The sequence below is a fragment of the Bacteroidota bacterium genome, from assembly GCA_016721765.1.
Lineage (GTDB): Bacteria > Bacteroidota > Bacteroidia > UBA4408 > UBA4408 > UBA4408.
This window is the reverse complement of the sequence record JADKHO010000001.1, coordinates 288358-346028: the sequence shown is the minus strand read 5'-3', so window position 1 is coordinate 346028 and position 57671 is coordinate 288358. Positions and strand designations below refer to the sequence as shown.

Annotated in this window: 52 protein-coding genes, 1 tRNA gene and 1 pseudogene (2 of these 54 only partly in view); 34 read left to right on the top strand and 20 right to left on the bottom strand. The window is 38.2% G+C overall.

Annotation, left to right across the window (positions count from 1 at the left end; translation table 11 throughout):
• Positions 1-198: the end of a T9SS type A sorting domain-containing protein gene (locus IPP32_01465; GenBank protein MBL0046755.1), read on the top strand. Its footprint begins 1965 nt before the window's first position; only the last 198 of its 2163 coding nucleotides appear in the window; the start codon falls outside the window, past its left edge; the stop codon is at positions 196-198.
• A gap of 410 nt (positions 199-608) precedes the next feature.
• Here the strand turns inward: IPP32_01465 and IPP32_01460 are convergent, their stop codons facing one another.
• Both IPP32_01460 and IPP32_01455 read right to left on the bottom strand, forming a co-directional pair.
• Positions 609-908: a HigA family addiction module antidote protein gene (locus IPP32_01460; protein ID MBL0046754.1), complete on the bottom strand. Its 300-nt coding sequence runs from the start codon at positions 906-908 to the stop codon at positions 609-611.
• Between the two features lie 12 nt (positions 909-920).
• A complete protein-coding gene (locus IPP32_01455; protein ID MBL0046753.1) occupies positions 921-1202 on the bottom strand; it encodes a type II toxin-antitoxin system RelE/ParE family toxin in 282 nt (93 codons plus the stop codon).
• A gap of 314 nt (positions 1203-1516) precedes the next feature.
• Here IPP32_01455 and xseA point away from each other — a divergent pair, with 314 nt between their 5' ends.
• The 3 genes from xseA to IPP32_01440 all read left to right on the top strand — a co-directional run bounded on the left by xseA (position 1517) and on the right by IPP32_01440 (position 3768).
• A complete protein-coding gene (xseA, locus tag IPP32_01450) occupies positions 1517-2851 on the top strand; it encodes an exodeoxyribonuclease VII large subunit (GenBank protein ID MBL0046752.1) in 1335 nt (444 codons plus the stop codon).
• Positions 2848-3051 carry an exodeoxyribonuclease VII small subunit gene (xseB, locus tag IPP32_01445; GenBank protein MBL0046751.1) on the top strand — a complete coding sequence of 68 codons (204 nt, stop codon included), beginning with the start codon at positions 2848-2850 and terminating at the stop codon, positions 3049-3051. The genes xseA and xseB overlap by 4 nt, the downstream gene beginning before the upstream one ends.
• A 561-nt stretch (positions 3052-3612) precedes the next feature.
• Positions 3613-3768 carry a hypothetical protein gene (locus IPP32_01440; protein ID MBL0046750.1) on the top strand — a complete coding sequence of 52 codons (156 nt, stop codon included), beginning with the start codon at positions 3613-3615 and terminating at the stop codon, positions 3766-3768.
• A gap of 33 nt (positions 3769-3801) precedes the next feature.
• Here IPP32_01440 and IPP32_01435 read toward each other — a convergent pair whose 3' ends face one another.
• Positions 3802-4365 carry a MarC family protein gene (locus tag IPP32_01435; protein MBL0046749.1) on the bottom strand — a complete coding sequence of 188 codons (564 nt, stop codon included), beginning with the start codon at positions 4363-4365 and terminating at the stop codon, positions 3802-3804.
• Positions 4366-4373: 8 nt separating this feature from the next.
• Complete coding sequence (gene era / locus IPP32_01430; protein MBL0046748.1) at positions 4374-5255, bottom strand: GTPase Era; 882 nt, start codon at positions 5253-5255, stop codon at positions 4374-4376.
• 116 nt (positions 5256-5371) lie between these two features.
• On the opposite strand from era, the gene IPP32_01425 reads away from it, so the two are divergent.
• The 8 genes from IPP32_01425 (at position 5372) to IPP32_01390 (ending at position 13387) form a co-directional block, all read left to right on the top strand.
• A tRNA-Met gene (locus IPP32_01425) sits at positions 5372-5444 on the top strand.
• Positions 5445-5505: 61 nt separating this feature from the next.
• The gene (der, locus tag IPP32_01420; protein MBL0046747.1) at positions 5506-6810 is read left to right on the top strand and encodes a ribosome biogenesis GTPase Der; all 1305 of its coding nucleotides are present in this window, start codon (positions 5506-5508) and stop codon (positions 6808-6810) included.
• An 87-nt stretch (positions 6811-6897) separates the two neighbouring features.
• Complete coding sequence (rbfA, locus tag IPP32_01415) at positions 6898-7236, top strand: 30S ribosome-binding factor RbfA (protein MBL0046746.1); 339 nt, start codon at positions 6898-6900, stop codon at positions 7234-7236.
• A 21-nt stretch (positions 7237-7257) separates the two neighbouring features.
• Complete coding sequence (locus IPP32_01410; protein MBL0046745.1) at positions 7258-8064, top strand: class I SAM-dependent methyltransferase; 807 nt, start codon at positions 7258-7260, stop codon at positions 8062-8064.
• Between the two features lie 36 nt (positions 8065-8100).
• A complete protein-coding gene (locus IPP32_01405) occupies positions 8101-9333 on the top strand; it encodes an ABC transporter permease (GenBank protein MBL0046744.1) in 1233 nt (410 codons plus the stop codon).
• A gap of 476 nt (positions 9334-9809) precedes the next feature.
• A complete protein-coding gene (gene tnpA, locus IPP32_01400) occupies positions 9810-10262 on the top strand; it encodes an IS200/IS605 family transposase (protein ID MBL0046743.1) in 453 nt (150 codons plus the stop codon).
• Positions 10263-10429: 167 nt separating this feature from the next.
• On the top strand, positions 10430-12391 hold the full coding sequence (locus tag IPP32_01395; protein ID MBL0046742.1) for an ABC-F family ATP-binding cassette domain-containing protein: 1962 nt from the start codon (positions 10430-10432) through the stop codon (positions 12389-12391).
• Between the two features lie 411 nt (positions 12392-12802).
• Positions 12803-13387, top strand: a complete 585-nt coding sequence (locus IPP32_01390) for a glutathione peroxidase (GenBank protein MBL0046741.1) — start codon at positions 12803-12805, stop codon at positions 13385-13387.
• Between the two features lie 19 nt (positions 13388-13406).
• Here the strand turns inward: IPP32_01390 and IPP32_01385 are convergent, their stop codons facing one another.
• Both IPP32_01385 and IPP32_01380 read right to left on the bottom strand, forming a co-directional pair.
• Positions 13407-14153, bottom strand: a complete 747-nt coding sequence (locus IPP32_01385; protein MBL0046740.1) for an NYN domain-containing protein — start codon at positions 14151-14153, stop codon at positions 13407-13409.
• A 214-nt stretch (positions 14154-14367) separates the two neighbouring features.
• A complete protein-coding gene (locus IPP32_01380) occupies positions 14368-15327 on the bottom strand; it encodes an NAD(P)-dependent alcohol dehydrogenase (protein MBL0046739.1) in 960 nt (319 codons plus the stop codon).
• A 693-nt stretch (positions 15328-16020) separates the two neighbouring features.
• Here IPP32_01380 and IPP32_01375 point away from each other — a divergent pair.
• The 4 genes from IPP32_01375 to IPP32_01360 all read left to right on the top strand — a co-directional run bounded on the left by IPP32_01375 (position 16021) and on the right by IPP32_01360 (position 21144).
• Entirely contained in the window at positions 16021-17523 is a 1503-nt protein-coding gene (locus tag IPP32_01375; protein ID MBL0046738.1) for an rRNA pseudouridine synthase, read from the top strand.
• Between the two features lie 47 nt (positions 17524-17570).
• Positions 17571-19115, top strand: coding sequence for a GH3 auxin-responsive promoter family protein (locus IPP32_01370; GenBank protein ID MBL0046737.1), 1545 nt, complete (start codon positions 17571-17573; stop codon positions 19113-19115).
• Positions 19116-19132: 17 nt separating this feature from the next.
• Positions 19133-19756 carry a LysE family transporter gene (locus tag IPP32_01365; protein ID MBL0046736.1) on the top strand — a complete coding sequence of 208 codons (624 nt, stop codon included), beginning with the start codon at positions 19133-19135 and terminating at the stop codon, positions 19754-19756.
• A gap of 116 nt (positions 19757-19872) precedes the next feature.
• Positions 19873-21144 carry a DEAD/DEAH box helicase gene (locus IPP32_01360; protein ID MBL0046735.1) on the top strand — a complete coding sequence of 424 codons (1272 nt, stop codon included), beginning with the start codon at positions 19873-19875 and terminating at the stop codon, positions 21142-21144.
• 39 nt (positions 21145-21183) lie between these two features.
• Here the strand turns inward: IPP32_01360 and IPP32_01355 are convergent, their stop codons facing one another.
• From IPP32_01355 to IPP32_01345, 3 genes are all read right to left on the bottom strand, one after another.
• Entirely contained in the window at positions 21184-22566 is a 1383-nt protein-coding gene (locus tag IPP32_01355) for an MBL fold metallo-hydrolase (GenBank protein MBL0046734.1), read from the bottom strand.
• 82 nt (positions 22567-22648) lie between these two features.
• Entirely contained in the window at positions 22649-23125 is a 477-nt protein-coding gene (locus IPP32_01350; protein ID MBL0046733.1) for a copper resistance protein NlpE N-terminal domain-containing protein, read from the bottom strand.
• Between the two features lie 7 nt (positions 23126-23132).
• Positions 23133-23357: a hypothetical protein gene (locus IPP32_01345; GenBank protein ID MBL0046732.1), complete on the bottom strand. Its 225-nt coding sequence runs from the start codon at positions 23355-23357 to the stop codon at positions 23133-23135.
• Positions 23358-23558: 201 nt separating this feature from the next.
• Between IPP32_01345 and tig the strand changes: the two genes are divergently transcribed.
• From tig to clpX, 3 genes are all read left to right on the top strand, one after another.
• The gene (tig, locus tag IPP32_01340) at positions 23559-24899 is read left to right on the top strand and encodes a trigger factor (GenBank protein MBL0046731.1); all 1341 of its coding nucleotides are present in this window, start codon (positions 23559-23561) and stop codon (positions 24897-24899) included.
• 27 nt (positions 24900-24926) lie between these two features.
• Entirely contained in the window at positions 24927-25601 is a 675-nt protein-coding gene (gene clpP, locus IPP32_01335) for an ATP-dependent Clp endopeptidase proteolytic subunit ClpP (protein ID MBL0046730.1), read from the top strand.
• A gap of 91 nt (positions 25602-25692) precedes the next feature.
• The gene (clpX, locus tag IPP32_01330; protein ID MBL0046729.1) at positions 25693-26937 is read left to right on the top strand and encodes an ATP-dependent Clp protease ATP-binding subunit ClpX; all 1245 of its coding nucleotides are present in this window, start codon (positions 25693-25695) and stop codon (positions 26935-26937) included.
• 46 nt (positions 26938-26983) lie between these two features.
• On the opposite strand, the gene IPP32_01325 is transcribed toward clpX, so the two are convergent.
• From IPP32_01325 to IPP32_01300, 6 genes are all read right to left on the bottom strand, one after another.
• A complete protein-coding gene (locus IPP32_01325; GenBank protein ID MBL0046728.1) occupies positions 26984-27949 on the bottom strand; it encodes a hypothetical protein in 966 nt (321 codons plus the stop codon).
• 76 nt (positions 27950-28025) lie between these two features.
• Positions 28026-29321: a UDP-N-acetylmuramoyl-tripeptide--D-alanyl-D-alanine ligase gene (locus tag IPP32_01320; GenBank protein MBL0046727.1), complete on the bottom strand. Its 1296-nt coding sequence runs from the start codon at positions 29319-29321 to the stop codon at positions 28026-28028.
• Between the two features lie 29 nt (positions 29322-29350).
• On the bottom strand, positions 29351-30607 hold the full coding sequence (locus IPP32_01315; protein ID MBL0046726.1) for a urate hydroxylase PuuD: 1257 nt from the start codon (positions 30605-30607) through the stop codon (positions 29351-29353).
• Positions 30608-30840: 233 nt separating this feature from the next.
• Positions 30841-31497 (bottom strand): CoA transferase subunit B, encoded by a 657-nt coding sequence (locus IPP32_01310; GenBank protein ID MBL0046725.1) that lies wholly within the window; start codon positions 31495-31497, stop codon positions 30841-30843.
• A 143-nt stretch (positions 31498-31640) separates the two neighbouring features.
• Positions 31641-33224: a T9SS type A sorting domain-containing protein gene (locus tag IPP32_01305; protein MBL0046724.1), complete on the bottom strand. Its 1584-nt coding sequence runs from the start codon at positions 33222-33224 to the stop codon at positions 31641-31643.
• Between the two features lie 183 nt (positions 33225-33407).
• Positions 33408-34109 carry a CoA transferase subunit A gene (locus tag IPP32_01300; protein ID MBL0046723.1) on the bottom strand — a complete coding sequence of 234 codons (702 nt, stop codon included), beginning with the start codon at positions 34107-34109 and terminating at the stop codon, positions 33408-33410.
• 82 nt (positions 34110-34191) lie between these two features.
• Between IPP32_01300 and IPP32_01295 the strand changes: the two genes are divergently transcribed.
• The 3 genes from IPP32_01295 (at position 34192) to IPP32_01285 (ending at position 37577) form a co-directional block, all read left to right on the top strand.
• Positions 34192-35094 carry an EamA family transporter gene (locus IPP32_01295; GenBank protein ID MBL0046722.1) on the top strand — a complete coding sequence of 301 codons (903 nt, stop codon included), beginning with the start codon at positions 34192-34194 and terminating at the stop codon, positions 35092-35094.
• 4 nt (positions 35095-35098) lie between these two features.
• Complete coding sequence (locus IPP32_01290) at positions 35099-36070, top strand: hypothetical protein (protein ID MBL0046721.1); 972 nt, start codon at positions 35099-35101, stop codon at positions 36068-36070.
• A 202-nt stretch (positions 36071-36272) separates the two neighbouring features.
• The gene (locus IPP32_01285; protein MBL0046720.1) at positions 36273-37577 is read left to right on the top strand and encodes an O-antigen ligase family protein; all 1305 of its coding nucleotides are present in this window, start codon (positions 36273-36275) and stop codon (positions 37575-37577) included.
• A 4-nt stretch (positions 37578-37581) separates the two neighbouring features.
• On the opposite strand, the gene IPP32_01280 is transcribed toward IPP32_01285, so the two are convergent.
• The gene (locus IPP32_01280; GenBank protein MBL0046719.1) at positions 37582-38760 is read right to left on the bottom strand and encodes an acyl-CoA dehydrogenase family protein; all 1179 of its coding nucleotides are present in this window, start codon (positions 38758-38760) and stop codon (positions 37582-37584) included.
• 608 nt (positions 38761-39368) lie between these two features.
• Here IPP32_01280 and IPP32_01275 point away from each other — a divergent pair.
• The 5 genes from IPP32_01275 to IPP32_01255 all read left to right on the top strand — a co-directional run bounded on the left by IPP32_01275 (position 39369) and on the right by IPP32_01255 (position 45110).
• Positions 39369-40331, top strand: coding sequence for a ribonucleotide-diphosphate reductase subunit beta (locus IPP32_01275; GenBank protein MBL0046718.1), 963 nt, complete (start codon positions 39369-39371; stop codon positions 40329-40331).
• A 136-nt stretch (positions 40332-40467) separates the two neighbouring features.
• Positions 40468-42849 carry a ribonucleoside-diphosphate reductase subunit alpha gene (locus tag IPP32_01270; GenBank protein ID MBL0046717.1) on the top strand — a complete coding sequence of 794 codons (2382 nt, stop codon included), beginning with the start codon at positions 40468-40470 and terminating at the stop codon, positions 42847-42849.
• A gap of 357 nt (positions 42850-43206) precedes the next feature.
• Positions 43207-43449 carry a hypothetical protein gene (locus IPP32_01265; GenBank protein MBL0046716.1) on the top strand — a complete coding sequence of 81 codons (243 nt, stop codon included), beginning with the start codon at positions 43207-43209 and terminating at the stop codon, positions 43447-43449.
• Between the two features lie 72 nt (positions 43450-43521).
• On the top strand, positions 43522-44382 hold the full coding sequence (locus IPP32_01260; protein ID MBL0046715.1) for a hypothetical protein: 861 nt from the start codon (positions 43522-43524) through the stop codon (positions 44380-44382).
• Positions 44383-44561: 179 nt separating this feature from the next.
• Complete coding sequence (locus IPP32_01255) at positions 44562-45110, top strand: transposase (GenBank protein ID MBL0046714.1); 549 nt, start codon at positions 44562-44564, stop codon at positions 45108-45110.
• Between the two features lie 193 nt (positions 45111-45303).
• Here IPP32_01255 and IPP32_01250 read toward each other — a convergent pair whose 3' ends face one another.
• The 3 genes from IPP32_01250 to IPP32_01240 all read right to left on the bottom strand — a co-directional run bounded on the left by IPP32_01250 (position 45304) and on the right by IPP32_01240 (position 48008).
• Positions 45304-46362: a hypothetical protein gene (locus tag IPP32_01250; GenBank protein MBL0046713.1), complete on the bottom strand. Its 1059-nt coding sequence runs from the start codon at positions 46360-46362 to the stop codon at positions 45304-45306.
• An 869-nt stretch (positions 46363-47231) separates the two neighbouring features.
• A complete protein-coding gene (locus IPP32_01245) occupies positions 47232-47585 on the bottom strand; it encodes a TfoX/Sxy family protein (GenBank protein ID MBL0046712.1) in 354 nt (117 codons plus the stop codon).
• 18 nt (positions 47586-47603) lie between these two features.
• A complete protein-coding gene (locus IPP32_01240) occupies positions 47604-48008 on the bottom strand; it encodes an OsmC family protein (protein MBL0046711.1) in 405 nt (134 codons plus the stop codon).
• A 64-nt stretch (positions 48009-48072) separates the two neighbouring features.
• Here IPP32_01240 and IPP32_01235 point away from each other — a divergent pair, with 64 nt between their 5' ends.
• The 6 genes from IPP32_01235 to IPP32_01210 all read left to right on the top strand — a co-directional run bounded on the left by IPP32_01235 (position 48073) and on the right by IPP32_01210 (position 54959).
• The gene (locus IPP32_01235) at positions 48073-48816 is read left to right on the top strand and encodes a hypothetical protein (GenBank protein MBL0046710.1); all 744 of its coding nucleotides are present in this window, start codon (positions 48073-48075) and stop codon (positions 48814-48816) included.
• An 8-nt stretch (positions 48817-48824) separates the two neighbouring features.
• Positions 48825-49706, top strand: a complete 882-nt coding sequence (gene lipA, locus IPP32_01230; protein ID MBL0046709.1) for a lipoyl synthase — start codon at positions 48825-48827, stop codon at positions 49704-49706.
• Between the two features lie 18 nt (positions 49707-49724).
• Complete coding sequence (locus tag IPP32_01225) at positions 49725-52457, top strand: hypothetical protein (protein MBL0046708.1); 2733 nt, start codon at positions 49725-49727, stop codon at positions 52455-52457.
• On the top strand, positions 52399-52596 hold the full coding sequence (locus IPP32_01220; protein MBL0046707.1) for a T9SS type A sorting domain-containing protein: 198 nt from the start codon (positions 52399-52401) through the stop codon (positions 52594-52596). Before IPP32_01225 ends, IPP32_01220 begins: the two co-directional genes overlap by 59 nt.
• Positions 52597-52679: 83 nt before the next feature.
• Positions 52680-53678 carry a type I glyceraldehyde-3-phosphate dehydrogenase gene (gene gap / locus IPP32_01215; GenBank protein ID MBL0046706.1) on the top strand — a complete coding sequence of 333 codons (999 nt, stop codon included), beginning with the start codon at positions 52680-52682 and terminating at the stop codon, positions 53676-53678.
• A gap of 78 nt (positions 53679-53756) precedes the next feature.
• A complete protein-coding gene (locus IPP32_01210; GenBank protein ID MBL0046705.1) occupies positions 53757-54959 on the top strand; it encodes an MFS transporter in 1203 nt (400 codons plus the stop codon).
• An 8-nt stretch (positions 54960-54967) separates the two neighbouring features.
• On the opposite strand, the pseudogene lepA reads toward IPP32_01210, so the two are convergent.
• Positions 54968-56754, bottom strand: a pseudogene (gene lepA / locus IPP32_01205) (elongation factor 4).
• A 170-nt stretch (positions 56755-56924) separates the two neighbouring features.
• Between lepA and IPP32_01200 the strand changes: the two are divergent.
• Positions 56925-57671 carry the 5' portion of a hypothetical protein gene (locus IPP32_01200; GenBank protein ID MBL0046704.1) on the top strand. The gene runs 204 nt beyond the window's last position, so the window shows 747 of its 951 coding nt (coding positions 1-747); its start codon is at positions 56925-56927; the stop codon falls past the right edge of the window.

Genomic DNA, 57671 nt, shown 5'->3' with positions numbered 1-57671 from the left:
TTCAATGAAGCGTTAATTATTCAGTTAAAACCCGGAACAAAGGCTTTAAAAATGAACATCCTAAATACATTAGGAGAAAGTGTTTATTCCGAAGTTTTAAATCGGGAACAAAATGTTGTGAATTTGCAAGCGCTGCCTAAAGGCATTTATTTTATTGCTGTGGAAGGGCAAGCAGGAAGAAAGCTGTATAAAAACTGAAGCTAAAACTTGAAGTTTTAACAATGCTATTGTTACGATTGATGCGTTCATTATAATTCTTAAAATCCGCTTTTGGGTTAAGAAGAATAGCTTGAGCAAAAGAACGATTCTTTCAAGTGATTTGTTTTTGAGAAATGCGTTTGAATTTTTTAGCCACTAAGATCACAATGAAATACGCTAAGATCACGAAGGCAAAAATTTAATTTAAAAGAGCGTGTAAATTGTTTTCGGCTTAACGCTGTATTTTATTTTGAGCTTTCGCAATGTGGTCGGTCAGCCGAAAATAGTACAATAAAGAAAAAAATCCTTACCGAAATTTATATTGCAATATTTTATTCCAGAAACTTTCTTCGAACTTCAAAGCTTATTTACCTTCATTCCTCCTCAAATAAGAATGCGCAAAGCCGCTGTTATGCGGCGTTGCGAGTGCACAGCTTTATCGCGTTTAGTTCTGCCTTCTTCTGATCTTTTTCTTCTTCAATGTCAAAATCGTCTTGAAGTCCAAGCCAGAATTTTGCAGAATTTCCAAAATATTTAGAAAGTCTAAGCGCTGTGTCCGCAGTAATTCTTCTGTTTCCTTTTATGATTGCAGAAACGCGAGTCTGTGGAATTCCGATGTCTAAGGAGAGTCTATAAGCGCTAATTTCAAGAGGCATTAAAAACTCTTCTTTAAGAATTTCTCCAGGGTGAATGTTTTTTAGCTTTTTCATTTCATTTGTCATTTAGTGATAATCAATAATTTCTACTTCGTCAGCGTTACCATTATTCCATTTAAAAATTATTCGCCATTGATTATTAATACGGATAGAGTAGAAGTCTTTATAATTTCCTTTTAGCTTTTCAAGTCTGTTGGAAGGAGGTATTAGCAAATCGTTAAGGTCTTGAGAATTGTTAAGCATTCTTAGTTTACGTCTAGCAATTTCTTGAATCTCTGTCGACAATCTTTTCACTCGTTCACCTTCCCAAATTTTCTTTGAGTCTTTGTCTCCAAAAGTAATAATCATGCGCTCTTTTATATACTTACGTCAAAAGTAAGTAAAGTTCAAATGAAAGCCAAATTTCAGGAAAGGAATTCAATCGGTATACGAAATTAGAACAAAGCTGTATAATGTCAGGATTGCAGCTAAGATGGTATTCCATTAAGCAAATAGGCTAACTTTTTTTTGTGTTTAATTAAAATTAATTCCTTCATCGACTGCAATATAGTCGCGCTATTGATTGCAATACAATCATTGGATTGTAAGAATCACTGCAAATTTGTACTATTGTTATCGGCTTATCTTTGAGTCTTAAGTACACTTGTTTTTCTAAAAGTAGCTTGCCTGAAAAAATAAACGATAAAAAGATTTACTCCCTTTTGGAGGTGAGCCAAAGCATACAAAAAACGCTTAAGGAGCGCTATACCTCTGCCTTTTGGGTAAAGGCCGAAATGAATAAACTGAATTTTTACAAACAATCGGGTCACTGTTACCCGGAGTTGGTGGAGAAGCAGGATGGAAAAGTGATTGCACAAGTTAAAGCCATTTTGTGGCGAGACGATTTTCAGCATGCCAACAACAATTTTTTAGCTGTTTTGAAGGAACCTTTAAAAGATGGAATAAAAATTTTGTTCCTCGCAAAAATCACCTTCGATCCGGCACATGGATTGTCTCTATTGATTAGTGACATTGATCCCAGTTTCACATTGGGCGACCTGGAGCGGGAAAAACAAGAAACCATTCTTAAATTAAAAGAAGAAGGAATTTACAATTTAAATAAATCGCTTCCGCTTCCATTGCTCCCACAGCGTATTGCAATTATTTCGGTGGAGAGTAGTAAGGGTTATGCAGATTTTATGCGGGTAATCGAAAACAATGAATGGAATTACAAATTCTTTCATTTACTCTTTCCTTCCCTTTTGCAGGGAGATAAAGCAGTAGCCGGCATTATTGCTCAATTAAAAAGAATTAAAAAGGTGAAAGCACATTTTGATGTGGTAGCTATAATACGTGGTGGAGGCGGAGATGTTGGGCTTTCCTGTTACAACAGCTATGCACTCGCCAAAGAAATTGCCTTATTTCCATTGCCTGTCCTTACCGGGATTGGTCATGCTACAAATGAAACGGTAAGTGAACTCATATCGCATGCAAATGCAATCACTCCAACCAAGTTGGCCGACTACCTGCTCCAAAAATTTCATAATTTTTCGGTGCCGGTGAAGGATGCGGAACGCAAGATTAGCGATAAATCAATGCGTTTGCTGCGCGAATCGAAAACAAAATTTCAATCCGAAATAAAGCTCTTTCGCTCACGCTGCGAGAATGTGCTGAGCACCAACCGCAGCGAAATAAAGAGCGTTTCCCGAACCGTATTAAAATCAGTGCAAACTATTTTTCAAAATGAAAAGGAGAGTATCCTCGTGCAGCAAGTTGAGTTAACCCGAAATAAAAATACCTTCTATATCAATAAAAATAAGGAGCTCAGTCACCTCGAAAAAAATGTGTCGATTTTACATCCAAGTAATGTGTTAAAAAGAGGGTATAGCATAACTTTGTTAAACGGAAAAGCCATCACAAAGAGCACACAAGTAAAGGCGGGTGATGAAATCAGCACACAACTTTTAAAAGGAATTATAAAAAGTACCGTGAACCCAGACAACAAGAAAAAATCATGAGCGAAAAAATAAATTACAGCGAAGCCTTTCAGGAGCTTCAGAGAATTGTTAGCGAAATGGAAGAAGGAGAAATTTCGGTTGATGAACTTTCCGAAAAAGTGAAACGTGCTGCATTGCTTATAAAAATATGTAAAAGCAAACTCAGCAGCACCGAAGAGGATGTAAATAAGATTCTTAAGGAATTGGAAAGTGGCGATTGAATAAGGATTAAGGATTTGGGATTTTGGAAGCTTTTAGGGCGGCTTAAATGGAACGCAGATTTGTTAAGACGATTATGATAAAATATGATTTTGGAAGTGTCCTATTTAAAAGCAAGTAAGAACCTTCGTTAAAGGTATATCATCACGCTATTAGCGCATCGCTTAGCTAACAAGGATAAGAACAGGAAATAACGCTTATGGTGGCGCGTAACTCATGCTTATTTGAAAGAAGCAAAACGGCTTATTCATAAATAAGGCCTTGACCCCTCAATCAAATAGATTCAAAATTCCTTTAATAACTTGCACACTGGCCATTACCATTGATTTTACAAAATACGATCCCGCCAGCAAGGTTACGGTGAGTCCGGTAAGAAATAAGTAGTCGTTCATAGGTTTAATATTTTTTACAAAAATGAAAACCCACTACGCCAAGTTGTGTCGCTGTATTAAAATTGTTTGCTTTTCATGAAAAAATCTTTTCTACTGGAACAATCCTTAATTGTTTCTTACCAGTTTGGTAATACTGCACATGTATGTTTGCGGCAAATAAATTAGTGTGAAATGAAAAATCAAGCATCGCTCCATTATTTTTCGGAGCATCAACAAAAAATTTACACCTTAAAAAAGGTACAAAAGGAGAAAAAAAGCATTAGCTGGAGAAATTACGTGAAAGTAATTGGTAAAATTTTACTTGGTAAGTTTAAGCCTTTACGCTGATTCAGTTGCCTTAATTGGTGTAGGTTAGATACCTTACATCCCAGCATTGGTGCGAAATAACTTTACTGCAATAGCCAACAAAATTACGCCAAACACTTTTCGCACAATATTAATACCACCCGGGCCCAGCATACGCTCCAGGTATTTGGTGTTTTTTAATACCAAGTACACAAAAATCATATTAAGGCAAATGGCAACAATTATGTTGCTATCGTGATATTGCGCTTTTAGCGATAACAAGGTAGTCATAGTTCCAGCGCCCGCAATTAACGGAAAGGCAATAGGCACAATAGATGCAGTGGCCGGCACGCTATCCTTATAGAGTGTAATGCCTAAAATCATTTCGATGGCAATAAAAAAGAGTACAAATGAACCTGCAATGGCAAAAGAGCTTACATCTAAGCCAATTAACCCTAGAATTTGCTCGCCCACAAAAAGAAAAACAAGCATTATTGCTAAAGATGCCAACGAGGCTTTTTCTGCTTGAATAAATCCAATTTTGCTCCGTAAATCAATCAATACAGGAATAGAGCCAATGACATCTATCACGGCAAACAATATCATACTTACGGTAAGAATCTCTTTGTAATCAAACATGGTGTGTATTATAAATTATAACCGAATCGCTTAAGCTGTGAATCGCTGTCGCGCCAGTCTTTGTTCACTTTTACGTGCAATTCTAAAAAGACTTTTTTCTGAAAAAAATCTTCCAAGTCGTGGCGGGCTTCTGTTCCAACTTTTTTAAGTGCTTTTCCCTGATGACCTATAATAATCCCTTTTTGCGATTCGCGGGCAACCATAATTTCTGAACGAATTTTTAAAATGGTAGGCTCATCTTTAAATTCATCCACCACAACCTCCACCGAATAGGGAATTTCTTTCGAATAAAATTTCAAAATCTTTTCGCGAATAATTTCCGAAACAAAGAATTTTTCGGGCTTATCGGTAAATTGATCTTTTTCGTAATAAGCCGGCGATTCAGGCAATAAGGCAAGTATTCGATCGAAAAGATAATTCACATTAAACTTACGAAGCGCCGACATGGGAATAATTTCGGCCTTGGGGATTTCATTTTTCCAATAAGCAGTTTTTTCCTCCAATTTTTCTTGTGTGCTCAAATCCACTTTGTTTATAACCAACATAACAGGAACTGTAGCTTGTTTGATTTTCTCTAAGGTTGCCGCATCTATTTTGGTATCTTCGAATATATCGGTCACAAACAAAATAATATCTGCATCAGATAAAGCACTGCTCACAAATTTCATCATGCTTTCGTGCAATTTGTAATTTGGAGCGAGCACACCCGGGGTATCGGAATACACAATTTGAAAGTCGTCGCCACTCACAATTCCCATAATTCGGTGCCGAGTAGTTTGTGCCTTAGAGGTAATAATCGATATTTTTTCACCTACAAGCGCATTCATCAAGGTGGACTTACCCACATTGGGACAGCCAATTATGTTTACAAAACCGGATTTATGTGCCAATTGTTTTTTTATTTTGATTACAAAGAAACAAAATATATATTTGCACTCCCAAAATTTAAGCACAAAGCGCGCTAAAGTCGAGGGATAAAATTTAAAACCAGTTCTTAAAGATATATTGCGGGGTGGAGCAGTTGGTAGCTCGTTGGGCTCATAACCCAAAGGTCGTCCGTTCGAGTCGGGCCCCCGCTACTATTAAAAGCCGCTTTTATAGCGGCTTTTTTTATTTACAGTAAATTTAAAATAAGTAATCGTGCCAAATATCGTTGCCATTGTTGGTCGCCCTAATGTAGGAAAATCAACGTTTTTTAACCGCCTTACCGAAACCCGGGCAGCCATCGTTGATGAACTCAGCGGTGTAACACGCGACCGTCATTATGGAAAGTGTGAGTGGAACGGACGTGAATTCAGTATTATTGATACCGGCGGATATGTGACCGGTTCGGAAGATGTTTTTGAAGGTGAAATCCGAAAGCAAGTAAAAATTGCCATTGATGAAGCCAGCATTTTGCTTTTTATTGTGGATGTTACAACTGGTATTACCGACGACGACCGCGAAGTAGCCAACCTCTTGCGCAAAACCAAAAAGAAAGTTTTTTTGATAGCCAATAAGGTTGATAATGGCGATCGTCAAACCTGGGCTGCTGAATTTTATGGGCTTGGATTGGGCGATGTGTATTGCATTTCCTCCATCAATGGAAGTGGTACGGGCGATTTGCTCGATGACGTAGTGAAATCCTTTAAAAGTGATGAGGACGAAGAAGAATTGGATTTACCCAAATTTGCCATTGTGGGAAGACCCAATGTAGGGAAATCATCTTTGCTAAATGCCTTGGTAGGAGAGGAGCGTAACATTGTTACAAACATTGCAGGAACCACGCGCGATACCATTCACACGCGTTACCAAAGTTTTGGACATGATTTTTTATTGGTAGATACAGCAGGTGTTCGAAAAAAGGGGAAAGTACACGAGGATTTGGAATTTTATTCGGTGATGCGCTCCATCAAAGCCATTGAGAATTGTGATGTGTGCATGCTGGTATTGGATGCAAAAGAAGGAATTGAATCACAAGATTTGAATATATTTCATTTGGCAGAGCGCAACCGAAAAGGTGTTGTGATTTTGGTGAATAAGTGGGATTTAGTTGAAAAAGAGAACAACACTACAAAAACTTTTGAAGAGCGCATCCGCAAGAAGCTTATGCCGTTTAAAGATGTTCCCATTGTATTTATATCTGCCTTGAGCAAACAACGTATTTTTAAAGCGCTTGAGGTGGCAACTAAGGTATATCAAAACCGCATCCAGCGCATTAAAACCAATGTGTTGAATGAGGTGATGTTGCCCATTTTTCAGAGTAATCCGCCACCTGCGTTAAACGGACAGTACATTAAAGTTAAGTTCTGTACTCAATTGCCAACCTTGGCTCCTTCCTTTGCGTTTTTTTGCAATCAACCGCAATTAATCAAGGAGTCGTATCGCAGGTATATTGAGAATCAGTTGCGGCTAAATTTTGATTTTGAAGGAGTGCCAATACAGATTTTCTTCCGAATGAAATAAAGGCGCGGTTCACGAGTGCCTTTAATTAAACCGCACAACTATCGGTATTCGGAGCGCTACAAAACTTTTTAATACATTTGCAAAGCAATGGATTCAACACGTCAAAATAAGGTTTCACGCCTCCTGCAAAAGGAGATGGGAGAATTATTTCAACGCGAAAGCGGGAACCTATTTAACCGTGCATTTATAACAGTTACCACAGTGCGTGTAAGTGCCGATTTATCTATTGCAAAGGTTTACTTGAGCATGCTTGTGGAGAAAGATCGTGAACCCACTTTAAAATTGATTAAAACACAGAGTAAGGAAATTAGGAAACGCATTGGCGACCGCATCAAACAACAGGTGCGCATTATTCCAAATTTTGAGTTTTTTATTGATGACTCACTCGATTATGCGATGAAAATTGAATCCCTTTTAAAAAAATAATTTAGCCATTTACAGCAAGCTATGTTTTACGATCCTATTAAAAGCTCATTAGGTAAGGTTTTTAACACTACTCCCACACTTCGAATTCTTTTTTACAAATTACTTGATTTACTCCTTTTACGCAGTTGGCACATTCACAAAGAAATTCGTGAATGGAACAAAGTAAAACGCAGTTACATTTCGATTTTAGATGCAGGAATGGGCTTTGGGCAGTATTCCTACTATCTATCCGGAATTAATCCTAAGTGGGTTATTAAAGCAGTGGATGTAAAGGAAGATCAGGTGGCAGACTGCGCCAGTTTTTTTAAGAAAGTGAAACGAAACAATGTTCAGTTTAGTGTAGAAGATTTAACTGTGTTTAAACAGGAAAATACCTTTGATCTAATCCTTTCGGTGGATGTTATGGAACATATTTTAGAGGATGTTCAGGTCTTTAAAAATTTTCATGCGTCGCTAAAAAAGGGTGGAATGCTTTTAATTTCAACTCCATCAGATCAAGGCGGTTCAGATGTGCATGGCGATGGAGAAACTTCCTTTATCGAAGAGCACGTGCGTGATGGTTACAATGCAAAGGAAATTGCCGATAAATTAAAATCAGCCGGTTTCAGCAAAGCAGATGTGCGCTATTCTTACGGTACACCCGGAAAAATATCATGGAGACTAAGTATGAAGTACCCAATTACGATGCTCGGAAAAACCAAACTTTTTTATATCCTGCTTCCTTTTTATTACCTTGTAACATACCCCATTTCGTTCGTGCTTAATTTTTTCGACACCAACATGGATCATCCAACAGGCACCGGTTTGATTGTGAAAGCCTGGAAATAGTTTTTTAAATTTAACCGATGGCAGAAAAATTTTGATATGAATCTTTCGCTCTTTATTGCCAAGCGGTACCTGATTTCTAAAAAGTCGCACAACGCCATCAATATTATTACCGCTATATCTATTGGCGGAGTAACTGTAGGCACAATGGCATTGATAGTAGTGCTTTCGGTGTTTAATGGTTTCGAAAACCTGGTTGTTTCACTTTATAATTCATTTGATTCAGATATTGAAATATCGGCAAAAATTGGGAAAACCTTTATGCCTGATACTTCCTTCTATTCAAAGTTAAATGCAATTGATGGCGTTGCTTACACCACTGGAGTTATAGAAGAGAATGCCTTACTAAAATACCATAATAAGCAATACATCGCAACCATAAAGGGCATGGATGCAAGCTATTTAAAACATACTGGATTGGATACCATGCTAGCTGATGGTAAATTGATTTTGCAGCAAGACTGCACTTATTTTGCATTAGTGGGACAAGGTGTTGCCAATAAGCTTTCGCTTAACATTCATGATGTGTTAAGTCCGCTCTCGATTTACGTTCCAAAACGTGGAATAGCTGTTACTACCTTAAATCCCGAAAATGCATTTTCATCGGAAGCGATTACCTGCAGCGGAGTTTTCGCCATTCAACAGGATTTTGATTCTAAATATGTGCTAGTTCCAATTGATTTTGCAAAAAAAATATTGAATTATACACAGCAAGTTTCTGCCATCGAAATTATGATGAAGCCGGGCAGCGACAAGCAAAAAGTACAAAAGCAGATAGAACAGCTTGCAGGAAATTCCATGCAGGTAAAAAATCGTTTTCAGCAACATGAGCTTTTGTATAAAATAATGCGCTCTGAAAAATGGGCTGTTTTCTTAATTCTCGGATTTATTCTAATCATAGCAACATTCAATGTAATTGGTTCGCTCACCATGTTAATTATAGAAAAGAAAAAGGATGTGCATGTCTTAAAAAGCATGGGCGCCACACACGCATTTATTCGAAAATTGTTTATGACCGAAGGAATGATGATTTCCTTAGTAGGCGGACTCAGCGGAATTATATTTGGAACCATAATTTGTTTTTTGCAAATCCATTTTGCCTGGATAAAAATGCCGGGCGGTGGCTCCTTTGTAGTAGACGCATATCCTGTAAAAATGGAAATTTTGGATTTAGTGCTGGTGCTTCTAACCGTCCTCTTTATTGGTTTTGTTGCAGCCTGGTATCCTACTAAAAAGCTTCTGAACAAAAATCAAGTAGCTATTAATTTGTAACGCTATTTGTGAAGTTCTCTCCAAATCAGAACATTCAAACAATTGAAAAATCACGTAACATAAAAGTTAATTAATAACTAAAATTCCCAAGGGTAACAAACGGCAATTAGCTAAGTCCAACTCATCATAATGGGTGCCCTTTGGTTTTTTGGATGATTTTTACTCGTAGTGATGAAGGGCTTTGCCCTTCACCATAATAGTGCGCCCCGTTGGGGCTTTATGTGGTATTCTTGAAGGGCACTGTCCTTTCTGACCAAAACACAAAAAAATCATAAAAAAATTCTCTATCAAGCCCCATCGGGGCGCTCTATATTTGTGAAGGGCATAGCCCTTCACAACTTCATGCCCTTCCTAACCAAAACAACAAAAAAAATCATCCAAAAATACTCTATCAAGCCCCATCGGGGCGCTCTATATTTGTGAAGGGCATAGCCCTTCACAACATCATAAATAAATGAAAAATACCAACATCTAAAATGGGACAATCCTTAGTAAAAAATTATGTTCATATTGTATTTAGCACAAAGCACCGTCAACCATTTATTTCAAAAGAAATAGAAAAGGAGTTGTTTGCTTATTTAGCCGGTATGTGTATGAATCGTGAAAGTATACCAATAATAGTAGGTGGTTATCTTGACCATGTCCATATTTTATGTGCTTTATCTAAAAAAATTGCATTAATGAAATTAGTGGAGGTAGTAAAATCCCATTCATCAAAATGGATTAAGACAAAAGGAGAGGACCTTGCTAATTTTTACTGGCAAGATGGATATGCTGCTTTTTCTGTAAATCCAGGTCAAGTTGACCGAGTAATTCAGTATATCGCAAACCAGCGTCAACACCACGAGAAAAGGAATTTTCAGAATGAGCTTCGAGTAATTTTTAAGCGTTACAAAATGGAGTATGACGAGGCTTATATTTGGGATTAATCATCGGGTTGATAGGTTGAATTGGTTTTATGATTTCAGACTGGAAGGTTACTTCTTTTGGGAAGGCATTTTGCTTTTTACATATAAATTTGCGTTTCATCATTTGGCGAATTATCTCAAACACCGCCCAATTTGATTACTTTTGCAGCCTAAATTTTTAAAATAAAATGATTTCGGTTAATCAGTTATCCGTTCAATTTGGCGGCAATTTTTTGTTTGATGAAGTTTCCTTTTTGGTGAATTCACGCGATCGTATTGGCTTGGTTGGAAAAAACGGTGCAGGAAAATCTACCTTACTAAAAATATTGAGCGGCACGCAAGCTTCAGAATCTGGCTCCATTGCCAAACAAAATGATTGCACACTCGGATATTTGCCGCAAGAAATGGTATATCAATCGGGGCAAACTGTTTTTGATGAAGCAGCCACTGCTTTTGTGGAGATTAAAAATCTGGAACATAAAATTGAGGAAATTAATAAAGAGCTGGAAAAGCGTCAAGACCACGCCAGCAAGGAATATTTAGATTTGATTCATGAACAACATGATTGCAATGAACGCTACCAAATGTTGGATGGGTACAGCATTCATTCGAATATCGAATTGGTTTTATTTGGATTAGGATTTGAACGCTCCGATTTAACCCGTCTTACGGATGAGTTTAGCGGTGGCTGGAGAATGCGCATTGAATTGGCAAAAATTTTATTGCAAAAGCCCAGTGTGTTATTACTGGATGAACCCACAAATCACTTGGATATTGAAAGTATTCAATGGCTGGAGGATTTCTTGAAAAATTATGCTGGTGCTTTAGTGTTGGTGAGCCACGATAGGGCTTTTTTGGATAACATTACCAATCGCACCATAGAAATTAGTTTAGGGAAAATTTACGATTACAAAACAAATTATTCCCGCTATGTAGAATTACGGACCGAGCGAAGAGCGCTGCAACAAGCTGAAGCAAAGAACCAAGAAAAATACATTGAACATACAGAAGAGCTGATAAATAAATTTCGAGCAAAGAAAAACAAAGCAGCTTTTGCACAGAGTTTAATTAAAAAGCTGGATAAATTAGAACGCGTAGAAGTGGATGATGAAGAAACTTCTAGTATTCGATTCCGCTTTCCGGAAGCACCGCGATCAGGAAAAGTGACTGTTGAAGCAGAGCAGGTGCAGAAAAAATATGGTGATAAAGTCATTTTTTCGGGCATTGATTTTATGATCGAACGTCAGGAAAAAATTGCTTTTGTGGGTAGAAATGGAGAAGGAAAATCAACCTTGTCGAAACTGATTGTAGGCAAAGAACCATATGATGGAAAATTAACGATTGGCCACAATGTGGATATTGGTTATTATGCGCAGAATCAAGCGGAGATGCTGGATGGAGAGAAAACAGTTTTTCAAACCATTGATGAAGCGGCTGTGGGCGACATTCGTAAAAATGTAAGAGGTTTATTGGGCTCCTTCTTATTTGGTGGAGATACCATTGAAAAGAAGGTGAAAGTGCTTTCAGGGGGTGAAAAATCGCGTTTGGCAATGTGCAAATTATTGTTGCACCCCTATAATTTGTTAGTGCTGGATGAGCCAACCAACCACCTTGATATGCGTAGTAAAGATGTGTTGAAAAGCGCCTTAATTAAATACGATGGCACTTTAATTATTGTTAGCCATGACCGCGATTTCTTACAAGGATTAACAAATAAAGTTTTTGAGTTTCGAAATAAAACAATCAAGCAACACATTGGTGATGTGTATGATTTTTTGGCCTCCAAAAAAATGGCTTCCTTAGGTGAGCTGGAAGTAAAAGCGACAATGGCAAAAGCGGCTTCTGATGAAAAGAAGGCGCAAAAGGCTTCCAACGAAGAAAATAAAATCAGCTTCGAACAAAAGCGTGAAAGCGATAAGGAACTGCGTAAAATTGCCAATCAAATCAGTAAAAGCGAAAAGGAGATTGAACGCTTAGAAGCTGAAATCAAGCAAATGGATGAGGTGCTGATGGATCCCGAGAAATACAAGGAAGCTATCAAAACAAGTGATATCTTTCAAAAGTATGAAGCGCTGAAAGCAAATCTGGAAAAGGAAATGGAAAACTGGGCTGGATTAAGCGAGCAATTGGAAACAATGAAAGCGGTTTAAATTAAGGCGCTCTAGTTCTCTTTTCTAAGCTTACTTATCCATAAATAAACTGCCCATAATACGCATACTACAAATAGTAGCAATAGCGGCATATAATGGTTTCTAATCCATTCTTGAAAATAGGCGCCAATTAGCAGATAAGCGGCGGCAATGCACAATTTTAAGGGAATGAATTCCCAGTTTTTCCAAGTTGTTTTTAAATTAAAGAAGTTCATTTTATTGGGGTTTTAATTAATTTATTGAAAAAAGATAACGTATGTTTAATACTTTATCAAAGATAATTTCAATTGGAATAACACGCAATGAGTTGAATCATATCCTGCTACAAAATGGTAGACAACACTCTCAGAGAAATTTGAGTAAAGTGATGAAACATTATTTAATTTTAGCTGTTAGGTAAAAAAGCAAGAAATGAAATCTAATTTAATTTATTCATCTATCTTTCTAATGGGTTTTATAGGTTTAGCCGGTTGTGGTGAAATTCAAACCCGTCCGGAAAACAAACACTTATCAACCATGCAAACAAGCACTTCGGTATACGATTTTACATTGATATCAATAGACGGAAAAGACCTTTCACTGGCTCAATTCAAAGGCAAAAAAATGCTACTAGTAAATACTGCTTCTGAATGTGGAAATACACCACAGTATGCAGAGCTGGAAGAACTCCACAAAAAATACGCAGATAAGGTGGAAGTGCTTGGCTTTCCTGCAAATAATTTTGGAGGTCAAGAGCCCGGCAGCAATCAGGATATTCAATCCTTTTGTACAAAAAACTATGGAGTAACTTTTACGATGTTTGAAAAAATTTCGGTTAAAGGGTCAGAAATGGCGCCGCTTTATAAATGGCTTTCCACAAAGGAATTAAATGGTTGGAACGATACGCAACCGGATTGGAATTTTGCCAAATATTTGATTAATGAAAAAGGTGAACTCATAAAATTTTTTCCGGCATCCCTAAGCCCGATGAGTGACGAAATTTTAAAATGCTTGTAAAGAGAGTAGTTTCGATTACTTATTTAATTTTTAAATAAATGTGTCGAATATTATTTATTCCGGTAGTTCGCTCATCCAAAATAAATTTATTGGTGCTTTTGATGAGTGGCAATAGTTTCGGAAATCCGTAGTTTCTTGGATCAAAATCGCGTTGTTTTTTAAGAATAAAATTGCCCAACTCCCCTAAAAAGGCCCATCCGCTTTCGTCTGCTAAATCGCTAACACTTTCTGTCAACAAATCAATTAATGCTTGGTCAATACGGGTGAGGGGCGCAGGTTTTTCTTTGGCTTTTACCTTATGAGGTGCTGCTTTTTCGACAGTACTCTGCTTCACTGTTTTTAATATTTCGATGTATACAAATTTATCGCAGGCAGTAATAAAGGGCAGGGGAGTCTTTTTTTCTCCGATACCAATAACCTTCATTCCCGCTTCTCTTAGGCGAATGGCTAGCCTGGTAAAATCGCTGTCGCTGGATACGATGCAAAATCCATCCACTTTTCCGGAATACAAAATATCCATAGCATCTATAATTAATGCACTGTCGCTTGAGTTTTTTCCGGTTGTGTAACTGTATTGTTGAATGGGCGTAATCGCATTTTCCAATAACACGTTTTTCCATCCGCTTACAGTGGGTTTTGTCCAATCGGCATATATTCTTTTTATCGTGGGGGTACCGGTTTTTGCAATTTCTTCCAGCATTTCCTTGATGTTGGCATAGGGTACATTGTCCGCGTCAATTAAGACTGCGAGTCTTTCTTCTTTCATGTTTTTTAAAGCTGAGGTGTAAAATTCAATTTGAATTCCTCCAAATATTCAACTAAGGTACAATGAAAAGGAATGTGGAAGGAATTATTTTTTAGGATAGCTGTAGGTGTGCCGTAAAATCTAGAATTCACCGTAATCAAGATAGAAGAATGATTAGTTTCGTGTAAGCAAAACCTGTTAATACTATTACTCAATATGGTACCGAATTAATTATTTAAAATGTCACCACTACATTACCAGTTTTCATGCCTGTTTCCACATACTTTGTTGCTGCTACAATTTCTTCGAGAGGATAAATTTTATCAATAACAGCCTTGTAATTTCCACTTTCAAGTAACGATTTAAAATACAAAATATCCTTTTGACTGTCAGTAGGAATTGGGAACTTTACTTTTTTGCCCGGCAGCAACGGTGTGAGCAATGCCAGAAAAACATTTTGCGAAAGGTATCCTAACTCTGTTGAAAAATAGGTACCACCGGGTTTTAGAATTCTTTTGCATTTAAAGAAAGAACTTTTTCCAACCGCATCAATAACATAATCAAATTGCAGCTTTCTTTTTGTGAAATCTTCTTTTGTGTAATCAATTAAAGTAGTTGCTCCCAATGACCTGATTAAATCGAAATTAGACCCGGCACACACGGCTGTAATCTCTGCACCACCCATTTTTGCAAGTTGTACACAGGCTGTTCCAATAGAGCCGCTTGCACCGTTGATTAAAATGTGAGGGGTATTTTTAAATTTAATTTTTCGAATTAAATTATTTCCTAACATCATGCCGTCACATACTGCTGCCGCTTCGGTGTGGCTCATGTTGTTTGGTTTAAGAGCAATGGAGCCGGTTTCGGGAACACAAATATATTCGGCATGCGCACCAAATTTATAGGTGCTTAGCCCGAAGACAGCATCACCCGGTTTAAAATTTTTTACCGCTTCACCTACTGCTTCAATCACTCCAGAAAGTTCATTTCCAAGGATGTGATGTTTAGGTTTAAAAATGCCACTAAATAATCGAACAATAAAATACTCCGGAGCACGAAATCCACAATCGGTGCGGTTAACCGTTGTGGCGTGAATTTTAATAAGTACTTCATTGGGTTTCGGCACCGGCTTTTGTACGTCCTTTATTTGCAGGATTTCTGCAGGCCCATAAACTACATTAACGCTTGCTTTCATGATATTAAGTCTTAAATAGATGGAGTAAATATAGTATCCTAAAAATTACCTTGGAACGTCATAAAGCTATTGCTTTTAAATAAATCCCATATTCCCATTAAAAATGGCAACAAAATCCGCAATAATCTGCTTCATCCGCAAAATCCGTGTTCCAGGATGCACCACTTCCGCTTAACATGACTTAGCAAAATATTAGAATGAAATTTAACTCAACAAAGCAAAAAATCATAATTTAATCTTAATCATCCTAAAAAATCAGCGTTCTATCAATACCACGATGTAAGCCACTTCAAATCATGTTCATCCGCCTAATCCGTGTTCGAGTAATCGCCACCTCCGCTTAGCATGACTTAGCAAAAATATTAGAATGAAATTTAACTCAACAGAGCAAAAAATCATAATTTAATCTTAATCATCCTAAAAAATCAGCGTTCTATCAATACCACAATGTTAGCCGTTTCAAATCATGCTCACCCGCCCAATCCGCGTTCCATAACCCTCCTTCGACTACGCTCAGGATGACATAAGAACTCAATAACCCTCCTTCGACTTCGCTCAGGATGACATAATAACTCAATAACCTAATAACTCAATTACTCAATAACCCTCTTTCGACTTCGCACAGGATGACATAAGAACTCAATAACCACCCATCATCAGTATTTTCGTATCTTCGCAGCTTATTTCATCCCAATGCCTAAAGAGTTCAGCAAAAAGAGAGATGCCTCTCGTCCTACTAAAAGTACTTATCGTGGTAACGATAAAGGCTCCGGTAGTGAAAGATCCGGAGAAAACAGATACTTCAAAAGCAATGATTTTAATGCAAAACCTTCCGGCGATAGACCGTTTAGAAAATCGTATGCCGATAATGTAGATAAACCCAGAGAAAGTAAAGAAGGCGGAGAACGTAAACCTTGGAGCAGCGACCGTCCAAAGAAATCGTATACCTCCGATTTCAAACCGCGTGAAAATAAGGAAGGTAGCGAACGTAAGCCTTGGAGCAGCGATCGTCCAAAAAAATCTTTTTCATCCGATTTTAAATCGAAAGAGACCCGAGGTACTTCAGAAGATAAAGGTTGGAGCAGTGATAGACCTAAGAAACCCTACTCATCTGATTTTAAACCACGAGAAAATAAGGAAAGTGGCGAGCTCAAACCTTGGAGTAGTGATAGGCCTAAAAAGGCATATTCAGCTGATGCTAAACCAAGAGAGAATAAAGAGGGAGAAGAACGAAAGAGCTGGAGCAGCGAGCGACCTAAAAAATCATTTTCATCCGATTTTAAACCGCGCGAAAGAAGCGAAGGTGGAGAGCGAAAAAGCTATAATTCCAATCGCCCGATAAAGAAATTTGACAACAAGGGTTCAAAATATTCTCCTGAAAATTTTGGAGTTACCGGCGAGAATTCGGAAAGTGCAAAACCAAGAAGAGCAAGGGTTTCGACAGTTAAGAAGAAGACAGAGTTGGACGAAAACGATGTGCAGTATGGAAGCGTGCGTCTCAATAAGTATATCGCCAATGCCGGAATTTGTTCTCGCAGAGAAGCCGATGTGCTTATCGAAACAGGTGCCATTACAGTGAATGGTAAAATCGTAAGTGAACTTGGATACAAAGTTAGCGCTACCGATATTGTGGCCTATGGTGGTCAGGGAATTCGACGCGAAAAAAATGTTTACATCTTATTAAATAAACCCAAGGATTATATCACTACAGCTGACGATCCTTTGGAGCGCAAAACAGTGATGCACTTAATTAAAGGAGCTTGCAAAGAACGTGTTTATCCGGTGGGCCGATTGGATAGAAATTCAACCGGTTTGCTTATTATGACCAATGATGGTGAGCTCACTAAAAAACTCACACATCCCCGCTACGAAAAAAAGAAAATTTATCACATCGAATTGGATCGCCCACTGACGAAGGACGATATGCAAAAAATATTAGAAGGCGTAGAATTGGAAGATGGTATGGTGCATGTGGATGAGATTAGTTATGTAACCGGTGCTGCCAGTAAAAAGGAAGTTGGAATTGAATTGCATTCCGGTAAAAATCGCGTGATTCGAAGAATATTTGAACACTTGAGTTACGATGTAAAGAAACTCGATCGCGTGTATTTTGCAGGCTTATCTAAAAAGGATTTGCCTCGGGGCAGATGGCGTTTTTTAACCGACCGTGAGGTGGCTATGTTAAACTCTAAATAATTCAAAAAATTGTATTTTTACTTTTCTAAAAAAAGATCGAATAAAATATGGCCATTTTAGGTCCTCTTTTTCAACGGATTGTAGACTTGCAGAAAACCATGCCCAAGGTAAGGAAACGCAAGAATCCTGCTACTATTCAAAAAAACACGCTCAAAAAATTATTGTGGAAAGCCCAGAATACCAGCTTTGGCAAACACTATAATTTTGGGGATATTTATTTCGCATCCGACCCGGTAAAAGCATTTCAAAAAAACATACCGGTTTTTGATTACAATAAAATATATGAAGCATGGTGGCACCGCACGCTTAACGGCGAACAAGATGTTTGCTGGCCGGGTAAAACAAAATACTTTGCACTAAGCTCCGGTACCTCCGAAGCAGCAAGTAAGCACATCCCAATTACTGCCGACATTTTACGCTCCATCAAGCGCACCAGTATTCGCCAAATACTATCACTGGCGAATTACGATATCTTAGTGGAAGTGCTGGGTAAAGGCTTTTTAGCCATTGGTGGCAGTACCAATTTGCGTTTTAAAGGTACTTATTTTGAAGGCGATCTTTCAGGAATATCGGCACGGTCCGTTCCTTTTTGGTTTCAGCAATTTAATAAACCGGGAATGGCCATCAACATGGAGCGTGACTGGGAAACAAAAATTGAAAAGATTGTAGACAGTGCAAAGGATTGGGACATTGGCTTTATTGCCGGAGTTCCGGCCTGGGTGCAAATTGTAATTGAGAAAGTAATTGAACGCTATCATGCTAAAACCATACACGATGTGTGGCCTAACTTGCGTGTATTTGTGCACGGAGGCGTGTCGCTAGAGCCTTATCGAAAGAGTTTTGAAAAATACTTTGCGCACCCCATTATTTACATCGATACCTATTTAGCTTCCGAAGGATTTGTTGCCTTTCAAACAAGGCCGGAAACACAGTCCATGCAAATGAACCTGAATAATGGGATATTTTTTGAATTTGTGCCTTTTACCGATAAGAATTTTGATGCCGACGGAGCTATTGTTGACCAGCCCGAAACGCTCTTAATTGACGAGGTAGAGGAAGATAAAGAGTACGCTTTGCTCATGAGTACCAATGCAGGTGCCTGGCGCTATTTAATTGGGGATACCGTTAAATTTACTTCCAAGTTGCGAAGTGAAATTTTAATCACCGGACGTACCAAACACTTTTTAAGCCTTTGCGGCGAGCACCTTTCGGTGGATAATATGAACCATGCCATTGCACGCTTAGCAGATGAATTTAATTTGGTAATTAATGAATATACCGTTGCCGGTATTAATTATGAAGGGCGCTTTGCACACAATTGGTATGTGGGCGTGAATGAAAAAGCAGATGCCACGCTGTTTCGTAAACGTTTGGATGAAATACTGTGCGAAATTAATGACGATTACGCTGTTGAACGACAAGCTGCACTTAAAGAAATATTTGTTGAGCTCCTTCCAATTAGCGTTTTCCATGAATGGATGCGTGCTAAGGGAAAGCAAGGCGGCTCGCACAAATTTCCACGTGTCATGAAAAAGGCACAATTGGATGAATGGAAGTCATTCATTGCCGCACAAACACAATTAGCTTTTTAATAATTCCCTATCTACTTATGTTCTCAGCATTCTTTCATGGAATACTCTTAGGATTATTGCTGAGCATTCTCATTGGTCCGGTTTTTTTCATGCTTATCAAAACCAGCATTCACGACGGCTTTAGAGATGCCATGTTTTTGGAAGCCGGAATTTTTTTAAGTGATGTGTTTTGTATAACACTCTCGTACCTTGGACTGGCTCAGCTTTTCATGAAACCTGAGTACGAATCGATTATCCTAATTTGCGGCGGTATTATTTTGCTCATCTTTGGAATTACAACCTATTTGAGTCACAAAAAAATGGCCGATCCGGATGCGCCCCCCAAAAGAACTCCAGTGCACAAATTAATGATGAAAGGCTTTTTCTTTAACCTAAGCAACCCTTCGGTAATTTTATTTTGGATTGGAGCGGTGGGAATTACGGCGTCACAATACAAAAGTGATCCGCTAAATGTAAGTGTTTATTTTACCGGAACATTGCTTATGGTTACAGTTATTGATGTTTTAAAAGCCTTGTTAGCTGTGCGCATCAAAACATTACTGACGCCAAAAATGTTTGTGCGCATCAATAAAATTTCGGGCGCTGCAATTTTCGCTTTTGGATTATTTCTCATGATGAAAGTACTATTAAAAAGTATCTGAACTTAGCAAAATGGACCCATCGCCAACAGTCAAAAAATAAAAGCCTACCTTGCGCAAAAATTCATTCTGAATTTATCATACTAATTCTTTCAATACGCTCCCTTTAAACCAAATTCATGTCGTTTCAATCCTTAAACATTATACCTGCTATTCTTAAATCTGTTGAAGAAGAAGGCTACACCATTCCAACACCAATACAAGCGCAGGCCATTCCAATTGTACTTCAGGGTACCGATTTATTGGGTTGCGCACAAACAGGTACCGGGAAAACTGCAGCATTTGCCATCCCTATTTTACAATTACTAAGTGCAAATAAATCCTTTGATAAAAAGAAGAAAATAAGAAGCCTTATTGTTACGCCCACTAGAGAGTTAGCAATTCAAATAGCCGAAAGCTTTACTGCTTATGGAAGACATACCGGTATAACAAACACTGTTATTTTTGGTGGTGTAACCCAAGGTTCTCAAACCACTGCCTTGAATAAAGGTGTGGATATATTAATTGCTACGCCGGGTCGTTTGTTGGATTTAATGAGCCAAGGATTTATTTCGTTACGCGATATCGAAATTTTTGTACTCGATGAAGCCGACCGAATGTTGGATATGGGTTTTATTCACGATGTGAAAAAATTATTGGCGGTGCTTCCTAAGCAGCGCCAATCACTCTTTTTCTCGGCCACTATGCCACCCGAAATTGTGAAACTTGCCAATACCATTTTAATTAATCCTAAAAAGGTTGAAGTAACTCCCGTTTCCTCAACAGCCGATACCATTAAGCAGTTTATTTACTTTGTGGATAAGGGAAATAAAAATGCACTTCTAGTGGATGTTTTAAAAGACACCACCATCAAAACCGCCTTAGTGTTTTCGCGCACCAAGCACGGTGCCGATAAAGTAGTTAAAGTGCTGATAAAAAATCATATCAAGGCCGAAGCCATTCACGGCAATAAAAGTCAAAATGCGCGTCAACGTGCACTTACCAATTTTAAAGAACAAACTACACGTGTATTGGTTGCCACAGATATTGCTGCTCGTGGTATTGATGTGGATGATTTACAGTTTGTAATAAATTATGAAATGCCCAACATTGCCGAAACCTATGTGCATCGCATTGGACGAACCGGTAGAGCAGGAGCAAAGGGCACCGCTTATTCTTTTTGCGATGCTGAGGAAAAGGAATACCTGAGAGACATTGAAAAGTTAATCGCAAAAAAAATTCCGGTAATTGATGCACATGCTTATCCGCTCATGGATCACAATCCCGTGAAGGCGCCTAAGCAGCAACACATGCGACCATCTCGCGCGCATACACATGCCAGTCAAGCTAAGCCTGCAGGTCACAGCAGAGATAAAAAATGGGGTAATCGACCTAAATCAGGAAATAGATAAAAAAAGGGCTGCTAAAAAATTTTAACAGCCCTTTTTAATTTAAATTACAGCGGCAACGGTCTTTACACCGGCTTCTTTTATTTTTCCTAAACCGCCTCTAATATTGGTTACCGACTTAAAGCCATGCTTTTTAAGTATCGAAGATGCAATCATACTTCGGTATCCACCGGCACAATGCACATAATGATGTGTACCCTTATCCAAAGATTTCAAACTCGATTCGAGTTTGCTAAGAGTGATTAAATGTGCATTTTCAATTACACCGGTGTTATTCCATTCTCCTTCATTGCGCACATCAATTACTGATTGAGTAGGATTTTGTGTTTTTGCAAATTCATCCGGATTAATCGAGTGAACTGAGTCTGTTGGCATGCCGGCATTTTTCCATGCGGCAATACCATCTTTTAAGATTCCGCTTACGGTTTCAAAACCAATGCGCGCTAATCGCAAAACACTTTCGCTTTCTTTTCCGTTTTCACAAATGAGCACTAAAGGTGTTTTATAATCTATTAAGGAGCCTACCCAAATAGCGTATTGTCCGCCTAATCCAATATTTACAGAGCCGGGAATAAACTCCTTTTCAAAAGTGTCGGGATCTCGTGTGTCTACAATTAATGCTCCTGAATTTACTGCCGCCTGAAACTGCTCTACCGAAATAGTTTTGGTGTTTTTTGCTAAAACCGCATCAATGGGCTCATATCCTGCTTTGTTTATTCCTGCATCTACAAAAAAGTATTTTGGCGGCTCAGTTAATCCATCCGTTAATGCTTTCACAAATTCTGCTTTTGACATGGGTTGCAAAGCATAATTCAATTTTTTTTGTATGCCCATTGTTGTGGTAGTTTCTTTGCCAATATTTTTGCCACAAGCAGAACCGGCACCGTGCCCGGGATATACAATTACATCATCACTTAAAGTCAGTAATTTTTGTATGGAATCATACATCATTCCAGCTAAATCTTCACGACTTAAATCACTTTTTACGGCTAAATCAGGGCGTCCTACGTCACCCACAAATAAAGTGTCTCCTGTAAATACTGCTTGCTCTTTGCCCGCTTCATCTATCAAAATAAAACAGCTTGATTCGAGGGTATGTCCCGGCGTATGCACAGTTTTTAACTTAATTGCTCCTAAAGGCAATTCTTCACCATCTTTGGCCACATAAATGTCATAGCTAGCTTTTGCAGAGGGGCCATACACGATACTTGCTCCCGTTTGTTTTGCAAGGTCCAAGTGGCCCGAAACAAAATCTGCATGAAAATGGGTTTCGATGATGTACTTTAATTTTGCATTTCTGCTTTTTGCTAAATCAAGGTATGGCGTAATTTCACGCAAAGGGTCAATTATCGCTGCCTCTCCATTGGATTCAATATAATAAGCTGCCTCCGCAAGGCAATTGGTGTAAAGTTGTTGTATATACATGTTTTGAAAGTTTAAAAGATAAAGATACTTAGTTTTTAGAATTTGGGAACATGATATCAGTCATTAAAAAGCTGTTGTTGAACTATTTGGATGTGCGCAAAAGGCTAAAATTCAAGTTACTCGATGCTGTATCCCCTTTGTTGTTCACTACTTTTAATTCGTTTTCGCTGACCTTTAAAAAGAAGCGCTTGGCCTGATCCGCACTATCGTCATTCAACACAAGTATAGTTGCATCCGGATCTGTGGAATTACCGCGCCAAAAGTTATACTTGCCTTTACTGACATAGCTTTTATCCTTCCCATTTTCGGCTTCCAGATAGGTTTCTTTTAATTCAAACTGATAGCTTTCTATTGTAAATGCATCTTTTATTTTGAGCTCCATTGCAATACCGGGACAATCGGCACAGGGAATAACTCCGGTGTATGTTTTCCAACTTGTATCGGCTACAGCGCTGCTATCTTGTAATGGCCTTGAATTTGATTTTTCAGTCAACTCAGAGCAACTTGAATGAGCAACTATTAGGAGTGCAATTCCGGCGGAAACAAACAGTTTTTGCATTTATTAATTATTTTACAGCTGCAATAGCTACTTTTTCCAACTCCATACCGCATTTTGGGCAGTTTCCTGGGGTAGCGTTAACTACTTCAGTATCCATTGGGCAGGTATAGCTGTACTTACCACTATCAGCACTAGCATTGTTCGCTGATTCCTCTTTTTTGCCACTTCCTGAACAGGCTGCTAATAGTATGAAGCCAATAAATAAAGTGCTTAATAAAAATGTTTTTTTCATAATAGTTTAATTTAATGCGCAAAATTAGTAAAAATTGCCACCACGCTTCAACAGTATTTTTGAGCATCTAACCGCTAGTATGCAGCCATTTATTTTAGTATCTTTGACGCCTTAAAAATTAAGCGCTATTTATCCCTACTTTTTAGGTGCAAATTGGAGCATTAGTTAAATTCAATTAAGTATAATTTACAAAATCAAACAATGAATTTTACAAAGGAAAAAATTGACGAATTAAATGCAGTAGTGAAAGTGAAATTGGGTCCGGAAGATTATGTGGATCGTGTGGAAAAAATATTGAAAGATTACCAAAAAAAGGCCAACATCCCCGGGTTTCGCCCAGGAAAAGTGCCAAGTGGGATGATTAAAAAAATGTATGGTAAATCAATTCTTGTAGATGAAATAAATAAAATTCTATATGATTCTTTGAATGGTTACATCTCAGAAAATAAATTGGAAGTGCTCGGAAATCCATTGCCAAAACGAGATGACGCACAATCCATTGATTGGGATAACCAAAAGGAATTTGAATTTAGCTATGATCTTGGACTTGCACCTCAGTTTGATATTGAACTTTCGGCAAAGGAAAAATTCGATTACTTAACAGTTAAAATTGACGAGGATACTATCAGTAAATATGCAACTGATATGGCACGTAGATATGGAAAAGTAGGAAACCCAGAAGTTTCTCAAGACAATGATTTGCTTTTTGGAGATTTTGTGGAAGTGGATGAAAATGGAAATGCAATTGAACTGGGTATCACCAAAAGCACTACACTTGCTGTGGATACCATCAAAGATGAAAAATTAAAAAAGCAATTTATCGGATTATCAAAAGGTGCGAAAGTGACAGTAACACCATCTGACCTTTCTGAAAATAAAACAGACATTGCTGCCATGCTTGGAATTACTAAGGAACAGGCCGAGGAACTAAAGAATAAATTTACCTTCAACCTAACCAATATTAGCCGAATCGAACCTGCCGAATTGACGGAAGAATTTTTTGGTAAGGTTTATGGCAACGAAGTAAAAACCGAGGAACAATTTAGAGCTAAAATTCAAGAAGAATTGAGCCAAATGTATGCGGTGGACAGTGACAAAAAACTTAAAAACGACATCGTTATTCGATTAATTGATAAGTTGAAAATTGCATTGCCCGACGAGTTCTTAAAACGTTGGTTAATGGCCGTAAATGATAAACCATTAACCTATGAACAAGTAGATGCAGAGTACAATGCTTATTCGAATGGTTTGCGCTGGCAATTGATTGAAAATAAAATCTTAAGAAATAACTCAATCAACATTACCAACGAAGAACTTCGCGAGTATGTGAGAGGATTAGTGAGAGAACAATTTGCACGCTACAACCAGTTGGAAATGCAAGCTGAAGATCTTGAAAATACAGTTAATAGAGTACTTTCGAACCAAGATGAAGCAAAAAAATTATATGAAAGAATGTATGATATCCGTTTAATGGATTTATTTAAACGTACTTTCACACTAAACAACAAAGAAGTATCGGTTGAAGAATTATATAAAGCTTAATTTTATAAACACTTAAAAAATAAGTATATGTTCGATAAAAATGAATTTGAAAAATATGCTGTAAAGCACAAAGGAATCAGCAGCGCATCGTTACACAGCTATGCATCGGTTTACAACGATTATATTTCTCCAACCATCATCGAGGAGCGTCAGTTAAATGTAGCTCAAATGGATGTTTTTTCGCGTTTGATGATGGACCGAATTATATTTTTGGGAACCGGCATCAACGAATACGTTTCGAATATTATTCAAGCGCAACTTTTGTTTCTGCAATCGGTTGATGCAAAAAAGGACATACAAATTTATTTGAATTCACCTGGAGGATCGGTTTATGCCGGCCTTGGTATTTACGATACCATGCAGTTTATTGAACCGGATGTAGCAACCATTTGTACGGGAATGGCAGCATCAATGGGTGCTGTTTTGATGTGTGCCGGAGCAAAAGGAAAACGCTCTGCTTTAAAACATGCCCGCGTTATGATTCACCAACCTATGGGTGGTGCGCAAGGCCAAGCTTCCGATATTGAAATTACAGCACGCGAGATCCAAAAATTAAAAAAGGAATTGTACGACATCATTGCTGAACACAGTGGTAAAGATTATGAAACCGTTTGGAAAGATAGTGACCGCGATTATTGGATGACCGCCGACGAGGCCAAAGAGTATGGCATGGTGGATGAAGTGTTGACTAAGAAAAAATAAAGAATTGGAATTGAAATGAAGCGATTTTATTTCAACGCTGAGTCCCTTATAAAACCTAATTTGTAGTATTCCCTTTGGTGGGAGATAAAACATGGCAAGCGATAAAACTTTAATTAAATGCTCTTTTTGTGGACGTGATAAGCGAGATACTTCTATGCTTATTGCCGGAATAACAGGACACATCTGCGATAAGTGCATCGATCAAGCTTATACCATCGTAAAGGAAGAATCAACCACAAGCGAATCAAAGAATTTAAATCATAAGATTACGCTGCTTAAACCGGTTGAAATTAAAAGCCATTTGGATGAATATGTAATTGGGCAGGATGATTCGAAAAAGGTGCTAAGTGTCGCTGTTTATAACCATTACAAGCGCATCATGCAAAAGCCGGCAAAAAATAATGCCGAAGAGGTAGAGATCGAAAAATCCAACATTGTAATGGTAGGCGAAACCGGTACAGGTAAAACATTGATGGCACGCACCATTGCAAAAATTTTGAATGTTCCCTTCTGTATAGCTGATGCAACTGTGCTTACCGAAGCCGGTTATGTGGGTGAAGATGTAGAAAGTATTTTAGTTCGATTGCTTCAAACTGCCGACTATGACGTAGCTGCAGCCGAACGGGGAATTATTTTTATTGATGAAGTGGATAAAATTGCACGTAAAAGTGACAATCCTTCCATTACTCGAGATGTTTCAGGAGAAGGCGTTCAACAAGCCTTACTAAAATTGTTGGAAGGCGCGGTGGTAAATGTTCCGCCACAAGGTGGAAGAAAGCATCCGGAGCAAAAAATGGTGGCCATCAATACTAAGAATATCCTTTTTATTTGCGGAGGTGCTTTTGATGGGATTGATAAAAAAATTGCTCGCAGAATGAGCGCCAATACACTGGGTTATAAATCGCAGAAAGCGAACGAAGACATCGATAAGGAAAATTTATTGCAATACATTACACCACAAGATTTAAAAAGTTTTGGATTGATTCCTGAATTAATTGGAAGATTGCCGGTACTTACTTATTTAAATCCACTCGATAAAAGTGCTTTGCGCAGAATCCTTACCGAACCTAAAAACTCCTTAATCAAACAATACATGAAATTGTTCGAAATGGATAAAGTGGTTTTGAGTTTTGATAAGTCGGTTTTAGATTTGATAGTGGAAAAGGCGCTGGAATTTAAATTGGGTGCGCGCGGATTGCGCTCCATATGTGAAGCCATAATGACCGATGCGATGTTTGAAATTCCATCCATGCAGGAAAAGGAGCTGAAAATAACACATCGTTACGCCACCGAAAAACTGCAAAAATCAACAATAAATAAACTTAAAGTAGCTTAAAAAAAAACCCCGCAACTAGCGGGGTTTTTTTGGGGATATTTAATTCTTAATAGCTCACGACAGCTTGCTTTGCAACACCTCTGCGGTTTTCCCAGTTTAATCTATATCCGTAAGGACATCCACTTGTAACCGGATTTCCAGAAGCATCAACACCAAAAGTAACCGTTAATTCTCGCACCACACCGGTGTGAACTCGCACTCCACTAATTGGATGGAAATCACAGGTGGAGGTCATTACAATTGCTGTTGGAATGCTAACTGTAAATGTATTTCCTTTACGGTTAACGCCCCAAACCGAAACATTGGATATGCCATTTTGTGTGCTGTTCCCTGTAATTGTTACAGTTGTAACTCCGTTGGTGCGCGCAATGCTGCGTGTGCGATCAATGTTCCAGCTGCGTGTAGTACCGTCATCAAATGTAATTTGCATAGCACCGGTTATGTGATGTACTATCGGACTTGCAAAACTTGTAGCATCATCCACCAATCCTCCATTTACATTTGTAATGTATTTAGTGCCATTAAAAGTAATGGATTTATTATCCGACAAGCGTGTAATTTTAAAGTTGGTAAAGGTTACTGTAAGCATGCTTCCTGCTGCGCTCCATGGTGTAACCGTATTGGTGGTGCTGTTATAAGGCAATTGCAAAGTAATCGTGCCCGTTCTGAAACGTTTGTTATCGCAGGTGTTACCATTAAAAGTAATGGTTAATCTACCTTGTCCAATCAGTGAAGTATCAACTGTGGAATTACAAGGAATGTGATTCCCATTAAGGGTTGCCATCCAGCCTAATCCTCTAAAATGAGGATAGTTTAAGAGTAAGCGATTCGCATCGTCTTCAGAGTCTTCCATTTCTGAACTGATGGTCCTTTCGTCCGACGCATTCACAACTTGCTCAGAAGTTTCGTCCGGATCTATTTCGTCTGTTTTGTCTTTTTTACATCCGGAAAAAACGGCACCTACTAGCGCAAGGCTCAATAAGCTTTTTAGAAATAATTTTTTTGCGTTCATGAGTTCTACTATTTTTTGGTTATTTGCAGATAGGACGCAAATTTTTTAAAAAGGTTTAACAAGCTCCTTTTTTTTTTTAAATAAAATCTAAAAGGCTCTCCAGTTTCATGCCACGTGAACCTTTAATGAGCAAGGTACTATTTTCGAGTTTATTATTTTTTAAATGTTCACCTGCGCTTGTGCTATCGGGAAATTTAAGTACGTTAAACGCTGCTGATGTTTGTTGGAATAGTGGTCCTATTACCATTGCTTTAATAGCTTTGTCGCTAAGTAAATTAACTATTCGTTGATGTTCTTGTTCACTCACAGCACCTAGTTCCAACATATCGCCTAAAATGGCTAATTTGTTTTCAGCTTTCATTTCGGCAAAATTTGTGATGGCAACTTCCATACTCGATGGGTTGGCATTGTATGCATCCATTAAAATGGTAGTACTGCCTTTTTGCATTACTTGTGAGCGATTATTACTTGGTACATACTTTTCAAGTGCATCAAGAATATCATTTTCAGCAACTCCAAAATAATTCCCAATACACGCTGCAGCAACACAATTGTCGAAATTGTATTTGCCAATAATTTGAGTTTTGACTGTAGGATTAGCAGTTAAGGAATGGAGTTCTAATTGCACATAAGGATCAGCACTTTTAAATTCGGCAGTAAAATGATTGTCTTTTCTGCCACCGTAAGTAATTCGATTAATTTGTTCTGAAAGCTGCATTAATTGTGCATTGTCGCCGTTTACGAAAAGCAAGCCGCCGGAATTTTGTATATGCTTATATAATTCGCTTTTACCGATAACTATGTTTTCAACACTGCCAAATCCCTCAACATGCGCCTTCCCAATATTGGTGATTAGTCCAAAATTTGGAGATGCAATGCCGCATAAAAATTCAATTTCCTTCAGGTGATTGGCCCCCATTTCTATTACCGCCATTTGATGTTCTCCGGTAATCGAAAGCAGTGTTAGCGGTACACCAATATGATTGTTAAGGTTACCAAAAGTGGCTAAAGTTTTAAATTTGCGGCTTAATACAGCATGAATTAATTCCTTGGTAGTAGTTTTTCCATTGCTACCGGTAATCCCAATAAAGGGAATGGTTAACCGATTTCGATGGAATTTTGCTAATTCTTGTAAAGCTTTCAGTCCATCTTCCACAAGCAAATATTTTTCGTTGATGCAATACTTTGCTTCATCAACAATAGCATATTCACTGCCTGCATCAAGTGCATGAGATGCAAATTCATTCCCATTAAAATTGCCGCCTTTTAATGCAAAAAATAGGGACCCTTTTATAATGTTGCGTGTATCGGTACTAACAAGTGGGTGCTTAAGAAAAATGGAATAAAGCGATTCTGTTGTAGTTAGCTGCATAGAAGCATGGAATAAAAGTTTCTAATTGATCAATCAATTTTAGCCCCTTGCTCAATCCAAACACCAATTAATTCGCGCTCGGCATCGGTGATGTGGGTCTTGTTTCCTTGAGGCATGGTTTTAGTTTGAACGGCGCGTATTAAAATTTTATCCGCCATTTTTTTAATTTGCTCAGGCGTGTCGTACATCACGCCATTGGGGGCACTTAGCTGTGTGTCGTCGGTTGGGTGAGCGGAATGGCAGGTAACGCAACGCTTTTGAAAAATGGTTTGTACTTCAGTAAATGCAACTGGTGGCAAGTCTTTTGCTGATTTGGGTTTTTGTGGTGCCGTTACAATCATGAGTGAAATAAGTGCAATACCAACTGCAGGAATTAACCAATTTAAATTTCTGCCTTTTTCATGCAGGTTAATAAAATGCCTAGCGCCTGCTCCGGCAATAGTGATACCTGTTAGAATAGCCCAATTATAATTGTTCCCGAAGGTGCTGGGAAAGTGATTGCTAATCATAATAAAAATTACCGGCAGTGTAATATAATTGTTGTGTAAGGAGCGAAGGCCTGCATTCTTGCCTAACGATTCATCTAAAGGCTTGCCTTCGATTGCGGCCCTTACTAATGCTTTTTGAGATGGAATAATGATAAAAAAAACATTTCCAACCATAATCGTACCCAACAAGGCGCCTACATGAATAAATGCCGCCCTGCCGTCAAACACATGCGACAAAAAATAAGAAATTCCCACCATGAGCAGGAACCCGGTTAAGGCAAACAGTTGTTTGTAATGACGCAATGCGGATTTGCACAACAAATCATATAAAAACCAAGACCCTATAATTGTCCCTAAGCTGATACTAATGGCTTGTGTAACACTTAAGTTAAGGATGGATTCGTTAATCAAATAAGATCTTGCATTGGTGTAATACACAATTATCAGCAGCAATATCCCGGTAAGCCAGGTAAAATAAGCTTCATACTTAAACCAATGCAGCTTCTTTGGCAATTCACCCGGAGCAAGTTTGTATTTTTCTACGTAGTAAAAACCTCCCCCATGTATAGCCCATAAATTTCCAGCAATATCGTTTCTCAATCCTTCTGTGCGATTTAAGCTATTTTCAAGAAAAATAAAATAAAATGAAGCGCCAATCCAAGCAATACCAAACAACACATGGGCCCATCGCACAATTAAATTAAGCCACTCTTGCACATGCGCGCCAAGTCCGGTGGCGAGGGTAAAGCGATAAGCTAAATACAAAAGAATAAAAGCACATGCCACATAAAGTATCATGTTTTTCATGTCGCGAATCTCTTCAACCAACATGCTTTGTAATTTTTTTTGAACTTCATTCTCTGAATTGGAGTGGGCTTCCTGAATGGAACGATGTGCGTTTTTCACCACCAAATAAATAATGGCGAAAAGCAAAATTGCAACAAAGAAAATATAATCGGTTGATGAAAGCATAATCTTAATCAAGTACTCGAATGTAAGGATTGTGAATGCTTTGGCGCTAATTCAAGAGATTAATGAATCACCATTTCCGGAATTTCTCCTCGAATAATTAAAGTACCTTCTGTTGCATTTTTTATTTGTTCAATGCTAACTCCCGGTGCTCTTTCAAGCAATACAAAACCTTCGGGTGTAACTTCAATAGCGGCTAACTCAGTTATTATTTTTTTTACGCATCCAACACCGGTTAAAGGGAGTGAACATTTTTTTAAGAGTTTCGATTCACCGGCTTTATTTACATGTTGCATGGCGACGATAATATTTTGAGCCGAGGCTACCAGGTCCATTGCTCCACCCATCCCTTTTACCATTTTTCCGGGAATTTTCCAGTTGGCAATATCCCCCTTTTCGCTCACTTCCATGGCACCTAAAACGGTTAAATGCACATGCTCCCCACGAATCATAGCAAAGCTTAATGCGGAATCAAAGAAGGAAGAACCGGGCAAGGTAGTAATGGTTTGTTTTCCAGCATTTATTAAATCTGCATCTACTTCGTCATCATAAGGAAAAGGACCCATGCCCAGAAGACCGTTTTCGGATTGTAAGATAACATTCATTCCTTCGGGAATATAGTTGGCAACAAGTGTAGGTATGCCAATACCCAAATTTACATAATAGCCGTCTTTTAGTTCTTGCGCAATACGCTTTGCAATACCATTTTTATCTAACATTTGATTCAGTTTTTAATTATTCAAAAGTAAAAATTCAATTGGAAGAATAGGCATCCTTCATAGATTCTTTTTTATAAAGTGAAGTTCAAAAAAAAGCCTGCTGCATAAAATGCAACAGGCTTCATGAAAACAGGGTAAAATCTTTATTTGATTACAACAAGCTTAGAGGTTGTGCTCGACCAGTTAAAATTATTCACTCTGCAAAAATAGATGCCGGCATTCATATCGCTTAAATCAACTTGCAAGTTAGAATCGCTTAGGCCGTTAAGCGATTTGTGCGCTATTAATTTTCCATTTACATCCGTAATATCTAAAAATGCATTTTGCAAGTATTCGGCATCCAGTGTAAAATGAAAAGTGGCGGAATTACTGGTTGGATTGGGATACATATTAAATAATTCGGCAGCAGCAATAGAATTGGAATTTTCGTCGGCCAAGCGTTTTACGGAATTCTTTTTTAATAAGGTATAAGGATACCATTGAAAACTATTCAAAGTACTATTCCATTTGCCGGGATTAGCAGCAATATATGCTTCATACGCTTTTTTAAACAAGCCCTCTGCACAAGCCATTGTATTTCCCGATATCTTTAAAAATGGTCCAAGAAAATCGCACCATCCATTGTTAAGCGGATCAGTAGCAATTGCATCACTTTGATTTGATCCGCAAAGTAGAATTACCAATTTAGTACTTGCTTTTGTAGTTCCGCTAGCAGCTGAAAAAATATCCATTCGACTTTGAATGCTGGCCTGAAACAAGCTATTAGGATTGCACTTATAGTTGCTTAAATAAATTTTATCGGCAATGTTATCTATAAACTGAGCTTGCACTTTATCGTCGTAAGAATCTTTATCTAAATAACCTAAATAAACATAGATGTAAAGTGGGTCAACACTTGCTGCTTTTAAGCAATTCATGTAATTCATCATTTTTTGAAAAACGCGATAGGCTGAATCCCTTTTTGCAATGCTATTAAATGTTTTGGTATTCCAAAATTCATATTCCGATACCATGTGGTCAATCTTAAATGAATTTGCAGCGCCTAATTTTGCATTACCTTGACTTGCTAAATCTATCTCTTCTTCAACAGGGGCATCGGTTCTGGAAACTTCATCATAAAAACTATTTTCTTCATTTCCGGTCAATTCCAAGTCTACATCTTTTTGTTTAAAATAACTTCCTTCCGGTTGTGAAGAAGAAGTAGTAGAAGCTGCCTTATTCGCAACACAGGTAGATGTTATTCCATTATAAGCAGCCACAAATGAAGGAGTGTTCGGATTCCAAATGGTTACACCCACATCAGTAATACCATAGTTTCCGGTTTTTGCTTTTGTAATAAACCGCTTTAAATGGTCTTGATAGGTAGAAGCCCCGTAAACAGAGGTTGCAAAACGCAAAATATTCCAAATATCATACACGGTGATACGCGAAAAACTATTCGCTTTGCAATAGTTTAAAAGTGCATCTTCCTTTTCATAAATGCCATCGTTGTTTGCATCCACACCGAGAATGGAATGTGTTGCATCAATGCCTTGTTGCGGCCCATAAAAAGCGCTGTTGAATGAAAAAAACTCATTTACATATAGCCCTCTTGGTTTAGGTGGTGTGGTGGGGCAACCGGTCATTTTCACCGGTGTGTAAGTACATGCGGTGCATTGTCCGCTTGCTTCTTTCTGTATCAAAAATGAGCTTAAAAGGCTAAGCGAGAAGAGAATTTTTTTAATCATAAATACTACAATTTGGGTGATTATGGGGTTTTTATTGCGCTATTGATTCACTGATTTTTTTAAACGGCTACATAAATAGCACTAAACGCGCACAAGGGGAACAAAAAGTTGCTGAATGGGAAAAAAAGACCTCCCAGTTGGAAAGTCTAGAACGAATAGAATAAGCAATAAGGAAAATCCCGTTTAAGCTTTGGTTTTGACAGTTCTTTGTTCAATCCGCTTTTCGTAATTTTTTCCTTCAAAAATGCGTTGAACGAAAATTCCGGGGGTGTGAATTTCATTGGGATCTAATTCTCCGGCGGGAACAAGGTGTTCCACTTCGGCAACTGTAATTTTTCCGGCTGTTGCCATCATTGGATTAAAGTTTCGCGCGGTAGCTTTATAAATAAGATTTCCTTGTGTATCGCCTTTCCATGCTTTTACGATAGCAAAATCGGCTTTAAGCCATTCTTCCATGAGGTACATCTTACCATGAAACTCCCTAGTTTCCTTGCCATTAGCCACTTCCGTTCCGAATCCTGCCGGAGTAAAAAATGCAGGAATTCCGGCACCGCCCATTTGTATGCGAGTAGCAAGTGTACCTTGTGGTATTAAATCAACTTCCAGCTCCCCGCTTAAGAGTTGTCGCTCAAATTCAGCGTTCTCGCCCACATAGCTTGAAATCATCTTCTTAATTTGATGTTTTTTCAACAACAGCCCTAAGCCAAAATCATCTACTCCTGCATTATTGCTAATGCAGGTTAACCCTGTTACTCCGCTTTTTACCAGCGCTGTAATGCAGTTTTCAGGAATGCCGCATAGGCCAAATCCCCCAAGCATCAGTGTCATATCATTTTTTAAGCCTGCAATTGCAGCTTCGGCATTGGCAACTGTTTTATTAATCATAATTTAATTATTTTGGACTCGAAATTAGTAATTTCAAAAAAACTATCTTTGAAAAAAACACATTCCTTTTTATTGGTTTTTTGTGAAAGAGAATTTTAAGTCGCATTTAGCCCTTTTTGCCGCTGCACTCATTTATGGTGCAAATTATACCATTGCCAAGGGTGTAATGCCGCAATATTTGCAACCCTTTGGTTTTATTATGGTACGTGTTACCGGTGCGGTTATTTTATTTTGGATTACCGGAATTTTTGTTCCCGAAAAAATTAACCGAAAGGATATTCCATTATTAGCCTTTTGTGGCATGTTCGGCGTTGCCATTAATCAACTTCTCTTTTTTAAAGGGCTTAGTATGACAACGCCCATTAATGCTGCCATAATAATGGTCATAACGCCTATTTTAGTTTTACTCGTCGCAACCTCCTTGGCAAGCGAGCGCATCACAACTAAAAAGCTGCTTGGCATTATTGTAGGTTTAGTGGGTGCATGCCTTCTGCTACTTGTAAAACACGATTTATCCTTTGGCTCCCTCACCTGGCGGGGCGATTTATGTATTCTTATTAACGCTATTTCATGGGGAATTTATTTAGTCGTAGCCAAACCGCTTATCATGAAATACCGCACCATTACAGTAATTAAATGGGTGTTTCTTTTTGCCTGGTTTTATGTGCTTCCTTTTGGATATAGTGAATTTATGGAAGCAGATTTTTCGGCTATGCCACCAAATATTTTGCTTTCGGTTGCTTTTGTGGTGTTAGGCACCACTTATTTTGCATATCTCTTAAATAATTATGCTTTGCAAAAAGTTAGCTCTTCGGTGGTGAGCATCTACATTTACCTTCAGCCCTTATTGGCTGCCGGAATTGCTGTTTTTTTAGGAAAGGATGAATTGGATGCAGTTAAGCTCCTTTCAGCCTTCCTAATTTTTACGGGGGTTTACCTAGTTAGCGCCGCAGAAAAACCAAATAGTAATCAAAATATCCAATAAAGGAATGTCAGCTAGTGTGGAGACTCAAAGCCCTTATATCTGGCTGATTAAAATCGTTATAACGAATCGAAAATCCATTCTTATTTTTGTTAGTAGTATAGTTGTCATTGCAATCCTTGCGAGTACCCCATATTTTATTCCTCCTCAATATAAATCGGAAGTAATCTTTTATCCGCCTAACACCAGCTCCAACAAAATTTTGATTCAAAATGATGTGCGATTTGGATCTGACAAGGAAATAGATCAGCACATTCAATTGCTTAAATCCAGTTTGGTGCGCGACTCTGTTATCAAAAAGTTTCAACTCATATTACACTATAATATCGATACCTTAGAAAAGGATTGGGCCTTCCAATTAAATGAAGAATATGACGAGAACATTACTATTGCCCGCACGCGTTACAATGCATTGGCGGTTTCCGTAATTGATACCGACCCGAAGCTGGCAGCACGTATTGCAAATGATATGGTAAACATTGCCGATGGAATTAAGGCTACCATCTTGCGAAAAAATTTGCAGGCTGCGCTGAAAGACCTGGAACTCGATTACAACAAAAAAGTGAAAGAGTTTGATGTGTTCGCAGACAACATCAATAAATTGGTGCGCGATAGAAATATCCCGAACTTAAATATTAAAAATCAATCTTTTGTGGAGCACATGAAGCAACAAATTGACCTCATTCGCGATTTGACAAAAAATCCGGTGAATTACGATTTGAAAAAACAGTACAATTATGAATCCATGTTGGCTCAACTGGCCGAATTACAGTCCAGCTACGAGCAAGCATCGAGCAATTTAAATAATAACTTTCCTACCTGTTATGTGATTTCACCTGCTCAAGTTAATTTCAAAAAAGAAGCACCCAATCGCTTGTTAATAATATTCCTCTCAGGCGTATCGGCAGTATTGTTGTCCTTACTGTGCATTGTTGTTGCCCACAAACTGAAGCAATTAAAACATGATTTGGAAAAATAAGCAAGTTGGGGGAATTATTTGGATGCTCCCCTTTGCGCTGCTCATTTCCCTTCTAATCTTTTATCTCATTTCTAGTAGATTTGATGCCTACCTTAAAGTCGCTGTTTGCTTTTGCTTTTTATCTGTTGCATATCTGCTTTCATTGGGTTCTCTCAGGTTTGCCTACCTCTGTTTAGGATTCCTTCTCCCCATTTCAATCAAATTGGAAAGTGAAGAATATGGTCTTGTTATTGGATTTCCTTCAGAAATGCTAATTGCGCTTCTTGCCATTGCTCTTGTCTTTAGATGGTTGCATAAAGGCTATTCGGATAAATTATTTTTAAAACACCCAATTACTCGCGTCCTATGCCTGTATCTTTTATTAACATTTCTATCAAGCGCTTTTAGCAGTATGCCGCTTATCTCAATAAAGGCAAGCATAGTGCGAACCAGTTACATACTGGTTTTTTATTTTGGACTAAACGACGTCTTTAAGGAAAAACTTTCAAGCATTAAAATTTTATTTTTGAGGTATGGATTCAGCCTTTTTGCCGTAGGATTATATTTCTTGTATTTTCAATCGCTTTACAATTGGAATAAGGAAACAGCTGGTATTTCCGTAAATCCATTTTATGCCGACCATACTATATTCAGTGCCTGCCTGGTTTATTTGATTCCTATTTTTATTGCACAAGTAAGTTTAAAAGGTCATTCGGATCTCAATAGATACTGTCGGCTGCTTTACTTCCTACTGCTGAGTTTTATGCTGCTTACAATTTTCTGCACGTATTGCAGAGCTGCATGGATAAGTATGATAGCGGGGCTAATCTTTCTTTTTTTTAGTTGGATGAAGTTGAAACCCAAATTTTATTTTTCGCTATTCTTGTCGTGTGTCCTTGTTTTTTTTCTTTACAGAAATGAAATCTGGATTGCTATCCAGGAAAATAATAGCATCTCCACTTCTCCAACAACTAATGTAATAGAGCAAACCCAATCCATCACCAATGTGAGTACTGATGTTTCCAATGCCGAAAGATTAAACCGATGGAGTTGTGCGTTACGCATGTTTTTGGACGAGCCATTTTTAGGATTCGGCCCGGGCACTTTTCAATTTCAATACCTGAGCTATCAGCTTCCCGATGAAACAACATATATAAGTGTTTATAGCCCTTATAATATTCCCAAGGGTAGAGGAGGTTCAGCACACAGTGAGTATTTATTGGTATTGGCTGAGAGTGGACTTTTTTCGTTTCTTCTGTTTCTTATTTTACTTGGAACAGGAATCTACACTGCAATTCAAGTATTGCGATATGAGGAGCAAAAAAATGTACCCTTGCTTTTGCCTCTGTTACTAGGCTTTTTCATGTATTGTATTCATGGTTTTTTTAATAACTATTTGGATACAGATAAGGCCGCATTTTTATTTTATGCATCCTTGTCGTATTTTGCCGGGGCAAGTTGTGTGTTGACCGATGCGCAGAAAAAAACGCCTGAAAGTATAGCTAACAGGCGTTTCTTATCTGTATAAATAGTTATTCAAATGCCGCAATACCGGTAACATCCATGCCGGTAATTAGCAAGTGGATATCGTGCGTACCTTCATAGGTAATAACCGATTCAAGATTCATCATGTGGCGCATAATGGGGTATTCACCGGTAATTCCCATACCACCATGTATTTGACGTGCTTCTCGGGCAATTTGTAATGCGGTAATAACATTGTTTCTTTTTGCCATACTGATTTGAGCAGGAGTTGCACGATTTTCATTTTTTAAGACACCCAAGCGCCACACTAAAAGTTGTGCTTTGGTTATTTCAGTAATCATTTCAGCCAGTTTCTTTTGTGTCAACTGAAATCCACCAATAGGTTTTCCAAATTGTATGCGTTCTTTCGAATAACGCAAAGCCGAGTCGTAGCAGTCCATTGCAGCACCTAAAGCGCCCCAGCTTATGCCGTAACGTGCCGAATTCAAGCAGCTCAAAGGGCCTTTCAATCCTTTTACATTTGGAAGTAAATTTTCTTTTGGAACTTTAACATTGTCGAAAACCAACTCGCCGGTTGCACTAGCACGCAAACTCCATTTTCCGTGGGTTTCGGGAGTTGTAAAACCTGCCATTCCACGCTCTAAAATTAATCCTTGAATAACGCCTTCTTCATTCTTTGCCCAAACTACAGCAATATCTGCAAAGGGAGCATTCGAAATCCACATCTTGCTCCCATTTAATAAATAATGATCGCCTTTATCTTTAAAATTACTTAGCATGCCATTTGGATTTGAACCATGATCCGGCTCTGTCAATCCAAAACAACCCATTAATTCGCCTGTTGCTAATTTGGGTAAATATTTTTTGCGCTGTGCTTCACTTCCAAAAGTATAAATCGGATACATTACCAATGAGCTCTGAACAGAAGCAGTAGAGCGCAATCCGGAATCACCTCTTTCTAATTCTTGCATGATTAATCCGTATGAAATTTGATCTAAGCCTGCGCCACCGTATTCTTGCGGAATGTAAGGACCAAAGGCACCGATATCGGCCAAGCCTTTTATCCATTGTTTAGGGAAAGTAGCGGTTTGACACGCTTCTTCAACAACCGGACTTACTTCTTTTTTTACCCAGGCACGAGCAGTATCTCGGATGAGTTTATGTTCATCCGTTAATAAATCATCTAACACATAGTAATCGGGTGCAATGTATCGGTCAGTAGCCATATTAAATTTTTTTTAAGAGGCGCAAATATAGGTTTTATTGATGTATTGGACAATGTTCGAGCCCGATTTGAATGTAAAATTGAAGTGCTTAAAATTTTAAGGAGCAACCAAATTTAAACAGCGAAGCGATAATGATTGTTCGCCTTTCGCAAAAAAATGTGGCTTTGCAGTCGGTTTTCTTTCCTTCTTCTCTCAGCAAGAAATGGGTTTAGAAAATACATCGAATCAAACTCAATTTTCATCTAAAAGCAGGTACACAATTTTTTTTTATTCCACCAAATATTTTGGAATAACATTTCATTTTTATTTTCTGAATTTTTGAACACTTGCCTGTTAGTCGATTCGTGATAAGTACTTTGAGTTTTGATTATCAGTGAATTAACACTCGTGTGAATAACTTAAGCACTTTGTTAATTCATTCACCTTGCTTGCTGATTTTTTTTTGCAAAAATTTGTGAAGCGAAAAAATCAATCAAAAAACCGCTCGTTCTTAACCTAATGTTTTTGAAATGAACACTTAAGCTTAACATTTCAAAAAAGAGGAAGAGAAAAAGGAAAAAATTGATTCACCCCGCAAGCAAAAATCACAAAATTCAGCGCATAGATTAATGGAGCCAATTCTACAAGAAAATAAAGACCGCTTTGTGTTATTCCCAATAAAACACAAAGATATTTGGGAGATGTATAAAAAAGCAGAAGCCAGTTTTTGGACTGCCGAAGAAATTGACCTTTCTCCCGACGGTCAAGATTGGGAGAATAAACTGAACAACGACGAAAAGCATTTTATAAAACATGTGCTTGCATTTTTTGCTGCAAGCGACGGAATTGTGAACGAGAACCTCGCCGTAAATTTTATGAACGAGGTACAATATCCGGAAGCACGCTGCTTTTATGGCTTCCAGATTATGATGGAAAACATTCACAGTGAAACCTATTCGCTTTTAATAGATACCTATATAAAAGACCCCAAGGAAAAAGATAGTTTATTTCATGCCATCGATACCCTTGATTGTGTGAAGAAAAAAGCAGAATGGGCATTAACATGGATCGGTAACGGCGGTTTTGCCGAGCGACTCATTGCCTTTGCTGCTGTAGAAGGGATTTTCTTTTCAGGAAGTTTTTGCTCCATCTTCTGGCTCAAAAAACGTGGCTTAATGCCCGGATTGAGCTTCTCAAACGAACTCATCTCCCGCGATGAAGGGCTGCATTGTGACTTTGCTTGTTTACTTTATTCTCAATTAAAGAATAAACTGGCTCCAAGTCGCGTTACAGAGATAATTAAAAACGCTGTGGACATCGAAAAAGAGTTTGTTACCGATGCATTGCCGGTTCGCCTTATAGGGATGAATGCGGATTTAATGCGCCAATACATTGAATTTGTTGCCGATCGTTTACTGGTAGCACTGGGTTGCGAAAAAGCATACAATGCAACCAATCCTTTTGATTTCATGGAATTGATTTCGCTGCAAGGCAAAACTAATTTCTTCGAAAAAAGAGTAGCTGAATACCAAAAATCAGGTGTGATGGGCAAAAAGGAAGACAATGTATTTTCACTAGACGAAGATTTTTAGAACCTTCTACATCGCTTGTAATAACAAGCATTGTAGAACTAATTGCGGTTTCTTATCAAAGCAACCGCGAGGAATTGTTCGCTAAAAAAATTAAAAACAAGATATTTAAAATATAAACCTACACTAAGCTCCAAAGATGTACGTAATAAAAAGAGATGGCAACAAAGAGTCTGTAAAGTTTGATAAAATTACAGCACGAATTCAAAAGCTCTGCTACGGGCTCGATGCAAATCATGTGAACCCGGTTCCTGTGGCAATGAAAGTAATTGAAGGAATTTATGAAGGCGTTACCACGCACGAGTTGGATAATTTGGCAGCAGAAATAGCAGCTTCACTAACCACCACGCATCCTGATTACGCTTTACTTGCATCGCGCATAGCGGTAAGTAATTTACATAAAAGTACCAACAAATCGTTTTCTAAAACAATGTCGGCACTTTACAATTATGTGGATCCTAAAACCGGAAAAAAAGCGCCATTATTGGCCGAGGATGTGCATGATATTATTTTGAAAAATGCTCAACTACTCGATTCGACCATCATTTACGACCGTGATTTTGGATACGATTATTTTGGATTTAAAACATTAGAACGCTCTTACCTTATGAAGTTAGAAGGTAAGGTAGCAGAGCGCCCTCAACACATGCTAATGCGTGTGGCTGTAGGTATTCACAAAGAAGACATTGATGCTGCAATTGAAACTTATAATTTGATGAGCGAGCGATGGTTTACACACGCGACACCAACACTATTCAATGCTGGAACTCCTAAGCCTCAAATGTCGTCATGCTTTCTATTGACTATGAAAGACGACAGCATCGAAGGCATTTATGATACCTTAAAACAAACGGCTAAAATTTCACAATCGGCCGGCGGCATTGGTTTGGCGATTCACAATATTCGTGCAACAGGCTCTTACATTCGCGGAACCAACGGAACATCAAATGGAATCATACCAATGTTGCGCGTATTCAACGATACAGCACGTTATGTGGATCAAGGAGGAGGAAAACGCAAAGGAAGTTTCGCCATATACTTAGAACCTTGGCATGCCGATATTTTCGAATTCTTGGATTTACGCAAGAACCATGGTAAAGAAGAAATCCGTGCCCGAGATTTATTCACAGCTATGTGGACTCCCGATTTGTTTATGAAACGTGTAGAAGAGAACGGCGATTGGAGTTTGTTCTGTCCGAATGAAGCGCCTGGTTTATCGGAGTGTTACGGAGAGGCTTTTGAAAAATTATATACCAAATACGAGAAAGAAGGACGCGCACGTAAGACCATTAAAGCACAAGATTTGTGGTTTGCCATCTTGGATTCTCAAATCGAAACCGGCAATCCATACATGTTATACAAGGATGCTTGCAACGAAAAATCCAATCAAAAGAACTTGGGAACCATTAAATCTTCCAACTTGTGTACCGAAATTATGGAGTACACATCAGCTGAGGAAGTAGCAGTGTGTAACCTTGCATCTATAGCACTTCCACGATTTATTGAAGGTGGGAAATTCGATCATCAAAAATTATTTGATGTTACCTATGTAATCACCAAAAATTTAAATAAAGTAATCGACCGCAATTACTATCCGGTTCCGGAAGCACGTAACAGTAACATGAAACACCGCCCAATTGGAATAGGTGTGCAAGGTTTAGCAGATGCTTTTATTTTATTACGCATGGCCTTTGATTCGCCGGAAGCAGCAAAACTAAACAGCGAAATTTTTGAAACGATTTATTATGCTGCCATGACTGCTTCTAAGGATTTAGCGAAAGTGGATGGGCACTACGAATCGTATCCCGGCTCACCGGTATCCAAAGGCATTTTCCAATACGACATGTGGAATGTTACTCCAAGCACGCGTTGGGAATGGGATATTTTAAAAGAGGAAGTGTTGAAATATGGCGTGCGTAACTCCCTGCTATTAGCACCAATGCCAACCGCCAGTACATCGCAAATATTGGGTAACAATGAATGTTTTGAACCTTACACCAGCAATATCTATACGAGAAGAGTATTAAGCGGAGAGTTTGTAATTGTAAACAAACACTTATTGAAAGACCTTGTAAAACTTGGCTTGTGGAATGATAAATTGAAACAAAAAATTATTGGAGCAAATGGTTCCATTCAAGAAATCAATGAGATTCCCGACAATGTAAAAGAGCTTTACAAAACGGTGTGGGAAATCAAACAAAAAGCAATTATCGATATGGCAGCCGACCGCGGTGCCTTTATCTGCCAATCGCAATCGTTGAATTTGTTTATTCAAAATGCCAATTTCGCGAAACTAACAAGTATGCATTTTTATACTTGGAAAAAAGGATTGAAAACTGGAATGTATTACTTGCGCACCAAGGCTGCTGCAGATGCAATTAAGTTCACTGTAGAGAAACAAGCCGAAGAGCAATTTGCACCGGTAATGAGTAACGATGGTAAAGTAAGTGAAGAAGAACGTATGGCAGAAATTAGCTGCTCGCTCGATAATCCCGAAGGATGTGAAGCGTGTGGTTCGTAATTAGATTAAGTTTAGAATGTAAAAGCCCTGCACAGTTTGTGTGGGGCTTTTTGTTTTTAGTATGAAATCTTAGTATACAACATCTTAGTAACAAGTATCACACTTGTCTTCTTTGCAGCAAGCGTCGTTGCAGCAAGCGTCCACGCTTGTTGCACTATATACTAGCGAATAGCGGCTCATTAAAATAAATCATCCTATTTTGTCATTGACCTAAGAATAGTACAAGCCTAGTTTTACATTAAAATTTGGGCGACGAATTAAAAATCCGGGATTTATTTTATAAAGCGTAATCACTCGATATATTTCCTCTTACCTTTCTAATTAAAAACAAATAGTTAGCTTTACAAATCAACAAAAATGACGGCATCTCAATCCTTAAAACTTTACGAACTCCAAAATATAAATTTAAAAAATGAGGCGGATGCCAAAGCTTTGGTGCATGAAATAGAAGCTGTAATCGAAAATAGATTTAATATGGAACGTGTCCGACTTGCAACAAAAGAGGATTTAGCAAAAACAGAAACAAAGATTATTTTGTGGATAATTGGATTCAATGCACTTCTTGCAGGTTTGATAATTGGAGTTTTCAAACTATTGTAAAATAGCTAAAACGTATTTCAATTTGTATAACAGCTGGTTGCAACAAGTGCCCTGCTTACAAATTTTCGCAAAATGAAAAGAGCCTTTGTCATTATCATGATGTTTTTTTTCCATACATCTAACGCGCAAGACACTTTGTTTACTAAAAAAGGTAAGCCAATTTCTTGCAAAGTAAATGAAATTTATAAAAACGCTTACGTCCTTTATACCCCCTATAATTCGTCAAAACAACTAAAAATAAATTGTGATGCCTTGTATTATATTTCGCTTCAAAATAATACCAAAATTTATTACGCACCTAAGCCGGTAATTTTTACAAAGCACTCTTTCGATAGTATTGTTGACCCATTTATTTTAGGAGGGTATATTACACCTTTGGGGATGCACACAGGAATTTACCTAACCTATTATCTGAATAGAAAGAACTTTCTGAAACTTAGCACAGGCTATAAAATTTATTGTCCACAAGCTTTTGACGAGTTTTTTTATTTTACCATGAACCAAGCAAGTGGGTTTTATACGGGCCCAATTATACAACTCCGATGGGCACATTTTAAAGAGGAGGCTCCACATAAAGGAATTAGAACAAGAAATCTTGTTTATGATTTTCGTTACAGAAAAGTTAATCAATACACGTGGTTAGATGGGCCTACAGGGCAAAACTCGACATATATGGAGGAACGGAGCGAGCAGGTTTATGCGCATTCATTAATTTACATGCTCTCAACAAGCTATCACCATAATAGTTCAATAGATTGGGGGCTCATTTTAGGTGTTGGGTTACAATGGGGACACAAGCGAATTCATCACTACGCAGTCCCAGATAATAATTTTACACCCAGGAATCATATTGATAGATTTTCAAGTGAACCATTAATTCCCGTGATATTTCGAACAGGACTATTTTTTGAATTCAAAGGACTTTCGAAGTGATTGTAAATTTCGATATAAATTAAGCTTGATTTCAACACCCATTGTTGCTGCAAGCATCCAAAGTCGTTGCAGCAAGCGTCCACGCTTGTTGCACAAAATACTAGCGAGTAGCGGCTCATTAAAATAAATCATCCTTTTTAGCTATTTCTACAATTAAGCCCAGCATTTATTTTTGCCCTATGAGTAGAAATTACAAATTTAAAAACCCGGAAGGCTTGTATTTCGTGAGTTTTGCTGTGATTCATTGGATGGATGTTTTTATTCGACCTATTTATTTCGATTGTTTGGTTGCTAACCTAAACTATTGTGTGGAGAAAAAAGGAATGGAAATTTATGCCTGGTGTATTATGACTAATCATGTTCATTTGGTGTTTAAATCCACAGTTCAAAAGCCGGAAGATTTGCTGCGTGATTTCAAAACATTTACATCAAAACAACTCTTAAAACTAATTCAAGAAAATTTTCGTGAAAGCAGAAGGGAGTGGTTATTGAATGCTTTTGCAAAAGCAGGGAAAGCCAATTCAAACAATACACATTTTCAATTTTGGCAACAACATAATCATCCCATTGAGCTATGGTCTAATAGGATTATTGATCAAAAAATAAATTACATACATGCAAACCCGGTGAAAGCTGGTTTTGTGGAGCACGATTACGAATATTTGCACAGTAGCGCTAGAGATTATTGTGATATTAAAGGCTTAGTTAATATTATTCGAGAAATGTGATGTATTAGTAGAAAGGTATAGTTTCTTTATAATAATTCTGTCGCAAGCGTCCACGCTTTCGACAGAATTAAGAATATTAAGGCTCTAAGTCATTAAATAGTTCTTATTTGTATATTTGGTAAACATTGGAATTAAAGAAATTTAAATCACTTAGTATATAATGAAGCTAAATGAAATTCGATTTGTTTTTTTATTAATTAATTTTTCCTTCCTGCAAGCGCAGTTGTGTTTTTTTTTTTTTTTTTTTGGCCGGCCGGGGGACCCCCCCCCTCCTTCCTTTTTTTTTTTTTTTGGTTTTTTTTTTTTTTTTTTTTTTTTTTTTTTTTTTTTTTTCTCTTTTTTTCTTTTTTTTTTTTTTTTTTTTTTTTTTTTTTTCCCCCCCCCAATTTTTCCTAAATTTTTTTTTCTTCCGGGAAAAAACCCACCCACAATAATTCCGCCAATCGGTTTTTTTATAATAATATTCAAAAAGGTTTATTGTTTTTGTTTTTTTTTTTTTTTTTTTTTTTTTTTTTTTTTTTTTGTTTTTTTTTTTTTTTTTTTTTTTTTTTTTTTTTTTTTTTTTTTTTTTGTGGGGGGGGTGGTTTGTTTTGTGGGGGGGGGTGTTTGGGGGGGGGTTTGTGGGGGGGGGGGGGAATTTTTTTTGGGTTTTTTTTTTTTGTTTTTTTTTTTTTGGGTTTCTTTTTTTTGTTTTTTTTTTTTTTTTTTTTTTTTTTTTTTTTTTTTTTTTTTTTTTTTTTTTTTTTTTTTTTTTTTTTTTTTTTTTTTTTTTTTTTTTTTTTTTTTTTGGGGGGGGGGGGGGGGGGGGGGGGGGGGGGGGGGGGGGGGGGGGGGGGGGGGGGTATGGGGGGGGGGGTTTTCTGGGTAAAAAGGGTGTTTTTTTTGGGTGGGTGGGGTGGGGGGGGTTTTTTTTTTTTGGGGGGGGTGGGTGGTTGGTTTTTTTTGGGGGCCGCCCCCGGGGGGGGGGTTTGGTGGGGGGCTGGGGGGGGGGGGGGGGGGGGGGGGGTGTTGTGGGGGGGGTAATTTTTTTTTTTTTTTTTTTGGGTTTTTTTGAGGAGGGGGGGGGGGGGGGGGGGGGGGGGGGGGGGGGAATTTTGTTTTTGTTTTTTTTTTTTTTTTTTTTTTTTTTTTTTTTTTTTTTTTTTTTTTTTTTTTTTTTTTTTTTTTTTTTTGGGTATTTATGTAATGGTAAACCGGGGGAAGAAAAACGATCCACCCCCCCGCCGGTTTTTTCTTTTTTTAATAAGGACAAATAAAAATTTTTTTTTTTTTATTTTTTTTTTTTTTTTTTTTTGTTTTTGGGGTTTTTTTTTTTCCAACCAATAAATAAAAAAAAAAATTTTTTTTTTTTTTTTTTCCCGGGGGGGGGGGGGGGGTTTTTTTTTTTTTTTTGTTTGGGGGGGGGGGGGGTTGGTTGGGGGGGGGGGGGGGGGGGGGGGGGGGGGGGTGGGGGGGGGGGGTGGGGGGGGGAAAAAAAAAAAAAAAAAAAACCAACCCAATTTTTAAAAAAAGCTTTTTAAAAAATTGGTGTTTAGAAAAAAAAAACCCCACTTTCAAACCCACCCCCAAAAAAACCCCCCAAATTTTTTTTTTTTCTCCCCCCTCTTTTGGAAAACCCCCTACCACCCCCCCCCCCTTTTTTTTCCCCCCCCCCCCTCCTTTTTATTCCTTCCCCCCCTTCCCCCCCCCCCCCCCAACAAAACCAAAATTTTAAAAAAAAATTTTTTTACTTATCCCCATTTTTTTTTTCGGAAAAAAAAATTAACAAAATTTCAACCCAACAACCCCCCCACCAAAACACCAAAACAAAAAAAATTTTTTTTTTTTAATTTTTTTTTTTTCAAAAAAAAAACCCAAAATTTTAACCAGAAACGGAATTTTGAAATTAAAATAAAAAAAAATTAAAAAAAAAAACAAAACAAAAAAGAGATTCCCCAACACAAAAACACAAGGGAAAACTAAAAAAAAAAAAAAACTTTTTCTCTTCCCCCCCCCCACCAAACACGCTTTTTTTTTTTCCCCCCCTGGAAAAAAAAAAAATTTAAAAACCGGGAAGGCTTGTATTTCTTGAGTTTTTCCTATTTCTGTCGCAAGCGTGGACGCTATCGGCAATTTAAGTAGTTAAGTCTTTTTCTTTTTTTTAGGACTTGCCTTTGCAAAGGGATTGAAGTCCAAAGCTAGCTGAATCCAAAACTCTAATTTTTTTGTAGATGAAAGTGCTGTTTCATCCACATATAAAAATCCTTTCATGGATTTACCTGTAAAATCCATAGGTCTGCAATCCTCCTTTTCTAAAATGTCATCAAAAAGGGCAGGGTCAATGCGCACCATTAAACTATCTTTTACAATGCCCACACACATTTTATCATCCACCATAAAGCAAACTCCCCCGAACATTTTTTTCTCTTCTACTTTATCGTGGGCTTGAGCAATTAATTCTCGCGTCCGATTCAATAAGTATTCATTAAATGCCATTTTGCTTTTATTGCGCGTTTAATAATGAAAAGAAACCGACTTCTTCACATCCGGATGCAAACTCAAATAAACAGGGCAAGTCAGTGCAGCACGCTCTAAAATTAACTTTTCTTTATCGCTGTAGCTGATTTTTGGCATTTGCACTTCTATCACTATTTCGCCCACCCTGCGTGGATTACTTGCCATGACTTTTGTAACCTTTGCACTTATTCCTTCTATGCTCAACTTATGTGTATTACAGGCTATCCCCATAAGGGTAATCATGCAACTCCCAAGGGAGGAACAGAGTAAATCGGTGGGAGAAAATGCTTCGCCTTTGCCATGATTATCAACCGGGGCGTCTGTAATGATTTCGTTGCCCGATGCACGGTGTTTGGCATGCGTTCGCAGATTTCCGAGATAGTTTATGTTAATTGTTTCCATGAACAAATTTAATTTTAATTAGTTTAAGTATATTTGTAAGTCCATATACACAATGCAAAAGTACATGCGCGCAAGCATCTTTACAATTTTATTACTGAATACTTTGGCGGTATTTGCACAGCAAAAGAATGCTGTGGAGGAAGCTGGTGTGCTTTACCGTCATGAAGGAACATTTGGCATTAGCATGCACTCTAGAGGTTTCGGGTTGAACTATCGCAATGGGAAACACATTACAGGTACCAGAAAGCGTATACTTGAAATTGATTTGCTCACCATGAAGCATCCAAAAGAAATTAAAACACTTAATAAGTACTACGAAAACACCAAAGGATTTGTGTATGGTAAACTAAATAACCTTACTGTTTTGCGCGGAGGAATTGGTTTGCAAAATATCCTCTATAGAAAGGATGAACCCGGAAATATTGAAATTCGTTACAGTTATTATGGTGGTGCTTCACTTGGTTTAGCCAAACCGGTTTATTTATATGTTTTGCAGGAATCAAACGATCCCTATAATCCAAATAAAGTAATAGAAAAATACGATCCGGATAAGCACATGCTGGATAATATTTATGGTAAATCTCCACTGGGTTATGGACTAGAGCATACTAAGGTACATCCCGGATTATATGCCAAAGTGGGAATGAGTTTTGATTGGGCAAGCGACGATGATAAAGTGCGTTGTCTAGAAATTGGTGCCATTGCCGATTACTATATTTCACCTATTCAAATCATGGCCTTCAGTAAAGCAACACCATTATTTACTACTGTTTATGTTACACTTTCATTTGGGCATAAATGGAATTAATACCAAATATGACTGAGCTTCCGGAACAACAAATACTAACTGATAAAAAGTTTAGAAAGAAGCCGGATTGGCTTCGTGTAAAACTGCCAACGGGTAAAGAATATGCGCATGTTCGTAAATTGGTGAGCGAACATAAATTGCACACCATTTGTGAAAGCGGAAATTGCCCAAACATGGGCGAATGTTGGGGTGCAGGAACCGCGACTTTTATGATTTTGGGAAATATTTGCACCCGTTCCTGCGGATTTTGTGCCGTAGCAACCGGCCGACCTTTAGCTGCAGATGTTAAGGAACCTATGCGTGTCGCAGAGTCTGTGCGCTTAATGAAAGTAAAACATTGTGTAATTACATCGGTTGACCGGGATGATTTAAAAGATGGCGGCTCAACTATTTGGAAAGCAACAATAGAAGAAGTGCGCAAGCAAAGTCCAGGAACAACCATGGAAACCTTGATTCCGGATTTTCAAGGAATATGGGAAAACCTAGAGCGCATCATTGAAGCGCGTCCTGAAATTGTGAGTCATAACCTCGAAACCGTGAGAAGATTAACTAAGCAAGTTCGTATACAGGCTAAGTACGATAGAAGTCTTGAAGTATTAAATCGTTTAAAGAAAGCAGGAATTAAAACGAAATCAGGTGTAATGCTTGGTTTGGGTGAAACAGAACAAGAGCTTATCGAAACAATGGATGATTTAAGAAAAGTGGGTGTCGATATTTTAACTTTAGGTCAGTATTTGCAACCCACCACTAAACATTTGCCGGTAGTGGAATATATTAAACCCGAAGTATTTGCACGACTTCAAGAAATTGGACTTCAAAAAGGATTCCGATTTGTGGAAAGCGGCCCATTGGTGCGCTCTTCTTACCATGCTGAGAAACATTTATTTTAACCCCCCGAAATATACAACATGAAAAAAGTTTTTATTACGCTTACACTAGCAATTTCAATGCTTATAGCATTTTCGTTTTTTACTCAAGATAACTACCATCCAAGAAACCCCGGTGAATCATTTATCGAAAGCATTGGCGGTGCAATAGATTATTTTCAAAAAATCAGAGCCAATCAAATTACGGGAAGAGTGGATTTAGCAGACGTGGAGAGAGCCAGAAATGCTATAAAGGCAACTACCCAAAATCGCAGGGCATCACTCAACTTAAATTGGCAAGAAATGGGCCCGGATAACGTGGGAGGAAGAACTCGCGCCTTAATGTTGGACAAGGATTCATTTGATGTAGTGTATGCCGGTGGAGTTGCGGGCGGATTATGGAAGTCAATAAATGGTGGAGCCACTTGGAGATTATTGTTTGATAAGTTTGAAAGTAATACTGTGAGTTGCATTACCCAGGCAAAAAACGGCGATATTTATGTAGGTACCGGTGAAGGACATTATAGTTTAGGATCTTATAATGGAACAGGTGCAGGAGGGATGATTGGTTCCGGTATTTGGAAATCCACGAATCGTGGAGCTACATGGGCAAGATTAAGTTCTACCATACCAAGTGCTTTAAATTCGTATTCCGCATCCTTTGCTTATGTAAATGAAGTTGCCACCTCTCCTTTAAACGCACAACGTATTTACGCCAGTACTAACAGAGGTTTACGTATGAGCGACGACGGAGGCCAAAGCTGGATTAATCCAATTCATTCCGCGGATTCGAGTCAAGCTAGTGGTGATGTTCAGGTGGCAAGCGATGGAACTGTTTTGGTTTCTTTGGAAGGTCATGGCTACCGCTCCCCCAATGGAAACGATAATTCTTTTATTTCAATTTCATCTGTTGCATCAGGTAAATTGCCCTTGTCGGGCATATCGCGTATAGAATTTGCATTTTCACCGCAGGATGTTAATTACGTTTATGCAAGTGCTACAGCAGGATCTGGCCCTAACGCCGGCTCTCTGTTGGGTTTATACCAAAGCACAAATAAAGGATTGTTTTGGACTAACATCGCTACTGCCGGTGCAAATCCTCTTGGTAATCAGGGAGACTATGATAATGCTATAACTGTTTCTTCGAGCAATAAAAATCGAATTTATGTGGGTGGTCAATCTTTTTATTATTGTAATGCTGCTGCAAGCCCACTTCCTTTTTGGTCAAGAATAGGAGATACTCCAGGTAATTTTGTGCATTCCGATTTGCATGCATTGGTAAGTCATCCCACTAATAGCAATATACTTTATATCGGTTGTGATGGAGGAATTTATAAAACAACAGATGCCAATTCAACTGCAGTGGATGGACCTATTTTTTATAATGTTAACAAAGGCTATAATGTTACACAGTTTTATGCCATATCTCCAACAGCGAGTGGCGATGTGGTTGGCGGAACACAGGATAATGGTTCAAAATACATTAATTCCCAAGGTGGTTTTTCGCAAAGTGCAACTACCATTGGTGGCGGTGATGGTGGGTATACCGAAGCATCATTCCTCTTACCTCATGTCTTTTTTTCAACAGTATATTACGGTTCTTTATCACGTTCTTTTGGGGCTAATTTTGGATCTTCATTTTATAGTCCACGAATTGAAGGACTGCCCAATTTCGGTGAAGGCGGTTTTGCAAGTTTTATCACTCCCATCTCACTATGGGAAAGTTTCCATGACACCGCAACTCCCGACTCTTTAAGTTACACCATTAAACCTACTGATCCACTTGGTATAGGAGGCGTGTTGCAAATTCGTAGCAATATCAGCAGTCCAAACAGTACAGATAAGTTATACTTGTTTGACACCAATAAGGTGAATCGTTCTGTTGGTGAAACAATAAAGGTGCAAGATTATCTGCAATCGCACCTAGCTGTTGGCTTTAATAATAGTGTATGGTTCACCAAAGATCCCATCAACGAAAGCGGACCGGTTAGATGGATGAGGATTGGAGCGGATTTAGGAACTTTTTCGCCTTTACGCTTTTTCGGCGATTCTAAGATTTTGCGCTTTTCGGCTGATGGTGATTATTTGTATGTAGGTACTTTTGCCGGTAATTTATTTCGTTTTTCAAATCTAAATTCTATTAATCGTGCGGATACGCTTACGGGCGAAATTGGTCATCCGCTCTGTAAGGTAGATTGTAAAAAAATTGCGAGCTTTCCGGGCAGAGCGCTCTGTGGAATTGCAATTGATCCAAATAATAATGATAAAGTAGTGGTTACGTTAGGTAACTATGGAAATAGTAATTATGTTTTTCTTACCAATAACGCAACAGACAGTATTCCGAATTTTAATTTAATCCAGAACAATTTGCCTCCAATGCCGGTGTATGATGCTTTAATAGACATGAACAATGCATCAAACATTTTGCTAGGTACCGAATATGGTGTTTGGTCATCCGATGACAATGGCGCCAACTGGTCGCAAAGCCAAGATTTTCCTTATGTACCTGTGCTTTGTTTAAGACAACAACTTTATCCCTATTCGGCAACGGTATCAAGCACCGGTGTAATATATGCAGGCACACATGGACGCGGAATATGGAAATCGAATTCTTTGGTGGGCATAAAAAACAACGATGCATTTGCACCAAAACCGGATATTGCAGTTCATGTTTCTCCCAATCCTGTAAAAGATTTAGTCAGTGTTGACTATTTTGTTGAGAAGTACCGACATCGCTCAGCTTATTATTTATACGCTTCAGGGCAAATTAGTTAAACGTGAAAATTTGGATAAGCTTACATCGGGTAGAAATAGCTATAATTTTTCTGTTTCCGAATTTGAAGCAGGCACTTATTTGGTTTCTGTGATAACCGGAAACAAACAAACCAGTGCTAAATTTGTTGTGCTTAAATAATTACAGTTATTAAATTGTAAAAAGCCACTGTTACACGGTGGCTTTTTTTATATTTGCCCTTCACTTTAAATTTTAGATAAAAGATGGGAACAACCAGAATTGCAATAAATGGATTTGGTAGAATTGGACGAGTATTTTTTAGAGCTCTTATAGCACAGAAAAAGAATATTGAGCTCGTTGCAATAAATGATTTAACTGATACAAAAACACTCGCGCATTTATTTAAATACGATTCAGTTCATGGTAAATTTCAGGGAACTATTTCTCACGGCGATGGATTTATTGAAGTAAATGGAAAAAAAATACAAGTGTTTAAAGAAAAAGATCCTGTGGCATTGCCTTGGAAAGATTTAAACATAGATGTGGTTATTGAAAGCACAGGATTTTTTCTGGATAAAGCAGGAGCAGGAAAGCATATCACCGCGGGCGCAAAAAAGGTAATTATTTCTGCACCTGCAAGCGACAACGATATAAAAACGGTTGTGCTTGGATGTAACAATGAAGTGTTAAGTACATCGGATGTCATTATATCAAATGCTTCTTGCACAACCAATTGTGCTTCTCCCATGTTAAAGGTATTAAACGACAACTGGGGGATTGAATATGCTTACATCAATACAGTGCATGCCTACACGGGCGATCAACGATTGCACGATGCCCCACACAAAGATTTGCGTAGAGCCAGAGCAGCAGCAGTTTCTATCATTCCAACAACTACCGGTGCTGGGAAGGCAATTGCTAAAATATTTCCGCACCTCGAAGGTAAAATTGGTGGAACATCAGTAAGAGTGCCGGTTTCCGATGGATCACTCACCGACATCACATGTGAGTTTAAAGTTAACATTACCGCAAAAGAATTGAATGCTGCATTTAAGAAGGCTGCAGAAGGCGAACTAAAAGGAATCTTGGAATATTCGGATGAACCGCTTGTATCTATTGATATTGTTGGAAATCCACACTCATGTATTTTTGATTCGGAAAGTACAAGTGTGCTTGGTAACATGGTTAAAATTATGGGTTGGTACGACAATGAATACGGGTACTCCAATCGATTAGTTGAACTGGTTGAAAAGATTTCCTAATTCTAAACGCCTAAAATAATTCTGCATTGGGATAGCAAAACTATCCCAATGTTTTTTTAATCCCTTTTATTTTTGAATTTGAAAAAAGAACAAATCATATTGCTGATTCTTGCGTGTATCAATTTCACGCACATCACCGATTTTATGATTATGATGCCACTTGGTCCACAATTAATTCGGATCATGCACATCAGTCCCTTGCAATTTAGTTACCTTGTTTCTGCGTACACTTTCAGTGCCGGTATTTCTGGTTTTGCGGCTGCTTTTTTTGTAGATAAATATGATCGAAAATCTGTCTTGCTTTTGGGGTATATCGGTTTTATTGTGGGAACATTTGCTTGCGCATTTTCGCCTAGTTACCACTTGCTTTTAGCCTCACGCATTTTAGCGGGAACTTTTGGAGGGCTTATTGGAGCTCAAGTGCAATCCATCGTTGCAGATACTTTTCCTTTCGAACGCAGAGGTAAAGCTATGGGGACACTAATGGCTGCTTTTTCAGTGGCATCGGTAGTGGGAGTGCCGCTTGGTTTATACTTTGCCACCTTGTACAATTGGCAATTTCCGTTTATGATTGTGGGTGCTCTTGGAGTACTTATAATACCACTGGTATATGTTTTTATTCCTAATATGGTGGGCCATATTCAGCAAAATGATTCGAAACCGAATCCATTCTCTGTGCTAACCAATATTTTAAAAGACAACAACCAATTACGCGCATTGTTGCTTACTTGTACACTCATGTTTGCCCATTTTATAATAGTGCCATTGCTTTCTCCATTTATGGTAGCAAACGTTGGATTCACTGAACACCAGCTTACCTATATTTACCTCGTGGGAGGAACACTAACTATTTTTTCGGCACCAATGGTTGGAAGGTTGGCTGATAAATTTGGAAAGCATAAAGTACTTACAGTGTTTAGTTTTCTCGCCATAATTCCTTTGTTTTTTATTACCCATATTGGCCAAGTTCCATTATATGTTGCACTTAGCATAACAGCAGGATTTTTTGTCTTTTCGGGAGGAAGAATGATACCTTCAATGGCATTGGTATCATCGGTTGTAAAACCCCAACATAGAGGAAGCTTTATGAGCATTAATTCATCGTTACAACAAATCACTACCGGAATGGCGGCATTTATTGCCGGTACAATTGTAATAAAATCGGATGCCGGACCTTTGATGCATTACAATTGGATTGGATACATTGCAATTTGTTCAACCATTGCCTGTATACTAATTGCAAAGAAGCTTAAACCCGTTTCATTGGAGGCTGTAATTTAGCCCTATTCTCAATCTAGTTTAAGCACCGCCATAAATGCCGATTGAGGAATTTCAACACTTCCTACTTGACGCATTCTTTTCTTCCCTTCTTTTTGTTTTTCAAGTAGTTTACGTTTACGTGAAATATCTCCACCATAACATTTTGCAGTAACGTCTTTACGCAAGGCACGGATAGTTTCGCGTGCAATAATTTTTGCGCCGATGGCAGCTTGTATTGGAATTTCGAATTGTTGACGGGGAATCAACTCTTTTAATTTTTCACAAATCTTTTCCCAAAATCATAAGCATTATCCTTGTGAATCAAAGCCGATAAAGCATCCACTTGATCTCCATTTAATAAGATATCCAGTTTCACCAATTGCGATTGGCGGTACTCTAGCGGTGAATAATCGAAGGATGCATATCCTTTCGAAATGGTTTTAAGTTTATCATAAAAGTCAAATACAACTTCGCCCAATGGCAATTCAAAATTTAACTCTACACGGTCTTGAGTAAGATATACTTGGTTTTTAAGAATTCCCCGCTTACCAATGCACAGCGTCATTATACCACCCGTAAATTCCGATTTTGTAATAATTTGTGCTTTGATGAAAGGCTCTTCCACATAGTCTACTGTGCTTAAATCCGGTAAATCGCTGGGGTTATTCACCACAATTTTTCGCCCGCGGGTGCTGTATGCAAAGTACGAAACGTTTGGAACAGTAGTAATAACCGTCATATTAAATTCTCGTTCGAGTCGCTCCTGAATAATTTCCATGTGCAACATCCCCAAAAATCCGCATCGGAATCCAAATCCCAAAGCAGCCGATGATTCGGGCTCCCAGGTTAAAGACGCATCGTTTAGCTGAAGTTTTTCCATACTGTAGCGAAGTTCTTCATAATCCTCGGTATCAACCGGGTAAATCCCAGCGAACACCATCGGTTTAACGTCTTCAAAACCTTGAATGGCGGCTTCACAAGGGTTTAATACATTCGTAATAGTATCGCCCACTTTTACTTCTTTGGCTTCCTTGATTCCGGAAATAATATACCCAACATCACCAGTTTTTACAGCATTGCGGGGTTCTTGCTTTAAACGTAAAACACCAATTTCATCAGCAAGGTATTCCTTTCCGGTAGCGAAAAATTTTACCTTATCTCCTTTTTTCATTTCACCATTTACCACTTTAAAATAGGCAATAATTCCCCGAAAGGAATTAAAAACCGAATCAAAAATTAAAGCTTGCAAAGGTGCTTTTTCATCTCCTTTTGGAGCTGGAATACGGTGAACAATTTGTTCCAAAATTTCGTGCACGCCCATTCCTGTCTTCCCGCTGGCAGCCATTATTTCTTCGCGTTTGCAACCCAACAAATCAACAATTTGATCTTTAACTTCTTCGGGATTGGCGCTGGGTAAATCAATTTTATTGAGGATAGGAATGATTTCCAAATCATTTTCAAGAGCCAGATATAAATTGGAAATGGTTTGTGCTTGAATTCCTTGTGCGGCATCCACAATCAACAAAGCCCCTTCGCAGGCAGCGATGGAACGGGAAACTTCGTAGCTAAAATCCACGTGACCAGGAGTGTCAATTAAATTTAACACATATTTTTCACCATTTAATTCGTAGTCCATTTGAATGGCGTGACTCTTAATGGTGATGCCGCGCTCGCGTTCCAAATCCATATCATCTAAAATCTGGGCCTGCGATTCACGCTTGGTAATGGTATTGGTGTACTCCAACAATCGGTCGGCAAGCGTACTCTTACCATGATCGATATGGGCTATGATGCAAAAATTACGGATGTTCTTCACGTTCTAAAAGTGTATTATTTATGCTAAATTTTGGGGAGCGCAAAGGTAGCATTTTTACGCTATTTTTTACATTCCCGCGAAATTGTAAATTCTATGCGTGTCGATGATTTAATTCATAAAACTATAAAGCTGTCGGTTTCTTGCTATTGCTTACATTTGAAGCAATTATTATGAAAAAAATTATTCTGATTTTACTAGCCCAGGCAAGTTTTCTTTGTGCCCAACCGGTGTATTTTCAAAAAATCTTTGGTTCGAGTGGTACAGATGCAGGACGTTCAATAAGACAACTCTCCAGCGGTGCCATTTTTATTGCCGGTTATGCCGATTCTGCAACTGTGGGGAGCAATGATTACACTGTAGCAAAACTTGATAAATTCGGAAACTTGATTTGGATAAACTATTACGGAGATTCACTCAACAACATTGCACTATGCATCAATACAACCAATGACGGAAACCTCATTGTTTGTGGGCAAACAGAAATAAGCTCAGGAAATGAGGATGCCTTTGTGTGCAAGCTTGACACTAATGGAGCTGTACTGTGGTATAAAACCTATGGGGGTTCATTAAATCAATCGTTAAAATACATTGAAGCAACATTCGACAAAGGCTATATCGCTTGCGGTTTTACAAGTGACATGAGTGGATCAAATGATTATTATATTATAAAACTCGATTCACTGGGCAATCAACAATGGATTGGCAATTATGGGGGTTCATTTAACGATTATGCCGATATGGTTTTACAAACTCCCGATAGTGGTTATATTATTACCGGCGATACCAATAGCGATGGGGCCGGGGGTTACGATGTGGAGGTAATTCGATTGGATGCTAACGGCAGTGTAGTATGGGATAAATTGTATGGTGATAGTTTGCAGAATGGTTGCCAAGGAATACTAGCCTTGAAGAATGGC

Bases quoted from the DNA above. Each gene is read 5' to 3' on its own strand.
- IPP32_01460 (MBL0046754.1), bottom strand. From the start codon at position 908: ATGAAAAAGCTAAAAAACATTCACCCTGGAGAAATTCTTAAAGAAGAG.
- IPP32_01455 (MBL0046753.1), bottom strand. From the start codon at position 1,202: ATGATTATTACTTTTGGAGACAAAGACTCAAAGAAAATTTGGGAAGGT.
- xseB (MBL0046751.1), top strand. From the start codon at position 2,848: ATGAGCGAAAAAATAAATTACAGCGAAGCCTTTCAGGAGCTTCAGAGA.
- IPP32_01440 (MBL0046750.1), top strand. From the start codon at position 3,613: ATGAAAAATCAAGCATCGCTCCATTATTTTTCGGAGCATCAACAAAAA.
- IPP32_01435 (MBL0046749.1), bottom strand. From the start codon at position 4,365: ATGTTTGATTACAAAGAGATTCTTACCGTAAGTATGATATTGTTTGCC.
- rbfA (MBL0046746.1), top strand. From the start codon at position 6,898: ATGGATTCAACACGTCAAAATAAGGTTTCACGCCTCCTGCAAAAGGAG.
- IPP32_01410 (MBL0046745.1), top strand. From the start codon at position 7,258: ATGTTTTACGATCCTATTAAAAGCTCATTAGGTAAGGTTTTTAACACT.
- IPP32_01405 (MBL0046744.1), top strand. From the start codon at position 8,101: ATGAATCTTTCGCTCTTTATTGCCAAGCGGTACCTGATTTCTAAAAAG.
- tnpA (MBL0046743.1), top strand. From the start codon at position 9,810: ATGGGACAATCCTTAGTAAAAAATTATGTTCATATTGTATTTAGCACA.
- IPP32_01395 (MBL0046742.1), top strand. From the start codon at position 10,430: ATGATTTCGGTTAATCAGTTATCCGTTCAATTTGGCGGCAATTTTTTG.
- IPP32_01390 (MBL0046741.1), top strand. From the start codon at position 12,803: ATGAAATCTAATTTAATTTATTCATCTATCTTTCTAATGGGTTTTATA.
- IPP32_01385 (MBL0046740.1), bottom strand. From the start codon at position 14,153: ATGAAAGAAGAAAGACTCGCAGTCTTAATTGACGCGGACAATGTACCC.
- IPP32_01380 (MBL0046739.1), bottom strand. From the start codon at position 15,327: ATGAAAGCAAGCGTTAATGTAGTTTATGGGCCTGCAGAAATCCTGCAA.
- IPP32_01375 (MBL0046738.1), top strand. From the start codon at position 16,021: ATGCCTAAAGAGTTCAGCAAAAAGAGAGATGCCTCTCGTCCTACTAAA.
- IPP32_01370 (MBL0046737.1), top strand. From the start codon at position 17,571: ATGGCCATTTTAGGTCCTCTTTTTCAACGGATTGTAGACTTGCAGAAA.
- IPP32_01365 (MBL0046736.1), top strand. From the start codon at position 19,133: ATGTTCTCAGCATTCTTTCATGGAATACTCTTAGGATTATTGCTGAGC.
- IPP32_01360 (MBL0046735.1), top strand. From the start codon at position 19,873: ATGTCGTTTCAATCCTTAAACATTATACCTGCTATTCTTAAATCTGTT.
- IPP32_01355 (MBL0046734.1), bottom strand. From the start codon at position 22,566: ATGTATATACAACAACTTTACACCAATTGCCTTGCGGAGGCAGCTTAT.
- IPP32_01350 (MBL0046733.1), bottom strand. From the start codon at position 23,125: ATGCAAAAACTGTTTGTTTCCGCCGGAATTGCACTCCTAATAGTTGCT.
- IPP32_01345 (MBL0046732.1), bottom strand. From the start codon at position 23,357: ATGAAAAAAACATTTTTATTAAGCACTTTATTTATTGGCTTCATACTA.
- tig (MBL0046731.1), top strand. From the start codon at position 23,559: ATGAATTTTACAAAGGAAAAAATTGACGAATTAAATGCAGTAGTGAAA.
- clpP (MBL0046730.1), top strand. From the start codon at position 24,927: ATGTTCGATAAAAATGAATTTGAAAAATATGCTGTAAAGCACAAAGGA.
- clpX (MBL0046729.1), top strand. From the start codon at position 25,693: ATGGCAAGCGATAAAACTTTAATTAAATGCTCTTTTTGTGGACGTGAT.
- IPP32_01325 (MBL0046728.1), bottom strand. From the start codon at position 27,949: ATGAACGCAAAAAAATTATTTCTAAAAAGCTTATTGAGCCTTGCGCTA.
- IPP32_01320 (MBL0046727.1), bottom strand. From the start codon at position 29,321: ATGCAGCTAACTACAACAGAATCGCTTTATTCCATTTTTCTTAAGCAC.
- IPP32_01315 (MBL0046726.1), bottom strand. From the start codon at position 30,607: ATGATACTTTATGTGGCATGTGCTTTTATTCTTTTGTATTTAGCTTAT.
- IPP32_01310 (MBL0046725.1), bottom strand. From the start codon at position 31,497: ATGTTAGATAAAAATGGTATTGCAAAGCGTATTGCGCAAGAACTAAAA.
- IPP32_01305 (MBL0046724.1), bottom strand. From the start codon at position 33,224: ATGATTAAAAAAATTCTCTTCTCGCTTAGCCTTTTAAGCTCATTTTTG.
- IPP32_01300 (MBL0046723.1), bottom strand. From the start codon at position 34,109: ATGATTAATAAAACAGTTGCCAATGCCGAAGCTGCAATTGCAGGCTTA.
- IPP32_01290 (MBL0046721.1), top strand. From the start codon at position 35,099: ATGTCAGCTAGTGTGGAGACTCAAAGCCCTTATATCTGGCTGATTAAA.
- IPP32_01280 (MBL0046719.1), bottom strand. From the start codon at position 38,760: ATGGCTACTGACCGATACATTGCACCCGATTACTATGTGTTAGATGAT.
- IPP32_01275 (MBL0046718.1), top strand. From the start codon at position 39,369: ATGGAGCCAATTCTACAAGAAAATAAAGACCGCTTTGTGTTATTCCCA.
- IPP32_01270 (MBL0046717.1), top strand. From the start codon at position 40,468: ATGTACGTAATAAAAAGAGATGGCAACAAAGAGTCTGTAAAGTTTGAT.
- IPP32_01265 (MBL0046716.1), top strand. From the start codon at position 43,207: ATGACGGCATCTCAATCCTTAAAACTTTACGAACTCCAAAATATAAAT.
- IPP32_01260 (MBL0046715.1), top strand. From the start codon at position 43,522: ATGAAAAGAGCCTTTGTCATTATCATGATGTTTTTTTTCCATACATCT.
- IPP32_01255 (MBL0046714.1), top strand. From the start codon at position 44,562: ATGAGTAGAAATTACAAATTTAAAAACCCGGAAGGCTTGTATTTCGTG.
- IPP32_01245 (MBL0046712.1), bottom strand. From the start codon at position 47,585: ATGGCATTTAATGAATACTTATTGAATCGGACGCGAGAATTAATTGCT.
- IPP32_01240 (MBL0046711.1), bottom strand. From the start codon at position 48,008: ATGGAAACAATTAACATAAACTATCTCGGAAATCTGCGAACGCATGCC.
- IPP32_01235 (MBL0046710.1), top strand. From the start codon at position 48,073: ATGCGCGCAAGCATCTTTACAATTTTATTACTGAATACTTTGGCGGTA.
- lipA (MBL0046709.1), top strand. From the start codon at position 48,825: ATGACTGAGCTTCCGGAACAACAAATACTAACTGATAAAAAGTTTAGA.
- IPP32_01225 (MBL0046708.1), top strand. From the start codon at position 49,725: ATGAAAAAAGTTTTTATTACGCTTACACTAGCAATTTCAATGCTTATA.
- gap (MBL0046706.1), top strand. From the start codon at position 52,680: ATGGGAACAACCAGAATTGCAATAAATGGATTTGGTAGAATTGGACGA.